This window comes from Streptomyces sp. R35, from assembly GCF_041053035.1.
GTDB classification, from domain to species: domain Bacteria; phylum Actinomycetota; class Actinomycetes; order Streptomycetales; family Streptomycetaceae; genus Streptomyces; species Streptomyces lutosisoli.
This window is the reverse complement of the sequence record NZ_CP163440.1, coordinates 7,816,067-7,872,439: the sequence shown is the minus strand read 5'-3', so window position 1 is coordinate 7,872,439 and position 56,373 is coordinate 7,816,067. Positions and strand designations below refer to the sequence as shown.

General features: G+C 69.8%; 53 protein-coding genes, 1 pseudogene and 1 riboswitch (1 of these 55 running past the window's edge). Of the genes and pseudogenes, 8 read left to right on the top strand and 46 right to left on the bottom strand.

Going from position 1 to position 56,373, the window contains the following annotated elements:
• Positions 1-54: 54 nt before the first annotated feature.
• Entirely contained in the window at positions 55-711 is a 657-nt protein-coding gene (locus AB5J50_RS35730) for an LAETG motif-containing sortase-dependent surface protein (RefSeq protein WP_327432051.1), read from the top strand.
• Positions 712-783: 72 nt separating this feature from the next.
• On the opposite strand, the gene AB5J50_RS35725 is transcribed toward AB5J50_RS35730, so the two are convergent.
• From AB5J50_RS35725 to rpsB, 10 genes are all read right to left on the bottom strand, one after another.
• A complete protein-coding gene (locus tag AB5J50_RS35725; RefSeq protein ID WP_369262613.1) occupies positions 784-1,584 on the bottom strand; it encodes a maleylpyruvate isomerase family mycothiol-dependent enzyme in 801 nt (266 codons plus the stop codon).
• Between the two features lie 10 nt (positions 1,585-1,594).
• Positions 1,595-2,629, bottom strand: coding sequence for an ABC transporter ATP-binding protein (locus AB5J50_RS35720; protein WP_369262612.1), 1,035 nt, complete (start codon positions 2,627-2,629; stop codon positions 1,595-1,597).
• Positions 2,630-4,312, bottom strand: a complete 1,683-nt coding sequence (locus AB5J50_RS35715; RefSeq protein WP_369262611.1) for an ABC transporter permease — start codon at positions 4,310-4,312, stop codon at positions 2,630-2,632.
• A complete protein-coding gene (locus AB5J50_RS35710) occupies positions 4,288-5,364 on the bottom strand; it encodes a thiamine ABC transporter substrate binding subunit (RefSeq protein ID WP_369262609.1) in 1,077 nt (358 codons plus the stop codon). Before AB5J50_RS35710 ends, AB5J50_RS35715 begins: the two co-directional genes overlap by 25 nt.
• A gap of 78 nt (positions 5,365-5,442) precedes the next feature.
• Positions 5,443-5,561: riboswitch (TPP riboswitch) on the bottom strand.
• Between the two features lie 24 nt (positions 5,562-5,585).
• The gene (gene rlmN, locus AB5J50_RS35705) at positions 5,586-6,716 is read right to left on the bottom strand and encodes a 23S rRNA (adenine(2503)-C(2))-methyltransferase RlmN (protein ID WP_327432046.1); all 1,131 of its coding nucleotides are present in this window, start codon (positions 6,714-6,716) and stop codon (positions 5,586-5,588) included.
• A 153-nt stretch (positions 6,717-6,869) separates the two neighbouring features.
• Positions 6,870-8,009, bottom strand: coding sequence for a phosphatidate cytidylyltransferase (locus AB5J50_RS35700; RefSeq protein WP_369262607.1), 1,140 nt, complete (start codon positions 8,007-8,009; stop codon positions 6,870-6,872).
• The gene (gene frr / locus AB5J50_RS35695) at positions 8,009-8,566 is read right to left on the bottom strand and encodes a ribosome recycling factor (protein ID WP_327432044.1); all 558 of its coding nucleotides are present in this window, start codon (positions 8,564-8,566) and stop codon (positions 8,009-8,011) included. Before frr ends, AB5J50_RS35700 begins: the two co-directional genes overlap by 1 nt.
• Before the next feature lie 171 nt (positions 8,567-8,737).
• Entirely contained in the window at positions 8,738-9,508 is a 771-nt protein-coding gene (gene pyrH / locus AB5J50_RS35690; protein ID WP_369262605.1) for a UMP kinase, read from the bottom strand.
• Between the two features lie 182 nt (positions 9,509-9,690).
• Positions 9,691-10,527: a translation elongation factor Ts gene (gene tsf / locus AB5J50_RS35685; protein ID WP_330307586.1), complete on the bottom strand. Its 837-nt coding sequence runs from the start codon at positions 10,525-10,527 to the stop codon at positions 9,691-9,693.
• A 95-nt stretch (positions 10,528-10,622) separates the two neighbouring features.
• Positions 10,623-11,537, bottom strand: a complete 915-nt coding sequence (gene rpsB / locus AB5J50_RS35680; RefSeq protein ID WP_369262603.1) for a 30S ribosomal protein S2 — start codon at positions 11,535-11,537, stop codon at positions 10,623-10,625.
• Positions 11,538-11,807: 270 nt separating this feature from the next.
• On the opposite strand from rpsB, the gene AB5J50_RS35675 reads away from it, so the two are divergent.
• Positions 11,808-12,434, top strand: coding sequence for a murein hydrolase activator EnvC (locus AB5J50_RS35675; protein ID WP_369262601.1), 627 nt, complete (start codon positions 11,808-11,810; stop codon positions 12,432-12,434).
• 420 nt (positions 12,435-12,854) lie between these two features.
• Here AB5J50_RS35675 and AB5J50_RS35670 read toward each other — a convergent pair whose 3' ends face one another.
• The 18 genes from AB5J50_RS35670 to proS form a co-directional block, all read right to left on the bottom strand.
• Positions 12,855-13,412 carry a TetR/AcrR family transcriptional regulator gene (locus AB5J50_RS35670; RefSeq protein WP_369265602.1) on the bottom strand — a complete coding sequence of 186 codons (558 nt, stop codon included), beginning with the start codon at positions 13,410-13,412 and terminating at the stop codon, positions 12,855-12,857.
• 143 nt (positions 13,413-13,555) lie between these two features.
• On the bottom strand, positions 13,556-14,398 hold the full coding sequence (gene whiG / locus AB5J50_RS35665; RefSeq protein WP_369262599.1) for an RNA polymerase sigma factor WhiG: 843 nt from the start codon (positions 14,396-14,398) through the stop codon (positions 13,556-13,558).
• A 272-nt stretch (positions 14,399-14,670) separates the two neighbouring features.
• Positions 14,671-15,819 (bottom strand): DNA-processing protein DprA, encoded by a 1,149-nt coding sequence (gene dprA, locus AB5J50_RS35660; protein ID WP_369262597.1) that lies wholly within the window; start codon positions 15,817-15,819, stop codon positions 14,671-14,673.
• On the bottom strand, positions 15,816-17,441 hold the full coding sequence (locus AB5J50_RS35655; protein WP_369262595.1) for a YifB family Mg chelatase-like AAA ATPase: 1,626 nt from the start codon (positions 17,439-17,441) through the stop codon (positions 15,816-15,818). The genes dprA and AB5J50_RS35655 overlap by 4 nt, the downstream gene beginning before the upstream one ends.
• Positions 17,441-17,812, bottom strand: a complete 372-nt coding sequence (locus tag AB5J50_RS35650; protein ID WP_369262594.1) for a YraN family protein — start codon at positions 17,810-17,812, stop codon at positions 17,441-17,443. The genes AB5J50_RS35655 and AB5J50_RS35650 overlap by 1 nt, the downstream gene beginning before the upstream one ends.
• 117 nt (positions 17,813-17,929) lie before the next feature.
• A complete protein-coding gene (locus AB5J50_RS35645) occupies positions 17,930-18,238 on the bottom strand; it encodes a DUF2469 domain-containing protein (protein ID WP_003965949.1) in 309 nt (102 codons plus the stop codon).
• 55 nt (positions 18,239-18,293) lie between these two features.
• A complete protein-coding gene (locus AB5J50_RS35640) occupies positions 18,294-18,815 on the bottom strand; it encodes an NUDIX hydrolase (protein ID WP_327432035.1) in 522 nt (173 codons plus the stop codon).
• Positions 18,805-19,581, bottom strand: a complete 777-nt coding sequence (lepB, locus tag AB5J50_RS35635; RefSeq protein ID WP_369262592.1) for a signal peptidase I — start codon at positions 19,579-19,581, stop codon at positions 18,805-18,807. Before lepB (AB5J50_RS35635) ends, AB5J50_RS35640 begins: the two co-directional genes overlap by 11 nt.
• A gap of 192 nt (positions 19,582-19,773) precedes the next feature.
• Positions 19,774-20,703, bottom strand: coding sequence for a signal peptidase I (gene lepB / locus AB5J50_RS35630; RefSeq protein WP_369262590.1), 930 nt, complete (start codon positions 20,701-20,703; stop codon positions 19,774-19,776).
• Positions 20,588-21,679: a signal peptidase I gene (lepB, locus tag AB5J50_RS35625; protein WP_369262588.1), complete on the bottom strand. Its 1,092-nt coding sequence runs from the start codon at positions 21,677-21,679 to the stop codon at positions 20,588-20,590. The genes lepB (AB5J50_RS35630) and lepB (AB5J50_RS35625) overlap by 116 nt, the downstream gene beginning before the upstream one ends.
• Positions 21,672-22,388, bottom strand: coding sequence for a signal peptidase I (gene lepB / locus AB5J50_RS35620; protein ID WP_369262586.1), 717 nt, complete (start codon positions 22,386-22,388; stop codon positions 21,672-21,674). Before lepB (AB5J50_RS35620) ends, lepB (AB5J50_RS35625) begins: the two co-directional genes overlap by 8 nt.
• Before the next feature lie 45 nt (positions 22,389-22,433).
• The gene (gene rplS / locus AB5J50_RS35615) at positions 22,434-22,784 is read right to left on the bottom strand and encodes a 50S ribosomal protein L19 (RefSeq protein WP_116509364.1); all 351 of its coding nucleotides are present in this window, start codon (positions 22,782-22,784) and stop codon (positions 22,434-22,436) included.
• Positions 22,785-22,916: 132 nt separating this feature from the next.
• A complete protein-coding gene (trmD, locus tag AB5J50_RS35610; RefSeq protein WP_369262584.1) occupies positions 22,917-23,750 on the bottom strand; it encodes a tRNA (guanosine(37)-N1)-methyltransferase TrmD in 834 nt (277 codons plus the stop codon).
• Positions 23,750-24,307, bottom strand: coding sequence for a ribosome maturation factor RimM (gene rimM / locus AB5J50_RS35605; protein WP_327432029.1), 558 nt, complete (start codon positions 24,305-24,307; stop codon positions 23,750-23,752). Before rimM ends, trmD begins: the two co-directional genes overlap by 1 nt.
• A 148-nt stretch (positions 24,308-24,455) precedes the next feature.
• Positions 24,456-24,695 (bottom strand): RNA-binding protein, encoded by a 240-nt coding sequence (locus AB5J50_RS35600; protein ID WP_005479813.1) that lies wholly within the window; start codon positions 24,693-24,695, stop codon positions 24,456-24,458.
• Between the two features lie 2 nt (positions 24,696-24,697).
• Positions 24,698-25,117, bottom strand: a complete 420-nt coding sequence (gene rpsP, locus AB5J50_RS35595) for a 30S ribosomal protein S16 (protein WP_369262582.1) — start codon at positions 25,115-25,117, stop codon at positions 24,698-24,700.
• A gap of 285 nt (positions 25,118-25,402) precedes the next feature.
• Positions 25,403-25,999 carry a hypothetical protein gene (locus AB5J50_RS35590; RefSeq protein ID WP_327432027.1) on the bottom strand — a complete coding sequence of 199 codons (597 nt, stop codon included), beginning with the start codon at positions 25,997-25,999 and terminating at the stop codon, positions 25,403-25,405.
• Between the two features lie 250 nt (positions 26,000-26,249).
• Positions 26,250-27,665, bottom strand: a complete 1,416-nt coding sequence (proS, locus tag AB5J50_RS35585) for a proline--tRNA ligase (RefSeq protein ID WP_369262580.1) — start codon at positions 27,663-27,665, stop codon at positions 26,250-26,252.
• Positions 27,666-27,864: 199 nt separating this feature from the next.
• On the opposite strand from proS, the gene AB5J50_RS35580 reads away from it, so the two are divergent.
• The gene (locus AB5J50_RS35580) at positions 27,865-28,722 is read left to right on the top strand and encodes a cyclopropane-fatty-acyl-phospholipid synthase family protein (protein ID WP_369262579.1); all 858 of its coding nucleotides are present in this window, start codon (positions 27,865-27,867) and stop codon (positions 28,720-28,722) included.
• A 142-nt stretch (positions 28,723-28,864) separates the two neighbouring features.
• Here AB5J50_RS35580 and ftsH read toward each other — a convergent pair whose 3' ends face one another.
• The 6 genes from ftsH to AB5J50_RS35550 form a co-directional block, all read right to left on the bottom strand.
• Positions 28,865-30,790, bottom strand: a complete 1,926-nt coding sequence (ftsH, locus tag AB5J50_RS35575) for an ATP-dependent zinc metalloprotease FtsH (RefSeq protein ID WP_369262577.1) — start codon at positions 30,788-30,790, stop codon at positions 28,865-28,867.
• A gap of 139 nt (positions 30,791-30,929) precedes the next feature.
• Positions 30,930-32,480: a signal recognition particle protein gene (gene ffh, locus AB5J50_RS35570; protein ID WP_369262575.1), complete on the bottom strand. Its 1,551-nt coding sequence runs from the start codon at positions 32,478-32,480 to the stop codon at positions 30,930-30,932.
• Positions 32,481-32,681: 201 nt separating this feature from the next.
• Entirely contained in the window at positions 32,682-35,138 is a 2,457-nt protein-coding gene (locus AB5J50_RS35565) for a [protein-PII] uridylyltransferase (protein WP_369262573.1), read from the bottom strand.
• Between the two features lie 40 nt (positions 35,139-35,178).
• Complete coding sequence (locus AB5J50_RS35560) at positions 35,179-35,517, bottom strand: P-II family nitrogen regulator (protein ID WP_054235369.1); 339 nt, start codon at positions 35,515-35,517, stop codon at positions 35,179-35,181.
• Positions 35,514-36,854 (bottom strand): ammonium transporter, encoded by a 1,341-nt coding sequence (locus AB5J50_RS35555; RefSeq protein WP_327432021.1) that lies wholly within the window; start codon positions 36,852-36,854, stop codon positions 35,514-35,516. The genes AB5J50_RS35560 and AB5J50_RS35555 overlap by 4 nt, the downstream gene beginning before the upstream one ends.
• Positions 36,855-37,190: 336 nt before the next feature.
• Positions 37,191-38,675, bottom strand: coding sequence for a hypothetical protein (locus tag AB5J50_RS35550; RefSeq protein WP_369262571.1), 1,485 nt, complete (start codon positions 38,673-38,675; stop codon positions 37,191-37,193).
• A gap of 448 nt (positions 38,676-39,123) precedes the next feature.
• On the opposite strand from AB5J50_RS35550, the gene AB5J50_RS35545 reads away from it, so the two are divergent.
• Positions 39,124-39,786 (top strand): bifunctional DNA primase/polymerase, encoded by a 663-nt coding sequence (locus tag AB5J50_RS35545; protein ID WP_327432019.1) that lies wholly within the window; start codon positions 39,124-39,126, stop codon positions 39,784-39,786.
• Positions 39,787-39,909: 123 nt separating this feature from the next.
• Here AB5J50_RS35545 and ftsY read toward each other — a convergent pair whose 3' ends face one another.
• Positions 39,910-41,121 (bottom strand): signal recognition particle-docking protein FtsY, encoded by a 1,212-nt coding sequence (gene ftsY, locus AB5J50_RS35540; RefSeq protein WP_327432018.1) that lies wholly within the window; start codon positions 41,119-41,121, stop codon positions 39,910-39,912.
• A 255-nt stretch (positions 41,122-41,376) separates the two neighbouring features.
• On the opposite strand from ftsY, the pseudogene AB5J50_RS35535 reads away from it, so the two are divergent.
• Positions 41,377-41,969, top strand: a pseudogene (locus AB5J50_RS35535) (cytosine permease); the annotation flags it as partial.
• Positions 41,970-42,015: 46 nt separating this feature from the next.
• Positions 42,016-43,005 (top strand): LLM class flavin-dependent oxidoreductase, encoded by a 990-nt coding sequence (locus tag AB5J50_RS35530; protein WP_369262569.1) that lies wholly within the window; start codon positions 42,016-42,018, stop codon positions 43,003-43,005.
• Positions 43,006-43,119: 114 nt separating this feature from the next.
• Here AB5J50_RS35530 and AB5J50_RS35525 read toward each other — a convergent pair whose 3' ends face one another.
• From AB5J50_RS35525 to AB5J50_RS35510, 4 genes are all read right to left on the bottom strand, one after another.
• Entirely contained in the window at positions 43,120-44,538 is a 1,419-nt protein-coding gene (locus tag AB5J50_RS35525; protein WP_369262567.1) for a sugar porter family MFS transporter, read from the bottom strand.
• A gap of 252 nt (positions 44,539-44,790) precedes the next feature.
• Entirely contained in the window at positions 44,791-48,549 is a 3,759-nt protein-coding gene (locus AB5J50_RS35520; protein WP_369262565.1) for an AAA family ATPase, read from the bottom strand.
• A 209-nt stretch (positions 48,550-48,758) separates the two neighbouring features.
• Positions 48,759-48,962 (bottom strand): hypothetical protein, encoded by a 204-nt coding sequence (locus AB5J50_RS35515; protein ID WP_028802434.1) that lies wholly within the window; start codon positions 48,960-48,962, stop codon positions 48,759-48,761.
• A 391-nt stretch (positions 48,963-49,353) separates the two neighbouring features.
• Entirely contained in the window at positions 49,354-49,635 is a 282-nt protein-coding gene (locus AB5J50_RS35510) for an acylphosphatase (RefSeq protein WP_327432014.1), read from the bottom strand.
• 154 nt (positions 49,636-49,789) lie between these two features.
• Between AB5J50_RS35510 and AB5J50_RS35505 the strand changes: the two genes are divergently transcribed.
• Positions 49,790-50,755, top strand: a complete 966-nt coding sequence (locus AB5J50_RS35505; RefSeq protein ID WP_369262563.1) for a CAP domain-containing protein — start codon at positions 49,790-49,792, stop codon at positions 50,753-50,755.
• A gap of 199 nt (positions 50,756-50,954) precedes the next feature.
• On the opposite strand, the gene AB5J50_RS35500 is transcribed toward AB5J50_RS35505, so the two are convergent.
• Positions 50,955-51,554: a flavodoxin family protein gene (locus tag AB5J50_RS35500; RefSeq protein ID WP_327432012.1), complete on the bottom strand. Its 600-nt coding sequence runs from the start codon at positions 51,552-51,554 to the stop codon at positions 50,955-50,957.
• A gap of 101 nt (positions 51,555-51,655) precedes the next feature.
• Here AB5J50_RS35500 and AB5J50_RS35495 point away from each other — a divergent pair, with 101 nt between their 5' ends.
• Positions 51,656-52,063, top strand: coding sequence for a helix-turn-helix domain-containing protein (locus AB5J50_RS35495; protein WP_327432011.1), 408 nt, complete (start codon positions 51,656-51,658; stop codon positions 52,061-52,063).
• Positions 52,064-52,086: 23 nt separating this feature from the next.
• Here the strand turns inward: AB5J50_RS35495 and mutM are convergent, their stop codons facing one another.
• The 6 genes from mutM to coaD form a co-directional block, all read right to left on the bottom strand.
• Entirely contained in the window at positions 52,087-52,947 is an 861-nt protein-coding gene (gene mutM, locus AB5J50_RS35490; protein WP_369262562.1) for a bifunctional DNA-formamidopyrimidine glycosylase/DNA-(apurinic or apyrimidinic site) lyase, read from the bottom strand.
• Positions 52,948-53,133: 186 nt separating this feature from the next.
• Positions 53,134-53,991, bottom strand: a complete 858-nt coding sequence (rnc, locus tag AB5J50_RS35485; RefSeq protein ID WP_369262561.1) for a ribonuclease III — start codon at positions 53,989-53,991, stop codon at positions 53,134-53,136.
• Positions 53,992-54,010: 19 nt separating this feature from the next.
• Positions 54,011-54,184, bottom strand: a complete 174-nt coding sequence (gene rpmF / locus AB5J50_RS35480) for a 50S ribosomal protein L32 (protein ID WP_006139588.1) — start codon at positions 54,182-54,184, stop codon at positions 54,011-54,013.
• Between the two features lie 2 nt (positions 54,185-54,186).
• Positions 54,187-54,840, bottom strand: a complete 654-nt coding sequence (locus AB5J50_RS35475; RefSeq protein WP_369262560.1) for a DUF177 domain-containing protein — start codon at positions 54,838-54,840, stop codon at positions 54,187-54,189.
• 189 nt (positions 54,841-55,029) lie between these two features.
• Complete coding sequence (locus AB5J50_RS35470) at positions 55,030-56,109, bottom strand: ATP synthase F0 subunit B (RefSeq protein ID WP_369262559.1); 1,080 nt, start codon at positions 56,107-56,109, stop codon at positions 55,030-55,032.
• Between the two features lie 99 nt (positions 56,110-56,208).
• Positions 56,209-56,373: the end of a pantetheine-phosphate adenylyltransferase gene (gene coaD, locus AB5J50_RS35465; RefSeq protein ID WP_330307547.1), read on the bottom strand. The gene runs 345 nt beyond the window's last position; the window shows 165 of its 510 coding nt (coding positions 346-510); the start codon falls outside the window, past its right edge; the stop codon is at positions 56,209-56,211.

Genomic DNA, 56,373 nt, shown 5'->3' with positions numbered 1-56,373 from the left:
TTGCGCAATCTGTGAAGGGCAATCGTGTCCATATCTCGCCGTACCGCACGTTCTGTGCGAATCCTCGGTGTTGCCTCCGCCTCGGCCGCGCTCGCGCTCGGCGTCGCCGGCAACGCACTTGCTTGCAACATCCGTGACTTCTCGGCCGTCGCCTCCTGCGACGACAGCGGGAAGGGCATCATCACCGTGACCGACACCGACGCCTCGGGCAAGGAGGCCACCGTCTCGGTCTACCTGGAGTCGAACGGCGCCGACGAGAGGCTGGTCGGCACCCAGACGGTCACGGGCACCAAGGAGGGCGCCACCGTCACGTTCTCGGAGGACTGGGCCCCCAAGGCCGAGTACCGCGTCCACATCAAGGCCGGCGACATCGTCGACAAGGACATCTCGCCGAACACGACCGCGCCGTCCGAGGCCTGCAAGTCCACGGAGACGCCGTCGCCTTCGGAGACCCCGAAGCCTTCGGAGACGCCTTCCCCGTCGGAGACGCCTTCGGGCTCGGCGACCCCGTCGGCCTCCGAGAGCACCACCGCTCCCGCGACGACGGGCGACAACTCCCCGTCCCCCGCGGCTGGTGACTCCAACCTCGCGGAGACCGGTGCGAACTCCAACACCCCGATGATCGCCGGTATCGCCGGCGCGCTCGTCGTGGTCGGTGGCGGAGCGGTGTTCTTCGGCATGCGCCGCCGTGGCGCGTCGAAGTCCAGCTGACGCACACCCGTACGAAACGTGTGGCCCGTCCCCGAAGATGTGGGGGCGGGCCACACGCCTGTGCGGCCGCGCCTACCCGAAGGTCGCGCGCTCCAGCCAGAAGTCCAGCAGCTCCCGCTCCCCCAGCACCTCCAACCGCCCGCCGTCCAGCGGCAGTCGGCGATAGAAGCCCAGCAGTACGTCCGTGAGCGGGCCGCGCAGCGCGACGGTCGCCTTCTCGTGGCCGCGGCGCCAGGTGACGCCCTCCTCAGCCAGCTCGACGACCCACTCGGCATTCAGCCCGGGGCCGGTGTCGGTGGCGTGCAGATGGATGCTGCGGCCCGGCCCGCGCAGCTCCGCCGCAGCGTCGTGCGGCTGCGTCCGCTGCACGTACTCCACGATCCCCAGCCACTCGTCGATCGCGTCCGCGGCCACCTCGGGGTCGACTTCGTAAGGCAGCCCGGCGGCCAGCGTCGCGTCGGCGCGGTGGATCGCCAGCTCGTGCGTCATCCGGCGTGCCCAGAACCCGGAGGTGAGCTCCCCGGCCCACGCCCACACCTTCGTGTCGGGCCCCGCCTCCCGCAGCGCGGCGACGACCATCTCGCCGGTCTCGGCGAGCCAGGCGTCCAGGGCCACGGAGTCGCCCTCGGCCTTCGGTCCCTCGCCTAGGTGAACCCCCTTGTCGGGAACCACTTCCTGCGCCCGCGTACGGACGATGAACTCGACCCAGCGCAGCGCCCCGCCCGTGTGCCGTACGAGCTGCTCCAGCGACCAGTCGGGGCAGGTCGGCACGGTGGCCGACAGATCCGCGCCGTCGGCGGTCACCACATCCCTCAACTGCCGCACCTGAAGCTCGATCGCGTCGCAGTAGCGGTCATGTCCGAGAAGCGTCATGATCCGCACCTTATGCGGCCGGGGGCTCCCCGAGTACGACAATTTCGGCTGCGTCGAACTCCACGCCGACCACGTCACCGGGCTCCGGCGCGTCCCGCAGCGCGCACGCCGCTTCGAGCCGGGGCGCGCCCTCCGGTTGCAGATGTACGGCGACATGGGTGCCCCTGAACGTGCGTGCGGCGACGGTGCAGCGCAGCCCGTCCGACGCGTCCACGAGCCGTACGCCGGCGGGCCGCACGAGGAGGGTGACCGGCCCCTGGGGGGCGTCCTCCGGCACCGGGACCTTCCCCCACGGGGTGCCCGCGGCCTCCCCGCTCACCGTCGCGTCGACCACGTTGTCGAAGCCGAGGAAGCGGGCCACGAACTCGTCCACGGGATGCTGCCAGACCTCAAGTGGCGTACCCGACTGGGCGATCCGTCCGTCACGCATCACCACGACCCGGTCGGCGAGCGCGAAGGCCTCGCCCTGGTCGTGCGTGACGGCGAGCACGGTCGTTCCCAACTCGCCGAAGAGTTCCCGGAGTTCGACGACCAGCCGTTCGCGCAGCGAGCGGTCCAGCTGGCCGAGCGGTTCGTCGAGCATCAGCAGGCGGGGGCGGGGCGCGAGGGCACGGGCGAGCGCGACGCGCTGCTGCTCGCCGCCGGAGAGGGAGGCGACAGCGCGCCCATGAGCCCCCGGAAGCCCGACGAGGTCCAGCAACTCCCGCACCCGCGCGACCTGTTGGCCCTTCGACTCCCCGCGCGTCCGCAGCCCGAAGGCCACATTGCCGCCCACGTCCCGCTGCGGGAAGAGCTGGTGGTCCTGGAACATCAGACCGACGCCCCGCTTGTGCGCGGGCACCCCCGTCTGGTCGCGTCCGTCCAGTACCACGCGGCCCGCGTCGAGCGACTGCAATCCGGCCACCGCCCGCAGCAGCGTGGACTTGCCGCTGCCGCTGGGCCCGAGCACACAGACGATCTCGTGCTCGGCGACATCGAGGTCGACGGCGTCGAGCACTGGCCGCCCGCCGAAGCGTACGGTCGCGCCTTCGAGGCTCAGCAGCATCTAGAACTCCCCGGTCCGGTCGGTCCGTACGCGCTCCAACAGCAGCAGCGCCACCGCGCACACCACCATCAAGATCGTCGAAAGGGCCATCGCCTGGCCGTAGTTGAGGTCACCGGCACGCCCGAGCAGCCGGGCCACGGCGACCGGCAGCGTCGGGTTGTCGGGCCGCGCGATGAAGACGGTCGCCCCGAACTCGCCGAGCGACACAGCGAAAGCGAACCCGGCCGCGACCAGCAGCGCCCGCCGCACCATCGGCAGATCGACCTCGCGCCACACCCGCCACGGCGACGCCCCGAGCACGGCCGCCGCCTCGCGCAGCCGCCCGTCCACCGCCCGCAGCACGGGCAGCATCGTCCGTACGACGAAGGGGGCGCCCACCAGCGCCTGGGCGAGCGGCACCAGGATCCAGGAGGACCGCAGATCCAGTGGCGGCTCGTCGAGCGCGATCAGGAACCCGAAGCCGACGGTCACCGCGGAGACGCCCAGCGGCAGCATCAGCAGCGCGTCGAAGCCTCGTACGAGACGGCCTGTGTTCCGGCGAGTGAGGGCCGCGGCCGCCAGACCGCCGATCAGTACGGCGATGGCGGTGGCGGCGAGCGCGTACTCCAGGGAGTTGCCGATCGCCTCGATCGGCGCGACGAGGAAGATGCCGCCGTCTTCGGAGGTCAGGGCCTTGTAGTACGCGAACCCATAGCCATCGGGGGTGTCGAAGGACCGCTGGACGAGCACACCGAGCGGCAGCACGAGCAGTACGGCGATGGACGCCAGGACTCCGGCGAGCAGCGCCCACTGCCCGGCCCCGCGCGGCCGGCGGGCGGTTGTCTCCGGGGCGACCAGGCGCAGGGCGGTCTCCCGGCGGCGTACGGTCCGGGCGTGCACGGCGAGGATCGCGCCCACCGCCACGAACTGGATGATCGTCAGCACCGCCGCCGTCGCGAGGTCGAAGATCTCCGAAGTCTGCCGGTAGATCTCGACTTCGAGGGTGGAGAAGGTGGGGCCGCCGAGGATCTGCACCACGCCGAAAGAGGTGAAGGTGAAGAGGAAGACCATGAGCGCGGCGGCGGCCACGGCCGGGCTCAGGGCCGGCAGCGTCACCTTGCGCCAGGCCGCGAAGCGGGAGAGGCCGAGCATCCGCGCGGCCTCCTCCTGGCGTGGGTCGAGTTGCGACCAGAGCCCGCCGACCGTCCGTACGACGACCGCGTAGTTGAAGAAGACGTGCGCGATCAGGATCGCCCACACGGTGGTGTCCAGCCGTACGCCCCACAGCTGGTCCAGCATCCCGCCCCGGCCGACCAGCGCCAGGAACGCCGTACCGACGACGACCGTGGGCAGCACGAAGGGCACCGTCACCACGGCCCGCAGGACTTGCTTGCCCCTGAAATCGAAGCGCGCGAAGACATACGCGCCGGGGAGCGCGATCAGCAGCGTGAGCGCCGTCGAGGCGAGCGCCTGCCAGGTGGTGAACCACAGGACATGCCGGATGCCGGACTGCGCGAGCACGTCACCGATCCGCCCGAGCTGCCAGGCCCCGTCGACCTTGAGGCCACGCGCGACGATCGCGGCGACGGGATAGGCGAAGAAGACGGCGAAGAACGCGACGGGCAGGGCCATGAGGCCCAGCCGCGTCGCGCTCCCGCGCTTCTTCGGCGCCGCCTTGGCTACTTCAGTACGAGCGAGGTCCACGACTTGACCCACTGGTCACGGTTGGCGGCGATCTTGGCGGGGGCCAGGGTCTCCGGGTCCTTGGCCTGCGGGCCGAACTCCGTGAACTCGGCGGGCACCGTGGCGCCCTTGACCACCGGGTACACGAACATGTTCAGCGGCATGTCCTCCTGGAACTCCTTGGTGGCCAGGAAGTCGATGAACGCCTTACCGCCCTTGGTGTTCTTGGCGTTGCTGAGCAGCCCCGCGTACTCGACCTGACGGAAGCAGGTGCCGGTCGCGACACCGGTGGGCGCGGTGGCCGGCTTCGGGTCGGCGTAGATGACCTCGGCGGGCGGCGAGGAGGCGTACGAGACGACGAGCGGCCGGTCGGCCTTGGCCTTCTTGCCGCCGGCGGACCCGGAGAACTCGTCGTTGTAGGCCTGCTCCCAGCCGTCGACGACCTTCACGCCGTTGGCCTTGAGCTTCTTCCAGTAGCCCTGCCATCCGTCGTCCCCGTACTTGGCGGCGGTGCCGAGCAGGAAGCCGAGGCCCGGCGAGGACGTGGACGCGTTCTCGGTGACGAGCAGGTTCTTGTACTCGGGCTTGATCAGGTCGTCGAAGGACTGCGGCGGCGTCAGCTTGTGCTCGCTGAAGTAGGCCTTGTCGTAGTTGACGCAGATGTCGCCGGAGTCGATGGGCGTGACGCGGTGCTTGTCCTGGTCGACCCGGTACTCCGGGAGGATCTGGTCCGAGCCCTTGGCCTCGTACGACTGGAACAGCCCGTTGTCGAGCGCCCGCGACAGCAGGGTGTTGTCGACGCCGAAGAAGACGTCGCCCTGGGGGTTGTCCTTGGTGAGGATCGCCTTGTTGACGGCCTGTCCGGCGTCGCCGTCCTTGAGGACCTTGACCGTGTAGCCGGACTGCTTCTCGAAGTCCTTGAGGACGCTCTTGGACACGGCCCACGAGTCGTGGCTGACGAGCGTGACGGTCTTCGAGTCCGCCGAACCGCTGCTGTCGGACGACCCGCACGCGGAGAGCGTGACGAGGCCCAGGCCGACGACGACGGCCGTGAACGTCTTGGTGGTGCTCACTGAATTCCTCCTGGCTGACCAGGAAGAGACGCGGCCCTGCCCGGGAACCTCTGACAGTTCCCGGGCAGGGCGCAACAGCTCGAGTAATGACCGAACTTCCTACCCAGAATGACCTGGGCAAGGTTCTGAGGGTCTGCGGCCCACCGGTGTCCCGGCTGCCGCACTCTCAGCGCTGTGGCGCTCCCCTGTCGGAATATGAAGATGTACCTACGGGGGTCAGACTACCGCTCGGTGGCCGCGAGCTGACCGCACGCCCCGTCGATCTCCTGGCCCCGGGTGTCCCGGACGGTCACCGGCACCCCGTGGGCCGCGATCGCCTCGACGAACGCCTTCTCGTCCTCGGGCCGCGAGGCGGTCCACTTCGAACCCGGGGTCGGGTTCAGCGGGATGAGGTTGACGTGCACGGGCTTGCCCTTGAGGAGCCGGCCGAGCCGGTCACCGCGCCACGCCTGGTCGTTGATGTCCCGGATGAGGGCGTACTCGATGGAGAGCCGGCGCCCCGACTTCGCGGCGTACTCCCAGCCGGCGTCGAGCACCTCGCGCACCTTCCACCGTGTGTTCACGGGGACGAGGGTGTCGCGCAGTTCGTCGTCCGGCGCGTGCAGCGAGATGGCGAGGCGGCACTTGAAGCCCTCGTCGGAGAACCGGTGGATGGCGGGGACCAGCCCGACCGTCGACACGGTGATCCCGCGCTGCGAGAGCCCGAGTCCGTCGGGCTCGGGGTCGGTGAGCGCGCGGATGGCGCCCACGACCCGCTTGTAGTTGGCGAGCGGCTCGCCCATGCCCATGAAGACGATGTTGCTCAGCCGCGCCGGACCACCCGGGATCTCGCCGTCCCTGAGGGCCCGCATTCCGTCCACGATCTGGTGCACGATCTCGCCCGTGGAGAGGTTCCGGTCGAGGCCTGCCTGCCCGGTCGCGCAGAACGGGCAGTTCATGCCGCACCCGGCCTGCGAGCTGATGCACATGGTCACCCGGTCCGGGTACCGCATCAGCACGGACTCGACGAGCGTGCCGTCGAAGAGCCGCCACAGGGTCTTGCGGGTGGTTTCCTGGTCGGTCGACAGATGCCGTACGACCGTCATCAGCTCCGGAAGCAGCGCCTCCTGGAGCTTGCCGCGCGAGGCGGCCGGGATGTCCGTCCACTCCGCGGGGTCGTGCGCGAGCCGCGCGAAGTAGTGCTGGGACAGCTGCTTGGCGCGAAACGGCTTCTCACCGATCGCGGCGACGGCCTCTTTGCGCTCGGCGGGCGTGAGGTCGGCGAGGTGCCGCGGCGGCTTCTTGGCTCCGCGGGGTGCGACGAAGGTGAGCTCGCCGGGGACTGGACGTGCCACGATCGGGCATCTCCTCATGACTACAGAGGCCTGGCACCCCGCGCGGGCGGGGACAACGGCAGGGCCATACCCAAGCCAGGAGACCTCACTGGACCACCCCCGCGGTGGCGGGGACGTACGAAAGGGCCCGCAGTCTGACGCCGCGAGCCCTTCCAGAGTACCTGCTGTCCGTCAACCCGAGCCGACGAAGATCACCAGCAGCAGCCACACCACCGGAGCCGTGGGCAGCAGCGAGTCCAGCCGGTCCATGATGCCGCCATGCCCTGGCAGCAGCGTGCCCATGTCCTTGATGCCCAGATCCCGCTTGATCATGGACTCGCCAAGATCGCCGAGCGTGGCGCTGGCCGCGACCGCGAGGCCGAGGATCAGACCCTGCCACCAGGCGCCGTCCTCGATCAGGAACTGCATGCACAGCGCACCCGCCGCCATCGCGAAGCTGACCGCTCCGAACAGACCCTCGCGGGTCTTGCCGGGGCTGATGCGCGGCGCCAGCTTGTGCTTGCCGAAGCGCCAGCCGATCGCGTACGCGCCCGTGTCGCTGACGACCGTCAGGAGCAGGAACGTCAGGACGCGGCGCGGACCGTCGTCGGCGGTGAGCATCATGGCGACGAAGGTGGCCAGGAACGGCACGTAGAAGGCCGCGAAGACCCCCGCCGTGACGTCCTTGAGGTAGCCCTCCGGCGACTCCGTCATCCGCCAGACCAGGACGGCCAGCGCGGTGAGAGCCATCGCGACCCACGCGCCCTCGGCACCCCGGACGTATCCGGCGACGACCATGGCCGCCCCGCCGAGCGCCAGCGGCACGAGGGGCGCCTTGATGCCCTTGCGCTCCTCCAGCCGTGAAGTGAGCTCCCACAGCCCCACCACCACGGCGACCGCTATGACTCCGACGAAGACGGCCTTGACGATGAACAACGACGCGACGATCACCGCACCGAGCCCGACGCCCACTCCTATGGCCGCGCCCAGGTCGCGTCCCGCACTCTTCTTCTGAGGTGCGGGGGCGGGCTGGGGGGTGGCGCTGGGCATGGGCTCCTGCGGGCTCTGCGGAAGGTGCGACGGATCCCCGTAGGGCGCCGCTGGTGGTGGGTTGTCGCGGAACAGGGGGCCGCTCAGCCGAGCGGCCCCCCGGTCGTCATCCTGGTCCCCGCCGTGTGCGGGTACGTCGGGCACGATGGGCATGGGGCGAGTCTGCTGCGCGTCATGCGCATCGTACGTGGGACCCGCCGGGGCTGCCCCCTGGACAGGCCCCTGCTCGGACGGCCCCCAGTACCCGGCTTGTGGCGGCGCCCCCCAGGAAGAGTCGTTCATCAGACCTCGAGCAGCTCCGCTTCCTTGTGCTTCAGGAGCTCGTCCACCTGGGCGGCGTACTTCGCCGTGGTGTCGTCGAGTTCCTTCTCCGCACGGCGGCCCTCGTCCTCACCGACCTCGCCGTCCTTGATCAGCTTGTCGATGGTCTCCTTCGCCTTGCGGCGGACGGAGCGGATCGAGATCTTGGCGTCCTCACCCTTCGTCTTGGCGACCTTGATGAACTCCTTGCGGCGCTCCTGGGTCAGCTCCGGGAACACCACCCGGATGATGTTGCCGTCGTTGCTCGGGTTGACGCCCAGGTCGGAGTCGCGGATCGCCTGCTCGATGTTGCGCATCGCGCTCTTGTCGAACGGGGTCACCACGGCCATGCGCGGCTCCGGCACCGAGAACGAGGCCAGCTGGTTGATCGGCGTCAGTGCGCCGTAGTAGTCGGCCACGATCTTGTTGAACATCGCCGGGTGCGCACGGCCGGTGCGGATCGCGGCGAAGTCCTCCTTGGCGACCACGACGGCCTTCTCCATCTTCTCCTCGGCCTCGAGGAGGGTCTCTTCGATCACCACTTGCTCCTGCGTGTCTTGAGTAGGCCCGGCAGCTGTTTCCTCGTCGGGGTCGGCGGCCGGCTGCGTCGCGTCTTATTCCTGCACGGTTCCGGACCGGCAGGACATTGTCCATCCCCCGGTCAGGGTCCGTCCTCGGCGGGGGTTCGTCCCCGCTCCGGGCGGTCCCCGTCAGGCCCGGCCGCTCTGGTCGCCCACGAGTGTGCCGATCTTCTCACCCTTGACGGCCCGTGCGATATTGCCCTCCGCCAGGAGCTCGAAGACCAGGATCGGCAGCTTGTTGTCCCGGCACAGCGTGATGGCCGTCATGTCGGCGACCTTGAGGTCCCGGGTGATGACCTCGCCGTAGCTGAGCCCGTCGAACTTGACGGCCTCGGGGTTGGTCTTCGGGTCGGAGTCGTAGACGCCGTCCACGCCGTTCTTGCCCATCAGCAGGGCCTCGGCGTCGATCTCCAGAGCGCGCTGGGCGGCGGTGGTGTCGGTGGAGAAGTACGGCATGCCCATACCGGCGCCGAAGATGACCACACGGCCCTTCTCCAGGTGGCGCACGGCGCGCAGCGGGATGTACGGCTCGGCGACCTGGCCCATGGTGATGGCGGTCTGGACACGGCTGTCGATGCCCTCCTTCTCCAGGAAATCCTGGAGGGCGAGGCAGTTCATGACCGTGCCGAGCATGCCCATGTAGTCGGAACGGGCCCGGTCCATACCGCGCTGCTGGAGCTCGGCGCCGCGGAAGAAGTTGCCGCCGCCGATGACGACCGCGATCTGGGCACCGCCGCGCACGACGGCCGCGATCTCGCGGGCGATCTTGTGCACCACATCGGGGTCGACGCCCAGTCCGCCGCCGCCGGCGAACGCCTCGCCGGAAAGCTTCAGCAGAAAGCGTCCGGAGCCTTTGCCGTCGTCGGTCTTCTCGCCCTGGTCGGCCTGGGTGGTGGTCATGGAGATCTCCTCATGGTGCACATACGAAGAAGGCCATTGCCGGTGGGGTGTTGGCTCCCATGCTCGGCAATGGCCTCCTCGTCAGATCTGCTGTCGTCCGGCACACGCGCGTGCGTGCTGCCGGCGTACGCGGACGACTGCTGTCGACCCTATAGGGGTCGCGCGTCGATCGCGGTACGGACTCAGATGCCGACCTTGATGCGCGTGAAGCGCTTCAGGGTGACACCGGCCTCGTCCAGGACCTTCTGAACGGACTTCTTGTTGTCGAGCGCGTACGGCTGGCCCAGGAGGGTGGCCTCCTTGAAGAAGCCGTTGACGCGACCCTCGACGATCTTCGGGAGGGCGGCCTCGGGCTTGCCTTCGGCGCGGGTGGTCTCCTCGGCGACGCGGCGCTCGGTCTCGACGACCTCGGCCGGAACGTCCTCACGGGAGAGGTACTTCGGCGCGAAGGCGGCGATGTGCTGCGCGATGCCCTTGGCGAGGTCGGCGTCGGCCTTGTCCAGCTCGACCAGAACACCGATCTGCGGGGGCAGGTCGGGCATGGTGCGGTGCATGTACGAGGTGACGTACGCGCCGGAGAACTGGGCGAAGCGGTCCAGGACGATCTTCTCGCCCAGGTTGGCGTTGGCCTCGTCGACGAACGCCTGAACCGTCTTGCCGGCCTCGATCTCGGAGCCGAGCAGGGCGTCCAGGTCGGCCGGGGAGGTCGCGGCGACGTGCTGCGCGATCTGGTTGGCGACGGCCTGGAACTTCTCGCCCTTGGCGACGAAGTCCGTCTCGCACTTCAGCTCGACCAGGACACCGGAGGTGTTGTCGTCAGCGATGATGGAAACCACAGCGCCGTTCTCGGCGGAGCGGCCCTCGCGCTTGGCGACGCCCTTCTGGCCCTTGATGCGCAGCGCCTCGACGGCCTTGTCGACGTTGCCGTCGGCCTCGTCCAGCGCCTTCTTGCAGTCCATCATGCCGGCGCCGGTGAGCTCACGGAGCTTCTTGACGTCGGCGGCGGTGTAGTTCGCCATGATTCCTGGAATCTCTCTCGAAGTCTGAAGATCTACGGGCCGAACGGCGGGGGCTTTGTGGGCCCCCGCCGTCCGTAACCCGAAGGGGTGAGGGGTCAGGCCTGCTCGGCGTCCGCGGCCGGAGCCTCGGCGACGGGGGCCTCGACAGCGGCGGCCTCGGCGGCCGGAGCCTCGGCCTGCTCGGCGTCGGCGACCTTCTCCGTCTCGGCGGAGGTCTGGACCTCGGCCTCGTCGGCCTTCTTCTCGCCCTCGAGCAGGTCGCGCTCCCACGCGGCGAGCGGCTCGCCCGCGGCCTTGTCACCCTCGGCCTTGCCGGCGCCGGAGCGGGCGATGAGGCCCTCGGCGACGGCGTCGGCGATCACGCGGGTGAGCAGGGTGACGGAGCGGATCGCGTCGTCGTTGCCCGGGATCTTGTAGTCGACCTCGTCGGGGTCACAGTTGGTGTCGAGGATGGCGACGACCGGGATGTTGAGCTTCCGGGCCTCGCCGACCGCGATGTGCTCCTTCTTGGTGTCCACGATCCAGACGGCGCTGGGCACCTTCTGCATCTCGCGGATACCACCGAGGGTCTTCTCCAGCTTGGCCTTCTCGCGCGAGAGCACGAGAAGCTCCTTCTTGGTGAGACCCGAAGCGGCGACGTCCTCGAAGTCGATCTGCTCGAGCTCCTTGAGGCGCTGCAGACGCTTGTAGACGGTCGAGAAGTTGGTGAGCATGCCGCCCAGCCAGCGCTGGTTGACGTAGGGCATGCCGACGCGGGTCGCCTGCTCGGCGATGGCCTCCTGCGCCTGCTTCTTCGTGCCGACGAACATGACCGTGCCGCCGTGGGCGACGGTCTCCTTGACGAACTCGTAGGCGCGGTCGATGTACGACAGCGACTGGAGCAGGTCGATGATGTAGATGCCGTTGCGCTCGGTGAAGATGAAGCGCTTCATCTTCGGGTTCCAGCGACGGGTCTGGTGACCGAAGTGGACGCCGCTTTCCAGCAGCTCCCGCATCGTGACGACGGCCATGGCCGTTCTCCTTGGTGTTCTCGGTTGTGCCGCGCGTGCCGGACGGCACTCGCGCCTGACGCCCGCGATGCGCCTTGCCACGAGGGACCGAGGGGCGCTGACACCGGTTTTTGATGACCGAATGTCGGGGCGTGCGAAGTCGACCCGGTGACCCGGATCGCCATGAGAAGTGTACGGGACCCGGGAGGTGCAGGGTGACGCCGCTGTCCACAACCAGCCGGTATTCCACAGATCCCGGCCATGATCCGACCGATGCGGGACGGTTCTCGCATGCGAGCGAAACGATGTGTGCGTACGTGGCTGGGGCTGCTGCTGGGAATGACCGTGACCGTCCTGGGGGCGCTGACCCCGTCGGCCCTGGCCCGCACGACCGCGACGGCGGCACCCGCCCCGCCGGGAACCGCGGAACCACCGGGCCCCGATCCGACGGTCCCGGCCGTCGCCCGCACCTGGCCGGTGGGTCTGCGCCCTTTGGTCGTACGAGGCTGGGAGCCTCCGGCGACGGCATACGGCCGCGGCCACCGTGGTGTGGACCTCGCGGCGGCCCCGGGCACCGCGGTACGGGCGGTCGCGCCGGGACGCGTGTCCTTCGCGGGCCGGGTCGCGGGGCGCGGGGTCGTCTCGGTGGAACTGTCGAGCACGGGGACGCCACCACTGCGGACGACGTACGGACCGGTGCGGGCGTCCGTGAAGAAGGGCGACGAGGTACTGACGGGCGAGATCCTGGGCACCGTGGAACCGGGCACCACCCACTGCCCGACGTCCTGCCTGCACTGGGGCCTGCTGAGAGGCAGAACCTACCTGGACCCACTGTCCCTGCTCCCACCGTGGCTGCTGCGCAGGGGCCCGTCCCGCTTGCTCCCGGTGACCGAGAGCCGGACGGCTGTGCACCCGTAGCTCCGGCTGCGGGCACAGTCGTCCTGGCTGCGGTCACGGCCATCCTGCCTGCGGTCACGGCCAGCCGTCCTGGCGGCGGGCATGCGCGCCGCGCAGCTGCGGCATGCGCGACCGCGTTACTGCTGGCAGCCGCGCCCGCACAACCCTGGGCAGCCACGCCCGCACAACTGTGCGCAACCGTGCCCGCACAACCCTAGGCAGGCGTGCCCGCACAACTGTGCGCAGCCGCGCCCGCACAACCCTGGGCAGCCGCGCTCGCACAACTGTGGGCAATCGTGCCGCTGGGGCGGCGCCCGTCCCAAAGTGAGCGGCACCCCGTACAGCGCCGGGCCGCGCGACCCACCCCGAGCTCAGCCCCGACGCCGGGTGCCCAACAGGACCGAGCTCAGCCCAGGCACCGGGTGCCCGGCAAACCCGGGCTCAGCCCCGAACGCCCCGCAGAGCCATGGCAACAGCCGCTTCGGTAATCGCCGAAGGATCCTCGGCCGCCCCCAGCTCAATGCGCCGCACGGCCGCATCCACCACGCCCTGGAGAAGCATCGCGGCCAGCCGCGGCTCGGCGTGCCCCATCTCCCCCAGCGCCTCGACGATCATCGCCACGAGCCCGCCGTGGGCGGCACGGATCTTCTCCCGGGCCCCGGCGTCCAGCTCGCTCGCCGAGATGGCGACCACGGCGCGGTGCCGCCGGTCCCCGACCAGCGTCAGCTGCTGCCGGACATAGGCCTCGACCTTGTCCTCCGGAGAGGAGGACCGCTCCATCGCCGCGGAGACCTCCGCCGCCCAGACGGGAAAGTCGACCTCGCACAGCTCCTGGACGACAGCCGCCCGCGACCGGAAGTACTCGTACACGGAAGAGCGCGCGAGCCCCGTGCGCTCAGCGAGAGCCGGGAAGGTCAGCGCCTCCGTCCCGCCCTCGGACAGCAGGGACCGCGCCGCGTCCAGCAGGGCGGCTCGCTGCATCGACCGGTGCTCGGCCACGGAGGCCGCTCGAATCCTTGGCACGTCAACCACTGTACGGACGGACCGCCCCTGACGGCAGCCTCTCCCCCCACCCGACCGAGGGAAGCCGCGCCGGAACACCCGCTCGGCAGGGACGATTCAGCGACGCGCCACCGCCGGGCTCAGCGGCCGAAACTCGCCAGTTTGGCGCGCAGCTGGAGCACCGACTTGGTGTGGATCTGACTCACCCGGCTCTCGGTCACCCCCAGCACATTGCCGATCTCCGCGAGCGTGAGCCCTTCGTAGTAGTAGAGCGTGACCACGGTCTTCTCCCGGTCGGGCAGCGTGTTGATCGCCCGCGCCAGGAACCTCCGCAGCTCCCGGTCCTCGGCGACCTCGACCGGATTGTCGGCCGCGGTGTCCTCCAGCGTGTCCATCAGACTCAGCCGGCCACCGCCCTCGCCGCCGACATGCAGCAACTCCTCCAGAGCCACCACGTTCGCCAGCGACAACTGACTGAACACCGCGTGGAGTTCCTCCACCCCGATGCCCATCTCGGAGGCCACCTCGCCCTCCGACGGGGTCCGTCGCAGCCGCGCCTCCAGCGTCGCGTACGCCCGCTCCACATTGCGCGCCTTCTGCCGCACCGACCGCGGGATCCAGTCCAGCGCCCGCAGTTCGTCGATCATCGCGCCCCGGATCCGGGTGATCGCGTACGTCTCGAACTTGATCTCCCGCTCGATGTCGAACTTCTCGATCGCGTCGATCAGCCCGAACACCCCCGACGACACGAAGTCCGCCTGCTCGACATTGGCCGGCAGACCCACACTCACCCGCCCCGCGACGTACTTCACCAACGGCGAATAGTGCAGGATCAACTGCTCCCGCAGCCGCTCGTCACCCGTCGTCTTGTACGACCGCCACAGCTCGTCGAGCGTCGAGGGAGCGGGCGGGCGCACGCTGCCGCCGTCGCGGGCGGCTGGCGGGATCGCCGCCCGGTCGGACCCGGAGGTGTGCTGGGGCATTCGTCGCCTTGTGCCGTTCTGCCGTGAACTGGGGGTACCTGGGTGACCTGTCGGTCTGATGCCGAGATTGCCGGTCTGAGCCGGAATCCTCGTGAGCGTAGCGTGACTGGAGAGTCGCAGTGCGCGAAGAACGGGGGATCACCCTCACACAGAGGCGTTCCCCCCGGCGTCTCCCCGCGTCAGGGCGGTCGCGCTGCGTGACCGCCGAGCGGCGCCAACTGCGGGAATTCCCAAGGGTGTCGGCGTTCGCCCGGACGGCCGAACACGCTCGGTCAGCGCCGTCCCTGATCATCGCGGACGGAGATCATCGCCTGGCGTGTCAACTTCCAGCCATCGCCGTGTCGTTCGACGAAACCAAGTGCTCGGAGTTCGTACAGTCTCCCGACCGCGTCGTCCTCGGTGGTGCCCGCGCCCCGGGCGATCTCCTGCGCCCCCGCCAGGCCGCGTGCCGGCAGGGAGGCCAGCACCCGCCCGGCACCCGGGTCCAGCAGGTCTCGCGGCAGCACAGGCCCGCGCCGGTCGGGGGCGAGCTCGCCCATGTCTCCCACGAGTTCGGCGACATCCGCCGCATCGGAGACCAGGACCGCCTCCCCTCGCAGCAGTTCGTGCACCCCCGCCGACAGCCCACTCGTGGCGGGGCCCGGCACCCCCATCGTGAACCGCCCGAGCCGCTCCGCCGCCCGAGCCGTGACCAGCGCACCACTGCGATACGCCGCCTCGACGACCACGGTCCCCCGGGTGAGCGCCGCGATGACTCTGTTTCTGAGGATGAATCTGCTTGGCGTCGGATGGTCACCGGGTGGCAACTCCCCCACCACCAGCCCCTGCTGCGCGATCCTGGTGATCAGCTGGGTGTGTCCGCGCGGGTAGGGCCGGTCGACGCCGCAGGCCAGCACGGCGACGGTGGCGCCGCCCGCGCCGAGGGCGCCCCGGTGCGCGGCACCGTCCACGCCGTACGCACCGCCCGACACCACCACCCAGCCCCGCTCCGCGAGCCCCGCGCCGAGGGTGGCCGCCATATGGGCGCCGTATTCGGTGCAGGCCCGCGCCCCGACGACGGCGACGGACTGCAGCGCCCATATCCGCAGACTGGGGTGCCCCCGCAGCCACAGCCCGGTGGGCCGGGCGTCCCCCAGATCGTCGAGCTGCGCGGGCCACTCCGGCTCACCGGGGCAGATGAAGCGCACCCCGGCGTCCCGCGCCCTGGCGAGGTCGCGCTCGGGGTCGGCCCGCTCGGCCCGGGCCTGTAACCCCGCCCATCGCTTGTCCGTCACCCCTCGCGGTTGCTCGCCGTCCCCGACCAGCCGCCGGACCGCCTCCGCGGCCCCGACCTCGCGGAGCCAGCGCCCGCAGACCTCGTCCCCCGGTTCGACGACGCGGGTGAGAAAGGCCCGGTGCAGCCGCTCGTCGTCCTGGCTCACGACAGTGCGCCGATCGCCATCGGCACCCCGCGCGGGACCCCGGTGCGCAGTTGCAGTGCGAGGGCGACGTCCGTCGCATCCGGCCGGTCGTGCCCGACGAGGTCGGCGACGGTCCAGGCGACACGCAATACGCGGTCGAGGCCGCGGGCGGTCAGGACGCCTCGCTCCAGATTCCGCTCCGCCTCGTCCATCGCGCCCGCCGACGCGTACCACCGGCTGCGCAGCTCCCGCCCCGGCACTTCGCTGTTCGTCCGCCAAGGGGTGCCCGTGAGACGGGCGGTGGCCCGCTCTCTGGCGGCCCACACCCGGGCGGCGACCGTCTCGGTGGTCTCGCCGCGCGCGCCGCGCTCGGTCAACTGGGAGCGCGTGACCCGGTCCACTTCGACCCTCAGGTCGACCCGGTCGAGCAGCGGCCCGGAGAGCCGGGCCTGATAGCGGCGGATCGCAGAAGGCGGGCACTCACAGAAATCGTCCCTGAGCGAGAAGCGTCCGCACGGGCACGGATTCGCGGCGAGCACCATCAGGAACCTCGCCGGAAACCGCACGACCCCCGCGCTGCGCGCGATCACCACATGCCCTGCTTCCAGGGGCTGGCGCAACGCGTCCAGGGCTTGGCTGCTGAACTCCGGTGTCTCGTCCAAGAAGAGCACCCCACGGTGGGCGAGCGACACCGCTCCCGGTCGTGCGATGCCCTGGCCGCCTCCGACGAGCGCCTGCATGGTCGCCGAGTGGTGCGGGGCGCAGTACGGAGCGGTGTCCACCAGAGGTTTTCCCGGCGGCAGCAGGCCCGCGACCGAGTGGACGGCGGTGACCTCCAGGGATTCGCCCCTGCTGAGCCGCGGCAGGATGGCCGGCAGCCGCTCGGCGAGCATCGTCTTGCCCGCTCCCGGCGGCCCTTCCAGGAACAAGTGGTGCCCGCCCGCCGCGGCGACCTCCACGGCGGTCCGTGCCGAGTGCTGACCGACGACGTCGGCGAGGTCATGCCCCTGGTCGTGCTGCGCGGCGCCCATGCCGTGCATGCCGGTGGCCGCGCCCGTGCCGGGCATGCGCAGGCCCGCCATCAGCGGATCCGGGCGGCCCTGCTCGTCCGGCTCCTCCTCGGGTACCGGCTCGTCGGTGAGCACCGCGATCAGCTGGCGCAGACTGCGGACCCCCAGCACAGAGACCCCCGGCACCAGCGAGGCCTCGGCCGCCGCGCACTCGGGCACCACCACCTGCTCGTATCCCGCGTCCGCCGCGGCCAGCACCGCGGGCAGCACGCCGCGCACCGGCCGTACCCGTCCATCGAGTCCGAGCTCCCCGATCATCACGATGTCGGAGAGCACCCGCGGATCGATCCGCTCCGAAGCACCGAGCACGGCACAGGCGACAGCAAGATCGAATCCGCTGCCGCCCTTCGGCACCGACGCCGGACTCAGCCCCACCGTGAGCTTCTTCTGGGGCCACGTCGCGCCGGAGTTCACCACCGCCGCCCGAACCCGGTCCTTGCTCTCCGTCAGGCTCTTGTCGGGGAGACCGACCAGGGTGAAGGCCGCGACGCCGGGCTCAAGGTCGGCCTGGACCTCGACCACCACGCCCTCGACGCCGACCAGGGCCACCGAGCACGTACGCGCGAATCCCATCAGGCCACCCCCCGCGCGTGCTCGACCACGGGCGCGCCGCGGTCGGGGAGGAGGACGCCGATCAGGTCGATGCGGACGCCGCCGGGTGGTGCCCCGCCGTGTTCCTGGACCCAGCGTTCGGCCAGGCCTCGCAGCCGCTGGGCCTTGACCGGCGTGACGGCCGCCATCGGGTGCTCGAAGGCGCCCGCCTTGCGGGTCTTGACCTCGCAGACGACCAGCGCATCGCCGTCGCGGGCCACGATGTCGATCTCTCCGGTCCTGCCGCTGCGCCAGTTACGCGCCAGGACCGTCATCCCGGTTTCGGTCAGCCGCCGCGCGGCCAGATCCTCGCCGTACCTGCCGAGCGCACTGCGTGCCTTGGATGTACTCATGTCGGCACCACCTCCGGCGCCAACACTGAGGCCACTTCGATCTGCTATTGGATCTTGGTGGACAAGCGAGTGATTGTGGAAAACTCCGTCACCCACACGAGCAATCGCCGCACGTCATCAGCCGCCCGGCAGCTCCAGATCGCTCTTGTTCAGCTCCTCGATATTCACGTCCTTGAACGTGAGTACCCGTACCTGCTTGACGAAGCGAGCGGGCCGGTACATGTCCCACACCCAGGCGTCCGCCATGGACACCTCGAAAAACACCTCGCCCTGGACCGAGTGCACCTGCATCTCGTAGTCATTGGTGAGGTAGAAGCGCCGTTCGGTCTCGATCACATATTTGAACAGACCGACGACATCGCGGTACTCCCGATAGAGCTTCAGCTCCATCTCGGTCTCGTACTTCTCGAGGTCCTCGGCGCTCATGGCATGTTCCCCTTCAGCCGTGCGTCCCCCTATTGTGCGCCAGCCCCGCGAGCCCCTAGACGATTTCCGTGTCGAGGATCTCGGGTGTGGCCGGGGGACCTTCGTCGAGCACCCTGCGCAGCAGCTCGGCGAGTCTGGTCGGATACACCGTCTCATGTGCCTCGGTCAGTTCCTGGCACGTCCACCAGCGCGCTCCGGCGACACTGCGCCGTTCAAGGTCCGTCAGCCCCGCGGCCACCGTGGCCGTCTGGGTCGTACGGGCCAGGTAGTACCACTCGTCCTGGTCCCAGCGGCGCCCGGCGAACGGGAAGGAACACACACGCCGCCACAGCACCGGGCCCAGCTCGACCTCGGTGATTCCGGTCTCCTCCGTGAGCTCCCGCAACGCGGCCTGCTCCCGGGTCTCGTCGCCCTCCAGGCCTCCGCCGGGCGTGAACCACCAGTCGTCGGCGGGATCGTCCGGCTCGTGCCCGTGGAGCAGCAGAATGCGTTCTTCGGGGTCGAGCAGCACCACTCGGGCGACCTTCCGCAGCCCGCCCCGGTACTCGTCCTGCTCATCCGGCACCTCAGCGGGCACCGGCAGGCTCCGTCCGCGACCGGCCGCGCCGGCCCACGAGCCCCGCGATGGGACCGTACGCCGCGCCGCCCAGGACGAGCACCGCACCGGCGATCACCGCGCCGGCCATCAGGCGCAGCGGACCGGGCTGGGAGAGGCTGCCCAGCGTCTCCCAGCCGGTCGGCCGCTTCAGCATGCCGTTCATGGGCCAGACGACGGCGTCGACCCTGGCGCTCACCGCATTGCGCGACACCGTGCCGCTGGCCGCGTCCGTGAGGTGGGCGCTGGAGTCCAGCGAGCCCTGACGTTCGTCACCGAGCAGGAACAGACGTCCCTCGGGAACCTTCACGGTCGGGATGTTCGTGATCTCGGCCAGGCTGCCCTTGGGCAGATACGGTTCGTCGATCTGCTTGCCGTTGACGGTCAGCTTGCCGTTGGTGCAGCAGGACACCGTGTCGCCGCCGACGGCGACCACCCGCTTGACCACGGCCGCGTTGGTGACCCAGGTCTTGTCGCGGAAGACGACGACGTCGCCGCGCCGTACCTCGCTGCCGTCGATGCGCTGCGCCAGCACCCGGTCGCCCGCGTCGATCGTCGGCGTCATCGAACTGGTGGGCACGGTGTAGGGCCGGTAGACCACGGCCCCCCAGGCGAACCCTCCGATGAACAGCACAATGCCCAGCGCGACGGCCAGCCCGGACAGCCTCTGTCCGATCCGCCCGCCCGCCGGGCCCTTGCTCGCGCCACCGCTGCGCGGGGCCGTACGTGTAGTGCTCTCGCCACCCATGGGTCCGCACCTTACCCGGGGGTACGGTGCGCGGTCAGCCCACGGTTTGATCACGGACACCGTCGGCCACCGGCACCGGAACGCACCCGGCCCACCGGCGCCCCCCGACGCCACCGGGCACCCCGTACGACCGAGGGGCCGGCCGCCCGGACGAATCCGAGCCGACCGGCCCCAAGGGGACGCTTCAGCGCGCTACTTGGACGCCTTCCGCTTCCGGCGTACCAGCACCAGCGGTACCGCGCCCACGAGCGCCACGGACGCCGGCGAGGTGACCGCGGCCGCCACCTGGTCGCTCAGGCCGTACTGGCCGAAGGTGTCCGGGACCGGGAGGGTGCCCCAGCGGTTGATGGGCCAGGCCTTCACGATGGCGCGCCCGACGACCTCGCTCACGGGGACCATGCCGTTGTGCTTGTCCGTCTGGTTGTAGCGCGAGTCCCGCGAGTTCTGACGGTGGTCGCCCATCACCCAGATCATGCCCTCGGGCACCTTGACCTTGAACTGGCCGCCGTCTTCGTCAACGCTGCACGGGGTGTTCCCCGGGTACACGTACGGCTCGTTCAACGCCTTGCCGTTGACGGTCAGCGGGCCGGTGCCCTTGCACTGGATGGTGTCGCCGCCGACGCCGATGACCCGCTTGATGAGGTCCTTCTCCTCGGCGGACGGCATCAGGCCGATCCAGCTGAGCACCGTCTGCAGGGCGTTCGGGTTGGCCGTGGGCTCGCCCCGAAGCCAGCCGTCGGGGTCGTGGAAGACGACCACCTCGCCGCGCTCCGGCTCGGAGCCGAACCACGGGGTCAGCTTGTCGACCAGGACACGGTCGCCCTGCTGGAGGGTGTTCTGCATCGAGTCCGAGGGGATCGAGAACGCCTGCACCAGGAAGGTCTTGATCAGCAGCGCGAGCACCAGGGCGATGCCGATCAGGATCGGCAGCTCCTTCCAGAAGGAGCGCTGCTTCTTCTTCGGGTCCTGCTCGGCGCGCTCGGTCGTAGCGCTGCCGTCCGCGGCCTCACTCCCGGAGCCTGAGGCGCCTTCTACGGCCGGGGCAGCCGCATCGTCGGGCCGCTCCGGCTGCCCTTCGGGACCATCGTGTCCGGACCGTGCGCCGACCGCCACATCCCCCACATCCACTCCTCACTCCGTGCCGCCGCCTGCGCCGTATTCGGCGCAGGCCCACCACTCCCATAACGAGCGGGAGTTCCGCAGGAGTCGGGAGCGGGATCAATCCATCTGGATCCGCAGAGGCCACCCTATGCGACGCGCCGAGAGCGGACGTCGACCCTGCGGGCGCGTCGGCGACGGTCGTGTAAGTGCCCGGTTCCTTCAGGCGGATCCAGTGACCGACGGGCCAGGCGATGACCATGGCCCGGCCGACGACGGACTTCTCGGAGACGGTGCCGCTGAACTTGTCGGTGCGGTGGTAGCGGGAGTCGGCGGAGTTGCCCCGGTGGTCACCCAGCACGAACAGACGGCCCTCGGGCACCTTCACCTCGAAGGCGAAGTCCGACGGCTTGTCACCGGCGTAAATGTAGGGCTCGGTCAGCGGCGTGCCGTTGACGGTCACCCGGCCCTGTGTGTCGCAGCACTTGACCGTGTCACCGCCGACGCCGACGACCCGCTTGATGAGGTCCTTCTCGTTGTCGGACGGCAGCAGGCCGATGAAGGTCAGCCCTTCCTTGACCTGCTTGACGACGACGGGATCGCTCTTCTTCTTGGTCTCCTCGGCGGTGAGCCAGCCCCCGGGATCCTTGAAGACGACGACGTCACCGCGCTGTGGCTTGGAGCCGAACCAGGGCGTGAGCTTGTCGACCAGGACGCGGTCACCGATCTGGATCGTGTTCTCCATCGAGCCCGACGGGATCACAAAGGCCTGGACGAGGAAGGTCTTGAGGACCAGGGCTATCAGTACGGCGACGCCGACGAGGAGCGGTATCTCCTTGACCGCCGAGCGCCGCCTGCGCCGCTTGATCTTGCGGGCGAGCTTGCGCCGCTCGACGCGGCTGGGCCGGGCCGCGCCCCCGGAGGCGCGCCGGGTGCCGGTGGGCAGCAGGTTGTCGGCGGCACTGCTGGAGACCCCGCGCGGTTTGCCACGGTTACCCATGGACACCGTCCGCGGCGGGCACGCGCGCGTAGGCGTCGGGACGCGTCAGCCGGGTCCAGTGGCCGGCGGGCCAGGCGATCCAGTCGGCTCTGCCGATGACGTCGGAGACGGGGATCATGCCGCCGCCGGGCGAACCCAGGTGGTCGCGGGAGTCGCTGGAGTCGCCGCGGTGGTCACCGAGGACGAAGAGGGTGCCGTCGGGCACAACGACGTCGAAGGGCACGTCGGACGGGTTGTCCCCCGGATACAGAAACGTCGACTCGTCGACCGACCTGCCGTTCACTTCGAGCCTCCCCTCCTTGTCGCAGCAGACCACGTGGTCTCCCCCTACACCGACGACGCGCTTGATGTAGTCGGCGTTCCCGAAATAGCCAGTGCCGTCGAACACAACGACATCGCCCCGCTGCGGCTCAGCATCAAAACGGTACGCCAACTTATTTACGAGAACGCGGTCCCCGATCCTCAATCCCGACTCCATGGAGCCGCTGGGAATTTGGAACGGCTGCATCACGAACCTGCTGACGAGCAGCAGAAAAACCAGGCAGACCAGGACGGTCAGGGTGATCCGCCCGCCCGGGAGCCAGTCGGCGGCCCTGTCGACCAACGCAAAACGCGACCGACCCTCCTGCCCCTCTGTGTCCGAGATCTCCTCGGATTCGGAAGGGCGGGAGGAGCGGTCGCGCTCCACGGGCTGTGCTTCGGTGTCCATCGGGGCCAGATGTTATCCGGCCCCGCTTTGAACGACCGCGCGAGCTCAGTTGTCGCGCTTCTCCTTGATCTTCGCGGCCTTGCCGCGCAGGTCACGCAGGTAGTACAGCTTCGCGCGACGCACGTCACCGCGGGTGACGAGCTCGATCTTCTCGACGATCGGGGTGTGCACCGGGAAGGTGCGCTCGACGCCGACCGAGAAGGAGACCTTGCGGACCGTGAAGGTCTCGCGGACACCGGCGCCCTGGCGACGGATGACTACGCCCTTGAACTGCTGCACACGGGAGCGGTTGCCCTCGATGACGCGGACGTGGACGTTGACGGTGTCACCCGGGCGGAAGGCCGGGATGTCGCTGCGCAGCGACGCGTTGTCGACGGAGTCGAGCAGGTGAGACATTTCGTCTGCTTTCTTCGCTGATGCCACAGGTCATCAACGGGAGATAGTTTTCCAAGAGGGTGCTGTCGTGTCGGGGCGGGCGTCGTGTCCCCCTGTGGCAGGGGCGCGCGCCGGACGACATACAACAGCGGCTTATTCTTCCACGGCCTCTGGCCTGCGCCAAAATCGACCATGGGGCGCCCCCTCCGGATCCGGGGCCCAGCCCAGGATCGAGAGCATCTCGCGGTCCTTCTTGTCGAAGGCCGAGGGCTCGCAGCGCTCGATGAGGTCGGGCCGGTTCGCCGTCGTACGGCGCAGGGCCTCGTCGCGGCGCCAGCGGGCGATCTTCCCGTGGTGGCCGCTGAGCAGTACGTCGGGGATCCCGCGGCCGCGCCACGCCGGGGGCTTGGTGTAGACGGGCCCCTCCAGGAGGTTGGCCATGGCCCCGGGGGCGAACGAGTCGTCCCTGTGGGACTCGGCGTTGCCGAGGACACCCGGCAGCAGCCGCGCCACGGCCTCCGTGACGACGAGCACGGCGGCCTCACCACCGGCGAGTACGTAGTCGCCGATGGACACCTCGTAGACCGGCATCCGGGTGGCGTACTCGTCGATGACGCGGCGGTCGATGCCCTCGTAGCGCGCCGGCGTGAAGACCAGCCAGGGGCGCTCGGAGAGCTCGACGGCGAGTTCCTGGGTGAAGGGGCGCCCGCTGGGCGTGGGGACCACCAGGACGGGCCCGTGGGAGCCCGTCTCGTAGCCGTCGGCCAGGAGGGAGTCCAGGGCGTCACCCCAGGGGTCGGTCTTCATGACCATGCCGGGGCCGCCGCCGTACGGGGTGTCGTCGACCGTGTTGTGGCGGTCGTACGTCCACTCCCGAAGATCATGCACGTGCACATTCAGCTGTCCACGCGCGCGTGCCTTGCCGACCAGCGAGACGTTCAGGGGTTCCAGGTACTCGGGGAAGATCGTGACGACGTCGAGCCGCATCAGACGTCGTCTCCGGAGGCGTCGTCCTCGGACGAATCGATCTCGGCTCGATCGTCGATCAGCCCCGGCGGCGGGTCGATGACCGCCCGCTGCTCCGCCAGGTCGATCTCGGTGACGATCTCCTCCACGAAGGGGATCAGCACCTCGGTCCCGTCCGGCCGCTCGACCACGAAGAGGTCCTGCGAGGGCAGATGCGAGATCTCGGTGATCCGCCCGACCTCGGTGCCGTCGACCGTGACGACGTCCAGGTCCATCAGCTGGTGGTCGTAGTACTCGTCCGGGTCCTCGGGCTTCTCGTCCGGGTCGACCTCGGCGATCAGCAGGGTGTTGCGCAGGGCCTCGGCGGCGTTGCGGTCACGTACGCCTTCGAAGCGCAGCAGCAGACGGCCGCTGTGCACGCGGCCGGTCTCGATGGTCAGCGGACCGATGGAGGCGGGGTCGGTGGCCAGGACGGCGCCGGGCCCGAGCCTGAGTTCCGGCTCGTCGGTGCGTACCTCGACGGTGACCTCGCCCTTGATGCCGTGGGCGCGGCCGACGCGAGCGACTACCAGCTGCACTGTGCTTGATCTCCTGTCGTGTGCCTACGACTTTGGTTCGTGGACGACTACGGGCCTTTGTAGTGGACGACTACGGCCTTCGTAGACGACTACGGGCCGGGGACGGCTCGTAAGCCCTCCCCGGCCCGAGCCGGTGCTGCCTGTTACGTCAGCGGACGTGGTCCACGTCGACGAGGTCGACGCGGACACCGCGGCCGCCGATGGCGCCCACGACGGTGCGCAGAGCGCGCGCGGTGCGGCCGTTGCGGCCGATCACCTTGCCGAGGTCGTCGGGGTGAACCCGGACCTCGAGAACGCGCCCGCGGCGCAGGTCGCGCGAGGCCACCTGCACATCGTCGGGGTTGTCGACGATGCCCTTCACGAGGTGCTCGAGAGCCTCCTCGAGCATGCTCAGGCCTCGGTCGACTCGGACTCGGCGGCAGCCTCGTCCTTCTTCTCAGCCTTCTTCTTCTGGGTGATGGCCTCACCCTTGCCCGCGTCGTCGCCACCAAGGGCGTCGAACAGCGGGCGCGCGGCCTTCGGCTCGGCCACGAGCAGCGGAGCCGGGGCGGGCAGGCCCTTGAACTTCTGCCAGTCGCCGGTCAGCTTCAGGATCGCGAGAACGGGCTCGGTCGGCTGCGCGCCGACACCCAGCCAGTACTGCGCGCGGTCCGAGTCGACCTCGATGCGCGAGGGGTTCTGTACCGGGTGGTACAGGCCGATCTCCTCGATGGCCCGGCCGTCACGGCGGGTACGGGAGTCGGCGACGACGATGCGGTAGTGAGGCGAACGGATCTTGCCCAGACGCTTCAGCTTGATCTTGACTGCCACGGAAGTGGTGTCTCCTGGTCTTGACGTGGTTGGGCACGGCGAGATGGCCGCGTGGGGTTGCGGTACCCGAGTGCCCGATGGACGCGTCAGCCGGAGGAGAGAGGGGTCCTATGCGGCTGTCGAGTACAGCTAGCCATTGTGCCACATCCTGGCGGGTCGCCTTCACCCGGCAGAGCGCGCCTGCCCATGCCTCATGAGCACCCGGCGCCGGCCCCCGGGCGTCCGTCGCGCCGCCCGGCGCTCACAAGGTGCCGCTGAGTACGGCTGCCACGAGCAGCCGTACTCTCAGCTCGCGCCCGCGCCGACGACCTCGGGGATCCGGAACGGCTTTCCGCACCCCCCGCACACGATCGGCGCCTGCGCCAGGACCGACGGGACGACGCGGACATTGCGCCCACAGTCGCAGACGGCCTTGACGCGGACGCCTCCTCCGGAGGAGCCGTGGCGCGCGGCCGGGCCGCGGAAGGAGCGGGCGGTGTCGGCGGCGGTGGCGGCCGAGTGGGCCTTCAACGCGCGCTGCAGCCGCTCGATGGTCGGGCGATAGCGCCGTTTCGCCTCAGGGTTGAGCGTGACCAGGGAGAAGCCACTGCTGGGATGCGGTTCTTCGGGGTGGTCGAGGCCCAGCTCCTCGGCGATCGCGAGGAATCTGCGGTTGTGATAGCGGCCGGCGCGCGAGGTGTCGCGGACTCCGCGGGCGGCGGCGATGCCGTGGACTGCCTCATGAAGCAGTCGCTCGAAAGAGAGTTCGTGCCCGCAGGCGGACGACGACTCTCCGATCAGGGACTCTGGCGCGGCAAGATCGGGCAGTTCGGGGTGGTGCCGCTGAATGTCGGCCCACGCCCCTGCCAGCTCTGCGGCGAGAACAGGTGGTGTCGTGCTCACGTAATGACAACGAGCCGGGGTGCCTCTGTGTTCCTATTCCGGGGCATCCCAAATAATTTGCACGTACCCGTCAGTTGCCGCTGATGCGTCCTGACGAGGGCGGGTGCGCTGATCTGCGGAGAAGCCTCACAGCTCATACCAAGGCGGTACGTAGGCACACGTACGCCCCGGCGCGTAGACGATGTCCGCGCACCGGGGCACCTGTGGTCATCAGATGCGCAAGAGGCGTTTCGGCCGCCCTGAGGGCTACTCAGTAAGCGCGCGCGACGACGGCGACGTTACCGGGTGCGTCGTCGGCGTCGGGTACCGACCCGTCCTCGGCGACCAGACACCGTACGGTCACGGAGTGCTCGGCCAGCTTGGCCTCGCCCTCTTCGCCGAGGTCGGCCCAGGGAAGGCGCGCCCAGCCGCCGGCGGTGGCCGCCTCGACGGCCTCGTCGATCGTCGACACGTCCGACGTACGGGACTCGCGGCGCTCACGCGACTGCTTCAGGAGCAGCGCCTGGTCCTCTTCGAGGACAGTGGGAAGCAGTCCGGCCAGAGCGTCGATGGCGACGGGCTCCTTGCCTCCGGGGATGCGCCGGGCGAGCATCGCGGTGCCGTTCTCCAGGTCACGGGGGCCGACCTCGATGCGCACGGGTACTCCCTTGAGCTCCCAGTCGACGGCGCGGCGCCCGAAGGGGGTGTCCGTGCGGTCGTCCACCTGGACGCGTACGCCCGCCGCCTTCAGTTGATCGCCGATTTCGCGGACCTTGGCCAGAACCGCATCGTCGCCCTTGATCGCGAGGACCACGGCCTGCACGGGGGCGAGCCGGGGTGGCACCCGCAACCCATTGTCATCGCCGTGCGACATGATCAGGCCACCCACCATGCGGGTCGACGTCCCCCAGGAGGTCTGCCAGACGAGCTCCTGCTTGCCGTCCTTGGACAGGTACTGGGTGTGGAAGGCCTTGGCGAAGTTCTGCCCGAGCTCGTGGCTGGTGCCCATCTGGAGGGCCTTGCCGTCGCCCATCATGCCTTCGAGCGTGAGGGTGTTGATGGCGCCGGCGAACCGCTCGCTCGGGGTCTTGCGGCCGAGCACCACGTCGATGCCGAGGACGTTCACCATGAAGTCCTCGTACACCTCCTTATGGATGTACGCGGCGTAGTCCCGGGCGTCCTCGTACGTGGCGTGGGCGGTGTGGCCCTCCTGCCAGAGGAATTCAGTCGTACGGAGGAACACGCGCGGGCGCATCTCCCAACGGACCACGTTCGCCCACTGGTTGATCAGCAGCGGCAGATCGCGGTAGCTCTGCACCCACTTGGAGAAGGAGGCGTTGATGATCATCTCGGAGGTGGGGCGGACGACGACCGGCTCCTCCAGCTCCTTGCCGCCGCCGTGCGTAACGACCGCGAGCTCGGGGGCGAAGCCCTCGACGTGCTCGGCCTCCTTCGCCAGATACGACTGCGGGATGAAGAGCGGGAAGTACGCGTTCTGGGCGCCGGCCTCCTTGATGCGGGCGTCCATCTCCTGCTGCATCCGCTCCCACAGCCCGTACCCGTACGGCCTGATGACCATGGTGCCGCGCACCGGCCCATTGTCGGCCAGCTCGGCCTTGTTGATCAGGTCCTGGTACCAGCGCGGGAAATCGTCAGCCTGGGGCGTGAGAACGGGTGCCTTTGCCATGCGGCGATCGTACGGGCCCACGTTGCCGGAATGTGAATTTTCGCGGCGCGCACAGGGAGCGCACAAGCAGGGCGCCGCAACCCCTGGACGCCACGTCGAGCGCGGAGTTTCCTGACATACGGGGGGAGTGCGCACGCACTGCACGGGGGCCAGGGAAACGGGGCACAGCGGCAACTCTCGGCGGATTGGGGCGCTTTCGATGACACCTACGCTCGTGCGGCAGCAGCTACCTCACTCGGGGGCGGCGCCCCGGGTGGATCAGTCTGCACGCGCGCGTGACTGGGCCGAGATCCAGGAGCGGATGCTGGTACCGCTCTACGAGGCCGTCTACGAGCGACTCGAAGTGGGCGGCGGGATGCGGCTGCTCGGCCTCGACTGTGGGTCGGGGCTCGCCCTCCTGATGGCGGCCGCACGGGGTGCGGCGGTCACTGGTGTCGACTCCTCCGCGCCCGAGCGGCTGGCCCTCGCGCGGGAACGGCTGCTGCCGGCGGCGTGGGGCACGCGTGCGCGTGCGGACGCCCGGCTCGTGGACGGGTCCCCCGCGGATGTGGTCGTCGCGGGGGCGCCGGCGTACAGCCTGGTGACCGCGTTCGAGCCGATCGGCTGTGTGGCCCGGGACTCGGACCGGCTCGCGGAACTCCTTGACGCGGCTGCTCCGCTGGCCGAGCGGGGCGCGCCTGTCGTGCTGGTCGGGTGGGGGCCGCCCGAACGTTGCGCCACGTCCGCCGTGTTGCGGGTCGCCACCAAGTTGGCGGATCCGCTGCGGGGGGCGGGGAGTTGGCGGGCCGCCCGCCGTGACGACCTCGAGGAGGTCGCCCACCGGGCCGGGCTCCGCCCTGACGGGTCGGGGCGGGTCGCTTGTCCGTTCGGGTACGCCGATGTCGACAGTGCGGTGCGAGGCTTGTTGTCGACGGGCTTCTTCGACCCGGCGGTCGACGCCACGGACGAGGCCCAGGTCGACAAGGAGCTACGGGAGGCGCTCCATCCCCATCTGCGGCGGGACGGGACCGTATGGATGCCCAACATCTTCCGATACCTGATCGCCCGCACCAGCTGAGCCACGGGTAGCTCGCCCCCGCCGCCCCTACCCGTCCCATCCCTGGGGGCTGCGCAGTCTTTTAGGGGCGCGGGGAACTGCGCGACCAGCCCCCACCCACCCGCACCCGACACACAACCCCACGGGGTCGAAGGAACGCTCTCTACGCCGACCGTTTGACGCCCGCGATCCGGTACGCGTCCGCTTCGTCCAGCGTCTCGTTCGCCAGGAGCGCCTCCGCCAGGGCGTCCAGTTGCCCCCGATGGTCGCGGAGCTTCTCGCAGGCCTCCTCGTAGCACTCGTCGACGATGCGCCGCATCTCGTGGTCGATCGAGTCGAGCGTCGCCGGAGCGGCGGAAAGCCCGTAGGCCTGCTGCGCATCGCTGGGCAGAGCCGAAAGCCGGCCGACGCGTTCGCTCATGCCCCAGCGGGCGACCATGCCGCGCACAATGTTGGTGACCTGTTCCAGGTCGTTCTCGGAACCGGTCGTGACGACCGCGTAGACGACGTGCTCGGCGGCCATGCCTCCCAGGGCGCCGATGATGCGCCCGCGAAGGTACTCCTCCGTGTACGCGTACCGGTCCGCGTCCGGAGTGGAGAGCGTGACGCCGAGGGCACGCCCGCGCGGCACGATGGTGATCTTGCGGACCGGGTCGGCGCCCGGCTGCAGCATGCCGAGGAGGGCGTGACCGCTCTCGTGGTAGGCCGTGCGGCGGCGTTCGTCCTCGGGCATGACCAGGGAGCGTTCGGCGCCGAGCTGCACCTTTTCCAGCGCCTCGGAGAGGTCCGTCTGCGTCACCTGCTCCTGCTTGCGCTTGACGGCGAGGAGGGCGGCCTCGTTGGCGAGGTTGGCGAGTTCCGCACCGGTCATGCCCGGAGTCGTACGGGCCACCTGCGCGAGGTCCACTCCGGAGGACAGCGGAATTTCGCGGGTGTGGATCTCCAGGATCGCCTCGCGGCCGCCTCGGTCGGGCGGCGAGACACTGACGACGCGGTCGAAGCGGCCGGGGCGGGTGAGCGCGGGGTCCAGGACGTCGGCCCGGTTGGTCGCCGCGATGACGATCACGCCCTCCGAGCCCGAGAAGCCGTCCATCTCGGTCAGGATCTGGTTCAGCGTCTGCTCGCGCTCGTCGTGGCCGCCCATGCCGGCGCCGCCGCCCCTGGCCCGCCCGATCGTGTCGATCTCGTCGATGAAGATGATCGAGGGGGCCACCTTGCGGGCCTCGGCGAAGAGCTCACGGACCCGGGACGCGCCGACACCCACGATCATCTCGATGAACTCGGAGGCGGAGGCCGAGAAGAACGGCACGCCCGCCTCGCCCGCGACCGCCCGCGCGAGCAGCGTCTTTCCCGTGCCGGGCGGGCCCGACAGGAGCACGCCGCGCGGCATCTTCGCACCCATCCTGCGGTAGGCGTCCGGGTTCTTGAGGAAGTCCACGACGTCGTTCAGTTCGCCCGCGACCTCGTCGATCCCGGCCACGTCCGCGAAGGTCGTGCGCTTGCCGCCTGGCACCAGTTCGACCGGCTTCGGCGGCGCCTTGCGGCCGAGCATGCCGCCCGCGCCGCCGAGCCCCGTACGCATCCGCCGGGCGATGAAGACCCACAGGACGACCAGCAGAAGCATCGGGGCGAGCGAGAGCAGCACGTTGTAGAGGGTGCTGCGCTGCTGGACCACAGGTGAGGCAGTCACCGTGACGTTGTGCTTGTCCAGGTTCTCCCAGAGGTTGTCGTCCGCGAAGGACGGACGCTGGGTCTTGAACTTGGTGTACTTCCCTTCGCCCCCCGGGTTCTCCTGGGCGGTCTTGAGCTGGCCCTGGATCGCGTCACCCTTGGAGTAGATCTTGGTGACGTTGCCGTCGTCGACCTGCCTGCTGAACTCCGTGTACGAGATCGTCGGCTCGTTGCCCTCGTTGAAGAAGGACAGCACCAGGTTCGCGACGAGGAACACGATCAGGGCGGCGACAGCCAGACTCCACCAGCCGCCGGGCATCCTCCGCCTGCCGGAAGGCGGCGGTGTCGGCTCGGGCGGAGTGCCCTCGGTACGCCACGGCTGGTCCGGGTCCTTGCGTGGCGGCGCAGGGTTGCTCATATTTGGACGTTACGACACGAAACGCACACCAGCACCCGCAGGGAACGCGTTGGGGGCGCCCCTCCGGCGAGGGGCGCCCCCAACGACGTACGACGCCATCAGTGACGTACGCGAGCACGGTCCTGTGCGAGAAAAACCGTCAGCCCATGAACTTCTTGAACTCGTCCGGCAGCTCGAAGTCCTGACCGCCCTGCTGCGGCAGGCCGAAGGCGTTGCCGCCCTGGGCGCCGGCCTCGCGTCGCTGGGCCTCTTCGATCTCCTGCTGCTTGCGCTTCATCGGGTTGCCGGAGCGCTGCTTGCCCTTGGCCTGCTTGGTCTTCTTCTTGGTGCGGCCGGGGCCGCCTCCCATGCCCGGCATCCCGGGCATCCCCGGCATTCCGCCGCCCTGGGCCATGCGGGACATCATCTTGCGAGCCTCGAAGAAGCGCTCGACCAGGCCCTTGACGGCGCTGACCTCGACGCCGGAGCCCTTGGCGATACGGGCGCGGCGCGAGCCGTTGATGATCGTCGCGTCCTGGCGCTCGGCCGGGGTCATCGACTTGATGATCGCGGCCGTACGGTCGACGTCACGCTCGTCGAGGTTGTTGATCTGGTCCTTGATCTGACCCATGCCCGGGAGCATGCCGAGCAGCTTGCTGATGCTGCCCATCTTCCGGACCTGCTCCATCTGGGCCAGGAAGTCGTCCAGGGTGAAGTCCTGGCCCTTCTTGGACGCCAGCTTGGAGGCCATCTTCTCGGCCTCTTCTTGGCTGAACGTCTTCTCCGCCTGCTCGATCAGGGTGAGCAGGTCACCCATGTCGAGGATGCGGGAGGCCATCCGGTCCGGGTGGAAGGCGTCGAAGTCGTCGAGCTTCTCGCCGTTCGACGCGAACATGATCGGCTTGCCGGTGACCGAGGCGATCGACAGGGCCGCACCACCACGGGCGTCACCGTCGAGCTTGGAGAGCACCACGCCGTCGAAGCCGACGCCGTCGCGGAAGGCCTCGGCGGTGTTGACCGCGTCCTGGCCGATCATCGCGTCGACGACGAAGAGGATCTCGTCCGGGGAGATGACGTCGCGGATGTCCGCGGCCTGCTGCATCATCTCCTGGTCGATGCCCAGGCGGCCCGCGGTGTCCACGATCACGATGTCGTGGACCTTGGTCTTCGCGAACTCCATGGAGTCCTTGGCGACCTTGACCGGGTCGCCGACGCCGTTGCCCGGCTCGGGGGCGTAGACGGCCACGCCGGCGCGCTCGGCGACGACGCTGAGCTGGTTCACGGCGTTCGGGCGCTGGAGGTCCGCGGCGACCAGCAGCGGCGAGTGGCCCTGGTCCTTGAGCCACTTGCCGAGCTTTCCGGCGAGCGTGGTCTTACCGGCACCCTGGAGACCCGCGAGCATGATCACGGTGGGCGGGTTCTTGGCGAACCTGAGGCGGCGGGTCTCGCCGCCGAGGATCGTGACGAGCTCCTCGTTCACGATCTTCAGGACCTGCTGGGCCGGGTTCAGCGCCTTGGAGACGTCCGAACCGAGCGCGCGCTCCTTGACGTTCTTGATGAAGGTCCGCACGACCGGCAGGGCCACGTCGGCTTCGAGCAGCGCGATACGGATCTCGCGTGCGGTGGCGTCGATGTCAGCTTCGGACAGCCGGCCCTTGCCCCGCAGGTTCTTGAACGTCGCTGAGAGGCGATCGGAGAGAGTATCGAACACGGCGCTCGTCTGTCCTCAGGGGTCGGGGGCGAAGGGAATCGCCCTCCAGGGTATCTGGCCGCGTGCGGTGGGGTCTCCACCGCGTTCGTACGAGACCGGGAGAAGCCCCGGCAACAGGCCGGGGGCACACGCCGAATCCCGTACGCGGGGCGATTTGGATCCCGTACGCGGGGCGCCCGCAATCTCGTACGCGCCGGGGGCTCACGCCCTCAGCGTCTCCTCCAGCGCACGCGCCACGGAGGCCGCCTCCTCCCCCGGCAGGGGCGCGCCCTTCGTGCCCGTCACGTAGAAGGCGTCCACGGCGTTCGCGCCGAGCGTGGAGACGTGCATGCTGCGCACCCGGACGTTCGCGTCCTCCAGGGCCCGCCCGATGCGGTGCAGCAGACCGGGGGCGTCGTGGGCGCGGACCTCGATGACCGTGGCGTGGCGGGAGGCGGCCGAGGCGACCGTCACACGCGGCGGCGGCGCGATCGTCCCGCGGCGGCGCGGGTAGGCGGCGTCCCGTTCGGCGAGACGGGCCGTGATGTCGAGCGAGCCGTCGAGGGCGCGGACGAGGTCGGCGCGCAGCCGGGCGGCCTGCGGCAGGGAACCGTACTCGGCGGCGACCCGCCAGTTGAGCAGCAGCACCGAGCCCTCGACACCGTCGGGCAGGTCGAGCGCGCGCAGCTCGGCGGTGCGGACGGTCAGCCGGTGCATGGCGAGGACGCCCGCGACCGCGGGGAGCACACCGGGCTGGTCGGGCACGGCGATGAGGAGCTCGACGCCCAGCGGCTCGGGGTCGTCCGACGTGGGGCCGGCGTCGGCGTCGACGGATTCGGTCTGGGCGCGCAGCGCCAGTACGGGTCCGCCGGTCCGGAACGCCTCGATCGCGAGCCGCTCTTGCTCGGCCGTGGGTGCCGCTTCCTCGGGCTCCTCGGGGGCGTCCCCGGCGAGCACGGCCGAGACCCGCTTGACCAGGTCGGCGACGAGGGAGCCGCGCCAGGAGGACCAGGCGGCGGGCCCGGTGGCCAGCGCGTCCGCTTCTGTCAGCGCGTGCAGCAGTTCGAGGGTGCCCTGCGAGCCGACGGCCTCGGCGACCGAGCGGACGGTGGCCGGGTCCTCCAGGTCGCGCCGGGTCGCCGTGTCGATGAGCAGCAGATGGTGGCGTACGAGGGTCGCGAGCACCGCCACGTCCGCGCGGTCGAAGCCGATCCGGGCGGCCACGTCCCGCGCGATGATCTCGCCGGCGACGGAGTGGTCGCCGGGCCAGCCCTTGCCGATGTCGTGCAGCAGGGAGGCGATGAGGAGGAGGTCGGGGCGGCCGACGCGGCGGGCCAGTTCGGAGGCGCGGACGGCCGTCTCGATGAGGTGGCGGTCGACGGTCCAGATGTGCACGGCGTTGCGCTGCGGGCGGCAGCGCACCCGCTCCCAGTCGGGAAGCAGCCGGGTGATCAGGCCCTCGGCCTCCAGCGCCTCCCAGACCTCGATGGTCGGGCGGCCGGAGCCGAGGAGTGTGACGAGCTGCTCGCGCGCCTCGGCGGGCCAGGGCGTGGGCAGGGGGCGCGCGGCCGCGGCCATGCGCCGTACGGCGTGCAGGGACAGGGGGAGCCCCGCCTGTGCCGCCGCGGCTGCGGCCCGGAGGGGGAGTACGTGATCGCGCTCGGGGCGCGCGGCGCGTGCGAGCACCACCTCGCCGTCCATCTCGACCACGCCCTCGGCGAGCGGTGAGCGCTCCGCGGCGGGCTTGGCGCCGCCGCCCAGCATGGCGCGCAGGCGCGGACGCACGGCGCGCGAACGCAGCACGCGCCCCACCTCGCGCCACGTCACATCACTGGCGTACGAAACGACGCGCGCCGCCTCGTACACCTGGCGCAGCAGCGTGTCGGCGTCCAGCAGTCCGAGCTCGGCGGCGACCTGGTCCTGCTCCTGGAGCGCGAGACGGTCGGTGGCGCGTCCGGTGGTGAGATGCAGCGCGTCACGGACGTCCAGAAGACGGCGCCGCGCGTCGGCGAGGCCCTCGCGGGGCGCGTCCGCGAGCCAGGAGGCGGCGACGGCGCGTAGGGCGGTGGCGTCGCGCAACCCGCCACGCGCCTCCTTCAGGTCCGGTTCGAGGAGGTACTGCAACTCGCCTTGGCGCTCGGCGCGCTCGGCGCACAGCTCCTGGAGTTCGGGGAGACGTTTCGGCGCCTGGTTGCGCCAGTCGGCGAGGACGGCCGTACGCAATCCGGCGGTGAGGCCGAGGTCGCCCGCGAGATGCCGGGCGTCCAGCAGGCCGAGCTGCACCTTGAGGTCCTCGCCAGCGGTCTTGCGGGCCTCGGCGGGCGTGCGGACGGAGTGGTCGAGGGCCAGGCCCAGGTCCCAGACGGGGTACCAGATGCGGTCGGCGAGGGCCGCGACCGCGCCGGAGTCGCTGCCGTCGTGCAGGAGCAGCAGGTCGAGGTCGCTGCGCGGGGAGAGTTCACCGCGGCCGTAGCCGCCGACGGCGACGAGGGAGACGCCGCGCAGCCCTTCGGAACCGGCCGTGAACAGGCCGGTCAGCCAGTCGTCGGTCAGTTCGGCGAGGGCAGCACGGCGCGGCGGCCCGGACCGCGCCCCCTCTTGGAGGAGGCGCAGCCGGGCCGCCGCGTAGCCGCTGGGTCCCGAGTCCTCTGCTTCCGTACGCATGTCCGTACTCGTCACCCAGCGACTCCTGTCTTTCTTCTTCTTTGAGCGGGTCCGGTTAGAGCGCGTCCGGGCCGCGCTCGCCGGTCCGGACCCGGACAGCCGTCTCGACCGGGATGGACCACACCTTGCCGTCACCGATCTTGCCGGTGCGGGCCGCCTTCACGACGACGTCGATCAGCTGTTCGGCGTCGTCGTCCTCGGCCAGCACCTCGATGCGGATCTTGGGGACCAGGTCGACCGTGTACTCAGCCCCACGGTAGACCTCGGTGTGTCCCCGCTGCCGACCGTAGCCGCTGGCCTCGGTGACCGTCAGACCGTGCACCCCGAAGGCCTGCAGGGCCTCCTTGATCTCGTCGAGCCGGTGGGGCTTCACGACGGCGGTGATGAGCTTCATGCGTCCACCTTCTTCGTCTCAGCGTCCGCGAGGGCCGGGCCGGCGCTGCGGGCCGCGCCGCCGCCGGCGCCGCTGAAGTCGTATGCGGTCTCGGCGTGCTCCGCCTGGTCGATGCCCGCGATCTCTTCGTCCTCGGTGACCCGCATACCGATCGTCTTGTCGATCAGGAAGGCGAGGATCGCGGAGGCGACGAGGGAGTAGGCAAGGACGGCGAAGACACCGGCGCACTGCTTCCACAGCTGGTCGAACGAGTGGTCGCCGTAGAAGACGCCCGTCGCGGTCGACTGGCCCTTGCCGCTGGCGAAGAAGCCGATGAGCAGGGAGCCGATGACACCGCCGACGAGGTGGACGCCGACGACGTCGAGGGAGTCGTCGTAGCCGAACTTGTACTTCAGGCCGACGGCCATGGCGCACACGACACCGGCGATGACGCCGACCGCGATCGCGCCGAGCGGGGAGACCGCACCACCGGACGGGGTGATGGCGACCAGACCGGCGACCGCGCCGGAGGCGGCACCCAGGGTGGTGAACGCGCCGTGACGGATCTTCTCGTAGGCGAGCCAGGCGAGCATCGCAGCGGCGGTGGCGATCTGCGTGTTGACGAACATCAGCGCGCCGACACCGTCGTCGTTGCCGAGCCACGAGCCGGCGTTGAAGCCGAACCAGCCGAACCACAGCAGACCGCAGCCGAGCATGACCAGCGGGAGGCTGTGCGGGCGCATCGGGTCCTTCTTGAAACCGACGCGCTTGCCGATGACGAGGATCACACCGAGCGCCGCGGCACCCGCGTTGATGTGGACCGCCGTACCACCTGCGAAGTCGATCACGCCGAGGTCGAAGGCCCAGCCGCCGGTGCCCCAGACCCAGTGGGCGACCGGGAAGTAGACGACCGTGGCCCACAGCGCGATGAACAGCGACCACGCCGTGAACTTCACGCGGTCCGCGAGGGCGCCGCTTATCAGGGCCGGCGTGATGATCGCGAACATCAGCTGGAAGACCATGAAGACGAAGACCGGGATGGTGTACCCGGGCCACAGCTCGGTCAGACCGATGTTGCTGAGGCCGACCCAGTCCGACGTCCAGCCGATGATCGAGCCGTGGTCAGTGCCGAAGGCGAGGGAGAAGCCGTACAGCACCCACAGGATGGTGATGATCCCCATGCTGATGAAGCTCATCATCAGCATGTTGAGGGTGCTCTTGACGCGGACCATGCCTCCGTAGAAGAAGGCCAGACCGGGCGTCATGATGAGCACCAGGGCGGAACAGATGAGCATGAACCCTGTGTTGGCGGCAGACAGCTTGGGTGCCTCTGCGGCAAGGGTGATGGCTGGTGCCATCGGCGTCTCCTCGTCGTTGGTACGGCCCCGTGCGGGCGAAGCCTTGAGTGGGCGTGAGGGGTGGGCCGGTTATGCGCCATGAGATTGGCGCAGCGCGGTTTCCGTCGAAGCCCCTCGATGTTTCGCCGCAGTGACGAAGGCGCCTTGCGTGTTACGCGTCCATGAACTGCCTGATACCGGGCCGGGCGATCGTTATCGTGGCGCAACCTTCTTCGAAGGCAATGAAACCGGCCACGGTCGGTCGTCCGATGACCTGGCATGGGGGAGCCGAGTCGGGCAGTTCGGGACGGCGGCCGTGGCCGGGGTACTGGGCGGGGGCCGCTTGCGCGGCCGGGGTCAGACCGCTTCGGCGGTCTCGGGCAGGTCGACCAGCAGCTGGTCGGTGAGGTCGATGACCTCGGCGAGGTCACCGAAGTCGCGGGCCGCCGTGTCGACCGTCTTTCGGATACGAGTGTTCACGCGCTCCGAGCGCACCTTCTTGGCGATCGTCATCGCCTCCTTGGCCAGGACCGCACTCCGCTCGGGCTCGCGCTGCAGGAGGTGCACGGTGGCCATGCCGATGAGGTTGAGTGCGTACGAACGCTGGTGTTCCGTGTCCTTGCCGAAGAGGTCTACGGCCTCCTGCATGAGGGGCTCGGCCATGGAGGCGTATGTGGGGCTCCGGCCGGCGACATAGGCCAGGTCGCGGTAGGAGTGCGAGTTCTCGCCGTACAGCTCGGCCTTCGAGAAGAAGCGGATCCAGTCGGGGTCCGGGTCGTCCCACTCGTGTACGTCGGCGAAGGTGTCCTCGGCCATCCGGACGGCTCGCTTGCACTTTCCGGGCTGGCCCATGTTGGCGTAGGCGCGGGCCTCCATCGCATACAGCATCGACTGGGTGCGCGGGCTCGCGCAGTCACGGCTTCCGTACTGCGCGAGGTGGATGAGTTCCAGGGCGTCGTCGGGGCGCCCGAGGTGGATCATCTGGCGGCTCATGCTGGACAGGACGTACGAGCCGAGCGGCTTGTCGCCCGCTTCCTTGGCGGCGTGCAGGGCGAGCACGAAGTACTTCTGCGCGGTGGGCTGGAGTCCCACGTCGTAGCTCATCCAGCCCGCGAGCTCGGCCAGCTCGGCGGCGACCTTGAAGAGGCGTTTGCTGGTCGCGGCGGGCTGCGGCTCCTGGAGCAGGTCCGTCACCTCGTGCAACTGCCCGACGACCGCCTTGCGGCGCAGACCGCCGCCGCACTGGGCGTCCCACTGCCGGAACATCACCGTGGTGGACTCCAGGAGGTCCAGCTCGGGCTTGGAGAGCCGACCGGCCCGGCGCGCGGCGGCCGGGGACTCGGGCTCCTCATGGGGCGCTGCGGGCGACGGCACGAGCCAGCGCTGCATGGGCTCGATCAGGGACGGGCCCGCGGAGAGGGCCAATGACGTGCCGAGGAAGCCGCGGCGCGCCAGCATCAGGTCGCTGCGCGAGTACTCGCTGATCAGCGCCACGGTCTGCGGGCCCGTCCAGGGCAGGTCGACCCCGGACACGGACGGTGACTGATGGGCGGCGCGCAGGCCGAGGTCCTCGACGGCGACGACACAGCCGAACCGCTCGGAGAACAGCTCGGACAGGATCCGCGGGATCGGCTCGCGCGGGTTCTCCCCGTCCAGCCAGCGGCGCACCCGTGAGGTGTCCGTGGAGATGTGGTTGGCCCCCAACTGGCGCGCCCGGCGGTTCACTTGCCGTGCCAGCTCACCCTTCGACCAGCCGCTGCGCACGAACCACGAGCCGAGCAGCTCATTGGGGCGCTTGTCCGTGCTAGTCGCGGTCGTCCCGCTTCCGCCGTTGCCGCCCACTGGAACGCCCCCATCCCTGAGACCACTTGCACGCTGCGTGCGCCCAAGCCCTATCAGAATGCCGGTAAATACGGCCTCGCGTCCGGCAGTTCTCACCCTTCGAACGGGAAGCCGAGTTGCCCTTGGCATACCCACGAGTGCACACGTCCCCAGGACTCGTGTACTCAAAGTAATCCTACGATCACCCGTCCAGCCATGGCGATTACGGAAACGCCACCATTCGCCACCCCTTCGAATGAACTCCGGGTCGCCTGCGCGCGATTCACTTGACACATGTCGGCCGGGAGTGGGCGGAGCGGTGTGCGCCGGGGCGCGCGCAGCCGAGCGCACCACCCGGGGCACCACAAAGCGCCGTCTGGACGGCGCGGCACGGGGAAGTCGGAACACAGAGGGTCACGTTCCGCTTTCCTTACGTAACCACTGGTGCATCGGACCCGTTGGAGGGGGCATGGGCTTCACGATCGGCAGCAGTCGGGGAATGCGCGAAATCCGGCCCGGCTCGCGGCGCCGCGGCCGCTCCTCGGAGTGCACCGCCGTGGCCGAGTTCACCGGACTGTGGGGCTGGGACGTGGTCCCGGGCGCCCGGGCCGCCGCCGGGTCGTGCTCGTGCGGCAAGGCCGGTTGCCCCACGCCGGGCGCGCATCCGCTGGAATTCGCTCCGGCGATCCCGGCCGGCGCCACGCTCGACGACGTGACCGAGGCCTGGTCCGAGTTCCCGGGCGCCGCCGTGATGCTGCCGGTCGGCCGCGCCTTCGACGTGATCGAGGTCGCCGAGCCCGCCGGGCGCCGCGCGCTCGTCCGCCTCGAACGGATGGGGCTCCCCCTCGGACCGGTCACGGCCACACCGGACGGCCGCGCCCACTTCTTCGTCGCCCCCGACTCCGCGGCCGAGCTCCCCGAGCTGCTCTACCGCATGGGCTGGGACGACGCGTCCCTCGACCTGCACGGCCTGGGCCCCGGTACGTATGTCACGGCCCCGCCCTCCGACCGGGGTGGCCTCGGCCCGGTCCGCTGGCTGCGCTCCCCCGCGCTGGACTCGGCGACGAAGCCGCCGCAGGCACGGCTGCTGCTGGGCACACTGGCGTACGTGGCGCATCGGTCGCGGGCGTAACCCGCACCGCGACGGGCCCGCATGACGAAGCGCCCGCTCCCAACTGCACCTTGGGGGCGGGCGCTTCTTCGACCACCTACGAATTTTCGTAGGTGAGCACCTACTACCTGTCTTTGTAGCTGCTCACTCGCCGATAAGGGCGTCAACGAACGCCTCCGGCTCGAAGGGCGCCAGATCGTCCGCGCCCTCGCCCAGACCCACCAGCTTGACCGGCACGCCCAGCTCGCGCTGCACGGCGATGACGATGCCGCCCTTGGCGGTGCCGTCGAGCTTGGTCAGCACGATGCCGGTGATGTCGACCACCTCGGCGAAGACGCGCGCCTGGACCAAGCCGTTCTGGCCGGTGGTCGCGTCGAGTACGAGCAGGATCTCGTCCAGCGGCGCGTGCTTCTCGACGACGCGCTTGACCTTGCCGAGCTCGTCCATGAGGCCGGTCTTGGTGTGGAGCCGGCCCGCGGTGTCGATGAGGACGACGTCGGCACCCTCCTCGATGCCCTCCTTGACCGCGTCGAAGGCGACCGAGGCGGGGTCACCGCCCTCGGGGCCGCGCACGGTGCGGGCGCCCACGCGCTCGCCCCAGGTCTGCAGCTGGTCGGCGGCGGCGGCGCGGAAGGTGTCGGCGGCACCGAGCACCACGTTCTTGCCGTCGGCGACGAGCACGCGCGCGAGCTTGCCGGTGGTGGTGGTCTTGCCGGTGCCGTTGACACCGACGACCATCACGATGCCGGGAGTGTCGAGGGGCGAGTCGGTGTTGACCGCGCGGTCGAACTCGGGGACGAGGAGCTGGAGCAGTTCCTCGCGCAGCAGCCCGCGCAGTTCGTCGGGCGTCCGCGTGCCGAGCACCTTCACGCGCTCGCGCAGCCGCTCGACCAGCTCCTGAGTGGGCTGCACGCCCACGTCGGCGGTGAGGAGGGTGTCCTCGATCTCCTCCCAGGTGTCCTCGTCGAGGTGCTCGCGCGAGAGCAGCGTGAGCAGCCCCTTGCCGAGCGCGTTCTGTGAGCGGGAGAGACGGGCGCGCAGGCGTACGAGGCGCCCGGCGGTCGGCTCCGGGATCTCGATGGCGGGAGCCTCGACAACAGGCTCGGGTTCCTCGACGGCGACCGGCGCGGCCGCCGAGCCCTCGGGGAGATCCACCTCCTCGATCGTGCGGCGCGGTTCGTCGCGCGGCGTCTCGGCCTCGTCGCCGACGTGCGGCTCGGCCGGAGGGGCGGTGATGTCGGGGGCGACGGGGGGCGGCGGGGGCAGCTGCTTCCGCTTGCGACTGCCGACGACGAGCCCGCCGAGCGCGCCGATCACGACCACGGCGATGACTACAGCAAGGATGACGGTTTCCATAACAACCCCAGTATGGCGTGACCTCCCGCTCGACCGTTCGTTGTCCGCGGAGGGCTGCATGTCCTACGGGCCGGCCCGGCCCGCCGCCCGACCGCGCGTCGGCCGGGAAGCCCCTCAGTGGCGGAGTCACAACGCTCCCCAGCGTCGCCGTCGCCAACATCAACGTGTCGCTGACCATGGGGGCCACCCTGGCCGTGTCATCCGGGCTCAACTTCTGGCAGGCCCTGATCGTCGGCGTCGCGGCGCCGATCGTGTCGTACGGCGTCGTCCGCGGCGATCGTACGCAACTCCGTCGGCGGCGCCGGCATCGTCCTACTCCCCATGGTCCTGATGGGCGCCGTCATGGGCTTCACCGCGCAGACGCTTGGCTTCAAAGTGCCGCGGCACTGGGCCGTTCCGGTGAACGCCGTGATCTCGCTGGTCTTCGGCGGCGTGCTGATGCCGGTCGCGACCAGCATCATGGGCGCGTTCATCGCCTTCCTGTCGCTGCTCACCGTCGCCTTCTCGGCCTGGGTCGGCGTCGTCGGCGCGGACATGCTGCGCCGCGAGGTGTACGACGCCGGGTCCCTGCTCGACACCACGCGCACCAGCGCCTATTCGTACCCGGGCGGCTTCAGCCCGCCACGGTCGCCGCCTGGGCGGTCGGGCTCGGCTCGGGGCTGCTGTTCACCACCTCCGACTGGTTCACCGGACCGCTGGCGGCGGGCAACCCCATCGGCGAGTACGGCCTCGGCCGGGTGGCGACGATCGTGGTCTCCTTCCTGCTGTACGCCGTTCTGCCGCAGCCCGCGGTGGTCGCACCCGAGCGGCCCGAGCCCCCCAAGGAGTCCTCCGCTATGGCTGTCTGACGCACCGTCAGCTACCGTCCTCCTCCACACACGAAGGGGGCTCCCCATGCCCGTAACGGTCGTACGCTTCAACCTCGTTGACCCCGACGCCACCCCCGCGTCGCTGAGTGCCCGCTACAAGGCGGCCGTTGAGATGGCCGCGTACGCCGACGACCGCTCCCTCACCACCGTGCAGACCGAGGAGCACCACGGCGTCGCCAACAACTGGCTGCCCTCACCGTTCGCGTTCGCGGGCGCGGTCTTCGGGGCGACCCGGCACATCGCGGTCACCGTATCGGCGGTCATCGGCCCGCTGCACGATCCGCTGCGTCTCGCCGAGGACATCGCCGTACTCGATCTGCTCAGCGGCGGACGGCTGGTGACAGTGGCCGGAATCGGCTACCGGCCCGAGGAGTACGCCCTCTTCGACGTGGATTGGAAGCGGCGCGGCAGGCTCCAGGACGAACTCCTGGAGACGGTGCTGAAGGCGTGGACCGGCGAGGAGTTCACGTACCGGGGCCGCACGGTCCGGGTCACCCCGCGCCCGTTCTCGGACCCGCACCCCCTGCTGCTGGTCGGCGGTTCGTCCAAGGCCGCGGCCCGGCGCGCCGCCCGGCTCGGGCTGCCGTTCTTCCCGAGCGCGCACCTCCCTGAGCTGGAGGCGTACTACAAGGAGCGGCTCATCGAGTACGACACCGAGGGCTGGACCATGATGCCCGCCGCCGAGACCCCGCTGCTGCACATCGCCGAGGACCCGGACCGGGCGTGGGCCGAGTACGGCAAGCACTTCCTGCACGAGGCACGGACGTACGCCTCCTGGCAGTCCGGCGACATCCGCTCGGCGGTGAAGTCGGCGGCCACAACGGTCGAGGAACTGCGCGCCGAGGGCGTCTACCGGATCCTCACGCCCGACGCGTGCGTGGCGCAGGGCCTGGACAACTACGTGCTGCATCCGCTGTCCGGCGGGATGCCGGTCGACGAGGGCTGGCGCAGCCTGCACCTGTTCTGCGAAAACGTACTGCCCCGGCTCAACGACGCCGAGAATCTCGGAGGCTGAGCCGGGGCGGTACGTCTCTTACGAGTACGAGGAGAGGGGCAGCGGGGACTTGGCCCTTCTCCCCGCGTTTCGGGGAGCCTTGTCTGCGGGCTCCGGAGCAGGACTAGCCCAGGACTAGCCCATCTCCTCCAGGGCCTTGCCCTTGGTCTCCTTCACGAACTTGAGCACGAAGGGGATGGAGAGCGCGGCGAAGATCGTGTAGATCACGTAGGTCGCGGAGAGGTTCCAGTCGGCCAGCGACGGGAAGCTCGCGGTGATGGCCCAGTTGGCGATCCACTGCGCGGAGGCGGCGACGCCCAGCGCGGCGGCGCGGATCTTGTTCGGGAACATCTCGCCGAGGAAGACCCAGACCACGACGCCCCAGGAGAGGGCGAAGAAGAGGACGAAGACGTGGGCGGCGATCAGGGCGACCCAGCCCTGGGTCGCCGGCAGCTTGCCGTCCACCAGGTCGAAGGAGAAGGCCCAGGCCTCGAGTCCGAGACCGATGACCATGCCGACGGAGCCGATGAGCGCGAGCGGCTTACGGCCGATCCGGTCCACGAAGATCATGGCGATCACGGTGCCGATGATGTTGATGATCGACGTGGTGAACGAGTACAGGAACGAGTCCGTCGGGTCGACGCCGACCGACTGCCACAGCGTCGAGGAGTAGTAGAACGCGACGTTGATGCCGACGAACTGCTGGAAGACCGAGAGGCCGATACCGACCCAGACGATCGGCTTGAAGAAGAAGCTGCCGCCGAGCAGGTCCTTGAAGGTCGACTTGTGCTCGCTCTTCATGGCGTGCTCGATCTCGACGACGCGGGCGTCCAGGTCGACCTTCTCGCCCTCGACCTCCTTGAGCACCTCACGGGCGCGCTCGTCCTTGCCCACAGAGATCAGGAAGCGCGGCGACTCGGGGATCGCGAAGGAGAGCAGACCGTAGAGGACGGCCGGGACGACCATGACACCGAGCATGACCTGCCAGGCTTCGAGGCCCATGACGTCGCCGCGCTGGTCGCCGCCGGCCGCGTTCAGGATGCCCCAGTTGACCAGCTGCGAGATGGCGATGCCGACGACGATCGCGGCCTGCTGGAAGGAACCGAGACGACCGCGGTAGGCGGCCGGGGAGACCTCGGCGATGTAGGCGGGGCCGATGACGGAGGCCATGCCGATGGCGAAACCGCCGATGATGCGCCAGAAGGCGAGGTCCCACAGCGCGAAGGGCAGCGCGGAACCGATGGCACTGATCGTGAACAGGACGGCGGAGATCTGCATGCAGCGGATACGGCCGATGCGGTCGGCTATGCGGCCCGCGGTCGCCGCGCCGATGGCGCAGCCGATCAGCGCGATGGCGATGACCTGCGCCAGCGCCGCCGAGCCGATGTCGTAGCGGCTGCGGATCGCTTCGACGGCGCCGTTGATCACGGCACTGTCGTAACCGAAGAGGAAGCCGCCCATCGCGGCCGCCGCCGCGATGAAGATGACATGCCCGAGATGTTCGGGGTGAGCCGTCCTGGCTCCTGACTTGGGTGCCTGCGCGGTGCTGGTCACGTGTAACTCCTCGGGCCACCGGCCTCGCTGCCGGGGGTGTGGGGGCAAGCCCTTCAGTACTGGTTCAAGTGGCGCATACCAACGCGCCACCCACCACCTGAAGGTAAAAGCAACGTTGCAGAGACTATGCCTTCAAGTTTCGAAGTCAACAGTTCTCTTGCTGTGAATTTTCGACACAGAGGCGCTAGGAGTGTGTTCACTACTTGAACTCAACGAGAAGCCCAGGTCATGACCGGTGTGGGCTACACGTATCTAGCGGAGCCGCTGACTGATGACCTTCGACACACCGTCGCCCTGCATGGAGACGCCGTACAACGCGTCGGCGACCTCCATCGTGCGCTTCTGGTGCGTGATCACGATCAGCTGCGAGGCCTCCTGGAGCTCCTGCATGATCCGGATCAGCCGCTGGAGGTTGGTGTCGTCGAGCGCGGCCTCGACCTCGTCCATCACATAGAACGGGCTGGGCCGCGCCTTGAAGATGGACACAAGGAGCGCGACGGCGGTGAGGGACCTCTCCCCGCCGGAGAGCAGAGACAGGCGCTTGACCTTCTTGCCCGGAGGCCGGGCCTCGACGTCCACACCCGTGGTGAGCATGTTGTCGGGATCGGTCAGGATCAGCCGCCCCTCCCCGCCCGGGAACAGCCGGCTGAAGACCCCCTCGAACTGCAGGGCCGTGTCCCGGTAGGCCTCGGTGAAGACCTGTTCGACGCGCTCGTCGACCTCCTTCACCACCTGAAGCAGGTCGGCGCGCGTCTTCTTGAGGTCCTCCAGCTGCTCGCTGAGGAACTTGTGGCGCTCCTCCAGCGCGGCGAACTCCTCCAGCGCGAGCGGGTTGACCTTGCCGAGCTGCTGATACGCCCGTTCGGCTGACTTGAGCCGCTTCTCCTGCTCGGCGCGGTGGAACGGCCGGGGCTGATTGCGCGGATGCTCCGGGTCCTCGGGCAGTTCCTCGCCCTCGGCCGGGAGCGACGGCGGCACAAGCTGGTCGGGACCGTAGTCCGCGACGAGCCCCGCCGGTTCGACACCGAGCTCCTCCAGCGCCTTCGACTCCAGCTGCTCTATGCGCATCCGCTTCTCGGCACCGAGTACCTCGCCGCGGTGCACCGAGTCCGTGAGCTTGTCGAGCTCCGCCTTGAGGTCGCGGCCTTCGTTGCGGGCGGCGACGAGGTCCTGCTCCCTGCGGGCCTTGGCGCTGTCGGCGGCGGCCCGCTCCTCCTCGGCCCGGGTCAGCGAGACCTCGACATGCGCGAGCAGCTGGCGTGCGCCGGAGGCGACGGCCTCGGCGACCGCCGCTTCGTGCCGCAGCCGGGCCCGGCGCTGCTCCGCACGCGCGCGTGCCTCACGTTCCGCCCGTGCGGCCCGGTCGAGTCCGTCGGCCCGCCCGGCGAGTCCCTTGACCCGCTCCTCGTGCGTACGCACCTGGAGCCGGGCCTCCATCTCGGTCTGCCGTGCGTTGGCGCCGTCGGCGGCGAGCCGGTCGCGCACGGAGGTGTCGGGCTCCTCCTCGACGGGCATCTCCTCGGCCACGGCGAGCCGTTCGGCCAGCTCCTCGGCCTCCTCGACGGCCCGGTCGAGCGCCTCCTGCGCCCGCGCGGTGGCGGCCGTGCTCCGCTCGGCCTCCCCGGCAGCCCCCCGCGCCTGCCCGGCCAGCCGCCCGAGCTGCTGCGCCACGGACGACTTCTCCCGCTCTGCGGCCCGCCGCCGCTCACCCAACTCCTCGACGAGCGCGGCATGTTCCCTGCGCAGTTCGATGGCGAGGTGCTGAGCCTCGGTCAATTCCTCACACCGTACGGCGAGCTCTTCGAGCTCGGCCGCCGCCTCGTCCACGGACGCCTGCACTTCGAGCAGACTGGGCGCCCCGGCCGACCCGCCGTGCGCGAAGTGCGCGCCGAGCAGGTCGCCCTCGGCGGTGACGGCGGTGAGTTCGGGCCGCGCGTAGACAAGATCCTCGGCGTCTTCGAGGGTGCCCACGACGACGATGCCGCGCAGCAGTCGCCGCACGGCGGGCATGAGCTCGGCGGGGCCTCGGACCAGGTCGGCGGCGTGCGGGGGGCCGTCGTGGCGGACTTGACGGGGTACGGCGCTGGTGGGGGCGTACGCATCCGCGCCCACGCCCGCGTGTACGTCACCGGGGGCGCCGTACGGGTCCACTCCCGCACCCGCGTGCGCGTCCCCCGAGGGGGCGTTCGTTTCCACGCCCGCGCCCGCGCGCACGTCGCTGGAGGGGGCGTGCGCGTCCCTTCCAGCGCCGTCCGCCCTGCCGGGGCGCGCCTCCCGGTCCCGCTCCTCCGGCGCCCCCGCCAGCAACAGCGCCGCCCGTCCCGCGTCCTGCTTGCGCAGGAGGCGGATGGCGTCGGCCGCCGAGGCGGGGGTGGTGACCGCGATGGCGTCGGCAGCCGCACCGAACGCGGCGGCCAGGGCGACCTCGAAGCCGGGGGTGACGGAGAGCAGTTCGGCCGCGGGACCCAGCAGCCCCGACAGCCGGTCCTTCGCTCCCAGCAGCGCTCCCGTGCCGTCCTTGCGGCGCAGCCCGAGGGCGAGGGCCTCGTGGCGGGCCTGGGTGGCGGCGCGGCTGCGTTCCGCCGCCGTGGCCGCCTCGCGGGCCGCCGTCAGGGCGGACTCGGCGTCGGACAACGCCCGCTTGGCCGCCTCGTGCTGCTCGGTCAGCTCCGCGTCGCCCGCGTCGAGGCCGTCGACCTCGGCCTTCAGCTGCTCGTACTCCTCCTGGGCCGCGACCGCCCGCTCCTGTGCCTCGTCACGGGCGGAGGCGAGCCGGTCGATCTCGGCCTGTGCGGAGGCGGCGCGCGAACGGGCGGCGTTGACCTGGCCGTTGAGGCGGGCGAGGCCCTCGCGGCGGTCGGCGATGGCGCGGGCCACGTCCTTGAGGCGGCGCTCCTCGACGGCGAGCTCCCGCTCCAGTTCGGCGCGGTGCGCGACGGTGTCCTCCAAGGCGTGCTCGGCCGCCTCCAGGGCCGCTTCGAGCTCGGCCTCCTGCTCCCGGATCCGCGCGGCCTCGCGCTCCATGTCCTCGGGCTCACGCCCGCGCCGTTCCTCGGCGGGCACGGAAGTGGCGCTCTTCACGCGCGCGTCGGCCAGCGAGATCGTGCCGCGCACCCGCTCGGCGAGCTGCGAGAGCTCGTACCAGGTCTGCTGCGCCCGCTGGAGACGCGGCGTCAGCTGCCGCACCTCGTCCTCCAGGAGAGCCTCCCGCTGGAGCGCCTTCTTCAGCTCGGCCTCCGCGGCTTCCTTGCGTTCCTTCAGCGCGGCCTCGTCGGCGATCTCGGACTGGAGCGCCCCCCGGAGTCGTACGAGATCGTCGGCGAGGAGGCGCAGACGCGCGTCGCGCAGGTCGGCCTGGATGACGGCGGCGCGGCGGGCGACGGCGGCCTGCCGGCCCAGCGGCTTGAGCTGGCGGCGCAGTTCGTCGGTGAGGTCCTGGACGCGGGCCAGGTTCGCCTGCATCGCGTCCAGCTTCCGCAGCGCCTTCTCCTTGCGCTTGCGGTGCTTGAGGACGCCCGCGGCCTCCTCGATGAACGCGCGGCGGCCCATCGGGTCGGCGTGCAGGACGGAGTCGAGCTGGCCCTGGCCGACGATGACGTGCATCTCGCGACCGATGCCCGAGTCGGACAACAGCTCCTGGATGTCGAGGAGGCGGCAGGTGTCACCGTTGATCTGGTACTCGCTGCCGCCGTTGCGGAACATGATCCGCGTGATGGTGACCTCGGCGTACTCGATGGGCAGCGCCCCGTCGGAGTTGTCGATGGTCAGCGACACCTCGGCCCGGCCGAGCGGCGGCCGCCCGGTGGTGCCGGCGAAGATGACGTCCTCCATCTTGCCGCCGCGCAGCGACTTGGCCCCTTGCTCGCCCATGACCCAGCTCAGGGCGTCCACGACATTGGACTTGCCCGAGCCATTGGGGCCCACAACACAGGTGATGCCCGGCTCGAACCGCAGCGTGGTCGCCGAGGCGAACGATTTGAACCCGCGCAGGGTCAGGGCCTTGAGGTGCACGCCGCCGGACTCTACCTTTCGTGCCGGTCTCACTCCATGAACGCGCGGTTTCACCCATGAACGTGCAGGGCACACCAGACGTTAAAGAGAGTGGAACAGTGCGCGGGGGAAAGAAAGAAGGGACGCCGAGGAGGCGTCCCTTGCAAATCTGACAACTTAGCGGTTGATACGGGCAGCCCAACCACTGCTGTCGTTGTGCGGTGCAGTGATCAGGTGAGCGCAGGCTCCGCCTGGGGTACGTCGATGCTCTCGAGAAGCGAGTCGTGAGAAGCGGCAGCCGCGAGCGCGTCGTTCTCAGCCTGAATCCGTACGAGCTCGGATTCGAGGTCCTGTACGCGCTGCTGGAGCCGTCGCATCTCGGCAATGAGTCGCGGGTCGGAACCGCCGACGTAACCGAGAAGCGCCTTTGCCATGATGGATGGTCCTCCACACTGAGTGACCGACCGAAGCGGTGTGGGTCGTGAGGGAATCGCACCCGCGATGCTTGACACTGCTGATGTCGTGCTGCTGAGTCGTGCTCGTTCCACATGCCAAACAGCTAAGGTGCGCGGGGCTTTCAGCGTCTCACCAAAAAGTTTGACGGTCAACACGATCACGCCCTGTATTGGCGGGCAACCCGCTGTCGCGCGGCTCTGGAACAGCTGCGCTGCGACTCCTGCGGGACCCTCAGGGCGTAGAGATCATCGTTATCTGCGGAGCCTGCCACGACAAGCCGTTCTTGGCAACCACCAGGTCATTTCTGCTTCTGGCAGGTGCCGGTGGCATGCCATACCGCTTCCGCCTGGGGTATTGCCGCCGTCGCCGTCAGCGAATGGCGAAGCCTTCGTAGATCCCCCGGGGCGTGTCCCAGATCTCAGTGACTCCGTCTACCCGCCCGGGTGTGTCGTCCCCCTGGAGCCAATCGAGCAGGCTCTGGCATTCGGCCCGAGAGCCCTCCGCGACGACCTGGACCCGTCCGTCGTCCAAATTGAGAGCAAAACCACTCAGCCCACCGATCTCCAGCGCCTTGGCCCGCGTGAACCAGCGGAAACCCACGCCCTGTACCCCTCCGCGGACCCAGACGACCAGCCGTGCAACCTCGTTCATGGGTGCACGCTAACCGGACAATGTCTCTCTGAGCACTTCCTCCCCTTGCGGCATGGGGTACCGTCCCGACCCAATGAGTCTCATATGAAACTCACTCTTTCGGGTGAGGTTCGGCTGAGGATCGCTGACCGCAAGATCGAGGAAGGCCCAGGAGATGGGACGCCACCGACGCTCGGCCGCCGGCCGCGCCGCCACAGGCCGCGCCACCGGGGTCACAGATACGTACGGGCCCGACACGGACAGCTACGGTCCGGAGAATCTGTACGGCTACGCCGCAGTCGCCGACCTCCCGCCCACAGCCGCTGCCCGCTCGCACCGCAAGCGGAAGGGCGCCACCCCCGTACGCACGGGTCTGCTCGGCGTCTCCGCGGCGGTGGCGCTGGGTACGGTCGCCGTCGCGGCCGGCGTGCTGCCCGGCAGCGACAACTACTCGCTCGGCGGCGGCAGCGGCAACTCCGACAGCGTGCAGGCCGCGAGCTCCCCCTCCAGCCTGGAAACCCAGCAGGGTGGCACGTCCGGCAGCGCGGACTCCCGCGACGACACGTCGACGAGCCGTGACGCGGACCGCTCCGCCTCGCCCTCGGGGTCGGCCGCTCCCGCGACGTCGTCCGCCGCGCCGACGGCGACGGCTACGAAGGAGCCCACCGCCAAACCCAGCAAGACGAAGGACCCGAAGGCTCCGAAGCCCTCCAAGACCGCCACGAAGGCGCCGAAGACCAACGCCCCGGTGACGGTCTCCGCCGAGACCGCGGCCGAGGCCGAGGTGCTGAAGCTCGTCAACGAGGAGCGGGCCAAGGTCGGCTGCAGCGCCGTATCGGCGAACAGTGCCCTGTCGGACCTGGCCCAGGCCTTCAGCGAGGACATGGACGCGCGCGACTTCTTCGACCACACCGACCCGAGCGGGCTCAGCCCCTGGGACCGGGCGGCGAAGGCCGGGATCACCAACCTGGGCGGCGAGAACATAGCCCGCGGCCAGGCCACCGCCGCGGCGGTGATGGAAGCCTGGATGAACAGCCCCGGCCACCGCGCCAACATCCTGAACTGCGACTTCAAGACCCTCGGCGTCGGAGCCCACTTGGGCTCGGGCGGCCCCTGGTGGACGCAGGACTTCGGCTACTAGGCCGAGGGCCGCGCACCTCGGCGCGGCTCAACACGACTCAACAAGCGAAAGCCGCGCCCACCCGGAAAGGGGGAGCGCGGCTTTTTCGTGAGCGGCTCTTTCGTGAGCGGCTCTTTCGTGAGCGGCCTTTTCGTGAGCGGCTCATTCGCACGCACGTAAACGCTTACGTAAGCGTTTACGCAAACGTTTACGTAAACGCTTACGCGGCCACCTCGGCCACAGCCGCCCGCCCCAGCGCGAACACCCGTGCCGTCTCCGCGATCCGGCGGCCGAGGTGCTCGGCGGTGGCGATGTCGGCCTTGTGCACGGTCTCGGGGCCCTCGTCGACGTTGGTCTGGGCGGCGGCGCCGGCGAAGACGCCGAGGCGGTTGAGGTCGTGCTCGGAGGCGGTGCTGCTGTTCCAGCCGGGGTGCAGACCGAGGTTGATCCAGTTCATGCCGTGCTGCGCGGCCAGGATCTGGAAGAACTGCAGGGTGTGCAGCTTGTCGCCGCTCTTGGAGCCGGAGTTGGTGAACCCGGCGGCGAGCTTGTCCTTCCAGTCCTGTCCGAACCAGCGCTTCGAGGACGCCTCGGCGAAGACATGGAAGGCGCCCGAAGCGGTGCCCATGTAGGTCGGGGAGCCGAAGACGATCGCGTCCGAGGCGTCGAGCAGCTCCCACTGCGCGTCGGTGATCTCGTCGACGTTGACCAGGTGGACCTGGGCACCGGCCTCGACGGCGCCGGAGCGGACGGCTTCGGCGAGGACGGCGGTGTGGCCGTAGCCGGAGTGGTAGGCGATGGAGATGACGGGGGTGCTCACGACGGGAACTCCTCAAGGTGGGGACGACAAACCAAAGGAAAGCACTAACTTCTAGTTAGTGCAACCTGTCGGTTAGCGCTGCGCCCGAGTATGCTCCGTGTATGGAGACCACCGCGCAGACCGCCGAGAGCGGTGAGTGTCAGGACCTCGCGTACAACGTGTTCGCGCGCAGCTGCCCGTCCCGGGGCACGCTGGAGCACGTCACCGGGCGCTGGGGCGCGCTGACGCTCGGAGCGCTGCACGAGGGCACGTTCCGCTTCAACGAGCTGCGCCGCCGGGTCGACGGCGTCAGCGAGAAGATGCTCTCCCAGACGCTGCACGCGCTGGAGCGCGACGGTCTGGTGCACCGCGAAGCGCAGCCCACCAACCCGCCGCGCGTCGACTACCGGCTCACGCCCCTCGGCCGCGAGGTCTCCGAGCGTCTGCTGACGCTCATCACCTTCGTCGAGGGCCACATGGACAACGTCCTGGAGGCCCGCGAGCGCTACGACGAGACGCGCGAAGACTGACTCCTCAGGACGACTCCTCAGGACTACGGCGTGACGCGCGGCGCCCTCTGGCACTTCGGGCAGAAGTAGCTGGACCGGTTCATCCAGGCGCGGCGGCGCATCGGCGTCCCGCACCGCCGGCAGGGCTCCCCCTCGCGCCCGTACGCGTCGAGCGAGCGGTCGAAGTAGCCCGACTCCCCGTTGACGTTGACGTACAGGCTGTCGAAGCTCGTGCCGCCGGCGGCGAGGGCGTCGTTCATGACGTCGCGGATGTGGCCGAGGAGTTCGGCGGTGCGCGGCCGGGTCATGGTGCCCGTGGGGCGTTCGTAGTGCAGCTTGGAGCGCCAGAGCGCCTCGTCCGCGTAGATGTTGCCGACCCCGCTGATCAGTGACTGGTCGAGCAGGGCGCGCTTGATCGTCGTACGGCGGGCGCGCAGGGCCGTGGGGAACGCGGCGTCGTCGAAGAGGGGGTCGAGCGGGTCGCGTGCGATGTGTGCGATGACGTCCGGGAGTCCGTCGGGGGTGTTCTCGTGCAGAGAGAGCCCGCCGAAGGTGCGCTGGTCGACGAAGCGGAGTTCGGTGCCGAGGGCGTCGTCGAAGCGGACGCGGATGCGCAGGTGCTTCTCGTCCGGGGCGTCCTCCGGCTGCACCAGGAGCTGGCCGCTCATGCCGAGGTGTGCGAGCACGGAGTACGGGGAGTCGTCGAGCGGCAGCCACAGATACTTGCCGCGCCGCATGGCCTCTCCCACGCGCTGCCCGGCCAGGGCCTTCGCGAAGCCTTCGGGCCCCGCCAGATGCCGCCGCACGGCCCGCGGATGCCGTACCTCGACCGTCTTCACGACCCGCCCGCTGACCCAGCGCTCCAGGCCCCGCCGCACGACTTCGACCTCGGGCAACTCGGGCACGGGACTCCTCCGGAGGGGCGGGGGTACAGGGCTTTGCCCGCAGCGTACCGCCGTGGCCTCGTGGCCCATCCTCCGGTACGGCTCCCCCAGTTGCCGCACGCGTCGGCCGTATGCGTCGAGCCCCTCAACGCACGAACCCCGTCGCGGCGCGGGCGCTGCGACGGGGTTCGTGCGTTGGTGAAGGAATCAGGCCGTGGCCGTGTCGCTCGTCGGGGCCGAGGGGGTATCGGCGGTCCCCTCGGTGGCCTCGGCCGCCTGTTCGGCGGCCTGAGCCGCCTGTTCGGCGGCCTTGGCCGACTTCGCGCGTTCGTCCGCGGCGGAGCGGATCGCACGCCACGCGGACTCCGCGGCCTGCTGCTCCGCTTCCTTCTTGCTGCGGCCGGTGCCGGTGCCGTACGAGACGCCTCCGACGCGGGCGGCAGCAGTAAAGGTCTTCTCGTGGTCCGGGCCGGTCTCCGAGACCAGGTACTCGGGCACGCCGAGCCCCTCGGTCGCGGTGAGTTCCTGGAGACTGGTCTTCCAGTCCAGGCCCGCGCCCAGATTCGAGGACTTCTCGATCAGCGGGTCGAAGAGCCGGTGGACGAGCTCGCCCGCCGCTTCCAGACCCTGGTCGAGATAGACCGCGCCGATCACCGCTTCAAGGGTGTCGGCGAGGATGGAAGCCTTGTCCCGGCCTCCCGTGCCTTCCTCGCCCCGGCCGAGCCGGATGAAGGAGCCGAGTTCGAGCCCGCGGCCCACCTCGGCCAGCGCACGAGAATTGACCACCGCGGCCCGCAGCTTGGCCAGCTGGCCTTCGGGCAGGTCGGGGTGGGTGCGGTACAGCGTGTCCGTGACCACGAGGCCGAGCACGGAGTCCCCGAGGAACTCCAGACGCTCGTTGGTCGGCAGACCGCCGTTCTCGTACGCGTAGGAACGGTGGGTCAGCGCACGCACCAGAAGGGCGGACTCGAGCTTGTACCCGAGCCGCCCTTCCAGAAGCGTGTGGGACGAGGCTGTGTTGTCCGCCTTTTTCTTGGCGTTTGAGTCCGCCTTGGCGTCAGACATCAGACCTCTCACCAGCCGCTCAGACCTCGAGGACCTGGCGCTTGTTGTAGGTGCCGCAAGCGGGGCACGCGATGTGCTGCAGCTTGGGCTCGTGGCAGCGCTCGCACGCAACCAGGGTGGGGACCGCAGCCTTCCACTGCGACCGGCGGTGGCGCGTGTTGCTGCGCGACATCTTCCGCTTCGGAACAGCCACGGCTACTTCTCCTGCTTCTCGTCGGCGGGCGCTGATAGAGGCGCGTCGCCGCTCAACTCGTCCTTCTCGCCGTCTCCGGATGAACCAGCGAGTCCCTGCAGTGCCGCCCAACGGATGTCGACGGCGTCGTGGTGGTGGTCCGGGTCGTCCGCGAGCCGCACTCCGCATTCGGAGCACAGGCCGGGGCAGTCGTCCTGGCACACCGGCTGCATCGGCAGTGCGAGCACCACCGCATCACGCAGCACGGATTCGAGGTCGAACAAACCGTCCTCGATGAAGAGCCTGTCCTCGTCTTCCTCGGCGTCGTCGACCGGCTCCGCTTTCACGCGGCCCCGGTCGTCGGCGTCAGGGTACGAGAACATCTCCTGGAAGTCCGCTTCGAGCTGCTGCTCAAGCGGCTCCAGACACCTTACGCACTCCCCCTTGGCCTGTGCACGGGCGGTGCCTGTGACAAGCACCCCTTCCATGACCGACTCAAGGCGGAGTTCGAGCTCCACCGGGGCGCCTTCCGGCACTCCGATGACTCCCTGGATCCCGAGATCCTTGGGAGCGTCAATCGTGCGGGTCAAGCGCTGCAGCGCGCCAGGACGCCGCCCCAGCTCGTGTGTGTCGAACACGAGAGGGTTGCGGTGGTCGAGGCGGGTGTTCAGAGCCATTCCTGCTTTCGATCTTCGAAGCTCAAGGGGTTGCCACCCCTTGGTGTTCCATGGGCAGCGTTGATCGCGGACGTACGCGCGACCGAAGAGCCAGGATACTGGACCTTTCGCTCTCGGCCCAATCCGGTGTGCGCTGCCCATCCCGCGCACCGGCGTGCGCCCCGGCCCCGGTGGCCGCGGCCACCGGAATCAGTGGCCGCCGCGCCCTTGCTCGTACGCCCGCAGCTGCTCCGCGCTGATCATGCTGGTGTCGAAGAGGCTGGTCTCGTCCAGGGCGTGCGTCTGCTGGTCCATGGCGTGCGCCTGCGGCTGGGCGTAGGCCTGCTGCCCGCTCTGGTCGTACGCCGGCTGCTGGTCGTACCCCTGCTGCTGCGGGTAGGCGGCGTACGGGTCGGCCTGCTGGTAGCCGTAGGCGTCCTGCTGGGCGTACTGCTGCTGATACCCGTATGGATCGGCCTGCTGCTGGTACGCGTAGGCGTCCTGCTGCCCGTACGACGGCTGGGCGGGCACCTCGGGGGTCTGGGCGGGCTGCTCGGGGGTGTCCGAGAGCTCCGCGAGGCCGGCCAGGTAGTCGGAGTCGCTGGTGTGCAGGCCGGGTGTCCCGTCCTCGCCGAAGGCGCTCAGATCGCCCAGGTCGTCGCTGGCGATCCGGCCGTGCAGCTTCTGCCGGCCGCGGCCGACGGCCTCCAGGGTCTTGGCGAGCACGGCCTCGAAGGCGCCGAGTTTCACGTCGACGTATTCGTCGGCGTTGCGGCGCAGGGTCTCCGGGTCGTGGCTGCGCTCTGGGGCGTCCTCGTCCTCGTATCCCTGCTCGTCTATGCCGGGACCGGTGCCGAGGAGCTTCTCGCGGCCGCGGCCGACGGAGCCGAGGGTCTTGGTGAGGACGACCTCGAAGTTGGCGAGCTTGGAGTCGACGTAGTCGTCGGCCTCCGCGCGGACCTCCTCGGCCTCCTTGCGGGCCTCGGCGAGGATGCGGTCGGCCTCGTTCTGGGAGCGGCGGGCGACCTCGGTGTCGGAGATCAGGGAGCCGCGCTCGGCGTGCGCGGTCTGGATGATCCGCTCGGCCTCCTGACGGGCCTGCTCGACCATTTCCTCACGGCCGCCGATCAGCTCCTGGGCCTGGGCGAGGGAGCCGGGCAGCGCCTGGCGCACCTCTTCGAGCATCGAGAGCAGCTCGGCGCGGTTGACCACGCACGAGGCCGACATGGGCATGGAGCGGGCGCTGCCGACCGCCCCGACGATCTCATCGAGCTTCTTCTGCACGTCCACCGTGTGCTCGCCACTCTCTACAGCTGTGATGGAGACGGACGGGTCGACTGTACGACCACTCCTGCCCCGCCCGACACCGGGTGACGGACTGTCAGGGGCTCAGCCCTTGCCGAGTCGTTCCTTCAGCGCGTCGAGGACCACCGGTGGCACCAGGTGGGAGATGTCGCCGCCCCACTGGGCGACCTCCTTGACCAGCGAGGAGGAGAGGAAGCTGTAGGTGGGGCTGGTCGGGATGAACAGCGTTTCGACGCCCGAGAGGCCGTT

Excerpts from the sequence above, each read along its gene's own strand:
- AB5J50_RS35515 (WP_028802434.1), bottom strand. The coding sequence starts at position 48,962 with ATGGCAAAGGCGCTTCTCGGTTACGTCGGCGGTTCCGACCCGCGACTC.
- lepB (WP_369262592.1), bottom strand. The coding sequence starts at position 19,581 with ATGGGTGGCGAGAGCACTACACGTACGGCCCCGCGCAGCGGTGGCGCG.
- AB5J50_RS35505 (WP_369262563.1), top strand. The coding sequence starts at position 49,790 with ATGGGACGCCACCGACGCTCGGCCGCCGGCCGCGCCGCCACAGGCCGC.
- rlmN (WP_327432046.1), bottom strand. The coding sequence starts at position 6,716 with ATGAGGAGATGCCCGATCGTGGCACGTCCAGTCCCCGGCGAGCTCACC.
- tsf (WP_330307586.1), bottom strand. The coding sequence starts at position 10,527 with ATGGCGAACTACACCGCCGCCGACGTCAAGAAGCTCCGTGAGCTCACC.
- AB5J50_RS35700 (WP_369262607.1), bottom strand. The coding sequence starts at position 8,009 with ATGAACGACTCTTCCTGGGGGGCGCCGCCACAAGCCGGGTACTGGGGG.
- rplS (WP_116509364.1), bottom strand. The coding sequence starts at position 22,784 with ATGTCTCACCTGCTCGACTCCGTCGACAACGCGTCGCTGCGCAGCGAC.
- AB5J50_RS35655 (WP_369262595.1), bottom strand. The coding sequence starts at position 17,441 with ATGGGATTCGCGCGTACGTGCTCGGTGGCCCTGGTCGGCGTCGAGGGC.
- ftsY (WP_327432018.1), bottom strand. The coding sequence starts at position 41,121 with ATGGAAACCGTCATCCTTGCTGTAGTCATCGCCGTGGTCGTGATCGGC.
- AB5J50_RS35560 (WP_054235369.1), bottom strand. The coding sequence starts at position 35,517 with ATGAAGCTCATCACCGCCGTCGTGAAGCCCCACCGGCTCGACGAGATC.
- AB5J50_RS35725 (WP_369262613.1), bottom strand. The coding sequence starts at position 1,584 with ATGACGCTTCTCGGACATGACCGCTACTGCGACGCGATCGAGCTTCAG.
- pyrH (WP_369262605.1), bottom strand. The coding sequence starts at position 9,508 with ATGACCACCACCCAGGCCGACCAGGGCGAGAAGACCGACGACGGCAAA.
- AB5J50_RS35475 (WP_369262560.1), bottom strand. The coding sequence starts at position 54,840 with ATGGCTCTGAACACCCGCCTCGACCACCGCAACCCTCTCGTGTTCGAC.
- trmD (WP_369262584.1), bottom strand. The coding sequence starts at position 23,750 with ATGCGGCTCGACGTCGTCACGATCTTCCCCGAGTACCTGGAACCCCTG.
- AB5J50_RS35530 (WP_369262569.1), top strand. The coding sequence starts at position 42,016 with ATGCCCGTAACGGTCGTACGCTTCAACCTCGTTGACCCCGACGCCACC.
- AB5J50_RS35510 (WP_327432014.1), bottom strand. The coding sequence starts at position 49,635 with ATGAACGAGGTTGCACGGCTGGTCGTCTGGGTCCGCGGAGGGGTACAG.
- lepB (WP_369262588.1), bottom strand. The coding sequence starts at position 21,679 with ATGGGTAACCGTGGCAAACCGCGCGGGGTCTCCAGCAGTGCCGCCGAC.
- AB5J50_RS35495 (WP_327432011.1), top strand. The coding sequence starts at position 51,656 with ATGGAGACCACCGCGCAGACCGCCGAGAGCGGTGAGTGTCAGGACCTC.
- rpsB (WP_369262603.1), bottom strand. The coding sequence starts at position 11,537 with ATGGCCGTCGTCACGATGCGGGAGCTGCTGGAAAGCGGCGTCCACTTC.
- AB5J50_RS35720 (WP_369262612.1), bottom strand. The coding sequence starts at position 2,629 with ATGCTGCTGAGCCTCGAAGGCGCGACCGTACGCTTCGGCGGGCGGCCA.
- ftsH (WP_369262577.1), bottom strand. The coding sequence starts at position 30,790 with ATGAGCAACCCTGCGCCGCCACGCAAGGACCCGGACCAGCCGTGGCGT.
- lepB (WP_369262586.1), bottom strand. The coding sequence starts at position 22,388 with ATGGACACCGAAGCACAGCCCGTGGAGCGCGACCGCTCCTCCCGCCCT.
- AB5J50_RS35580 (WP_369262579.1), top strand. The coding sequence starts at position 27,865 with ATGACACCTACGCTCGTGCGGCAGCAGCTACCTCACTCGGGGGCGGCG.
- whiG (WP_369262599.1), bottom strand. The coding sequence starts at position 14,398 with ATGCCCCAGCACACCTCCGGGTCCGACCGGGCGGCGATCCCGCCAGCC.
- rnc (WP_369262561.1), bottom strand. The coding sequence starts at position 53,991 with ATGTCTGACGCCAAGGCGGACTCAAACGCCAAGAAAAAGGCGGACAAC.
- AB5J50_RS35650 (WP_369262594.1), bottom strand. The coding sequence starts at position 17,812 with ATGAGTACATCCAAGGCACGCAGTGCGCTCGGCAGGTACGGCGAGGAT.
- AB5J50_RS35600 (WP_005479813.1), bottom strand. The coding sequence starts at position 24,695 with ATGCTCGAGGAGGCTCTCGAGCACCTCGTGAAGGGCATCGTCGACAAC.
- AB5J50_RS35545 (WP_327432019.1), top strand. The coding sequence starts at position 39,124 with ATGGGCTTCACGATCGGCAGCAGTCGGGGAATGCGCGAAATCCGGCCC.
- AB5J50_RS35555 (WP_327432021.1), bottom strand. The coding sequence starts at position 36,854 with ATGGCACCAGCCATCACCCTTGCCGCAGAGGCACCCAAGCTGTCTGCC.
- proS (WP_369262580.1), bottom strand. The coding sequence starts at position 27,665 with ATGGCAAAGGCACCCGTTCTCACGCCCCAGGCTGACGATTTCCCGCGC.
- AB5J50_RS35675 (WP_369262601.1), top strand. The coding sequence starts at position 11,808 with ATGCGAGCGAAACGATGTGTGCGTACGTGGCTGGGGCTGCTGCTGGGA.
- AB5J50_RS35645 (WP_003965949.1), bottom strand. The coding sequence starts at position 18,238 with ATGAGCGCCGAGGACCTCGAGAAGTACGAGACCGAGATGGAGCTGAAG.